At 62.9% G+C, this 57,671-nt stretch carries 50 protein-coding genes (1 of these 50 cut by a window edge); 23 read left to right on the top strand and 27 right to left on the bottom strand.

Annotation, left to right across the window (positions count from 1 at the left end):
• Window positions 1–24 precede the first annotated feature (24 nt).
• Both GSQ88_RS20740 and GSQ88_RS20735 read left to right on the top strand, forming a co-directional pair.
• Entirely contained in the window at window positions 25–897 is an 873-nt protein-coding gene (locus GSQ88_RS20740) for an SDR family oxidoreductase (protein ID WP_159009614.1), read from the top strand.
• A 162-nt stretch (window positions 898–1,059) separates the two neighbouring features.
• Entirely contained in the window at window positions 1,060–2,637 is a 1,578-nt protein-coding gene (locus tag GSQ88_RS20735; protein ID WP_159009613.1) for a fatty acid--CoA ligase, read from the top strand.
• Window positions 2,638–2,815: 178 nt separating this feature from the next.
• On the opposite strand, the gene GSQ88_RS20730 is transcribed toward GSQ88_RS20735, so the two are convergent.
• A complete protein-coding gene (locus GSQ88_RS20730) occupies window positions 2,816–4,090 on the bottom strand; it encodes an acyl-CoA dehydrogenase family protein (RefSeq protein WP_159009612.1) in 1,275 nt (424 codons plus the stop codon).
• A 277-nt stretch (window positions 4,091–4,367) separates the two neighbouring features.
• Here GSQ88_RS20730 and GSQ88_RS20725 point away from each other — a divergent pair, with 277 nt between their 5' ends.
• Window positions 4,368–5,147: an enoyl-CoA hydratase-related protein gene (locus GSQ88_RS20725; RefSeq protein ID WP_159009611.1), complete on the top strand. Its 780-nt coding sequence runs from the start codon at window positions 4,368–4,370 to the stop codon at window positions 5,145–5,147.
• Window positions 5,148–5,313: 166 nt separating this feature from the next.
• On the opposite strand, the gene GSQ88_RS20720 is transcribed toward GSQ88_RS20725, so the two are convergent.
• Genes GSQ88_RS20720 through GSQ88_RS20710 form a run of 3 tightly spaced genes read right to left on the bottom strand, consistent with a single transcriptional unit; the run spans window position 5,314 to window position 7,535 of the window.
• The gene (locus tag GSQ88_RS20720) at window positions 5,314–5,694 is read right to left on the bottom strand and encodes a DUF6285 domain-containing protein (RefSeq protein ID WP_159009610.1); all 381 of its coding nucleotides are present in this window, start codon (window positions 5,692–5,694) and stop codon (window positions 5,314–5,316) included.
• Window positions 5,695–5,754: 60 nt separating this feature from the next.
• Window positions 5,755–6,738: a phosphotransferase family protein gene (locus GSQ88_RS20715; RefSeq protein WP_159009932.1), complete on the bottom strand. Its 984-nt coding sequence runs from the start codon at window positions 6,736–6,738 to the stop codon at window positions 5,755–5,757.
• Between the two features lie 5 nt (window positions 6,739–6,743).
• Entirely contained in the window at window positions 6,744–7,535 is a 792-nt protein-coding gene (locus GSQ88_RS20710) for an enoyl-CoA hydratase/isomerase (protein ID WP_159009609.1), read from the bottom strand.
• A gap of 219 nt (window positions 7,536–7,754) precedes the next feature.
• Between GSQ88_RS20710 and GSQ88_RS20705 the strand changes: the two genes are divergently transcribed.
• The 3 genes from GSQ88_RS20705 to GSQ88_RS20695 all read left to right on the top strand — a co-directional run bounded on the left by GSQ88_RS20705 (window position 7,755) and on the right by GSQ88_RS20695 (window position 10,881).
• Window positions 7,755–8,534: an SDR family NAD(P)-dependent oxidoreductase gene (locus GSQ88_RS20705; protein WP_159009608.1), complete on the top strand. Its 780-nt coding sequence runs from the start codon at window positions 7,755–7,757 to the stop codon at window positions 8,532–8,534.
• A 286-nt stretch (window positions 8,535–8,820) separates the two neighbouring features.
• Window positions 8,821–10,095: an acyl-CoA dehydrogenase family protein gene (locus GSQ88_RS20700; protein WP_159009607.1), complete on the top strand. Its 1,275-nt coding sequence runs from the start codon at window positions 8,821–8,823 to the stop codon at window positions 10,093–10,095.
• A gap of 171 nt (window positions 10,096–10,266) precedes the next feature.
• Window positions 10,267–10,881, top strand: coding sequence for a flavin reductase family protein (locus GSQ88_RS20695; RefSeq protein WP_159009606.1), 615 nt, complete (start codon window positions 10,267–10,269; stop codon window positions 10,879–10,881).
• A 78-nt stretch (window positions 10,882–10,959) separates the two neighbouring features.
• Here GSQ88_RS20695 and yghU read toward each other — a convergent pair whose 3' ends face one another.
• The gene (gene yghU / locus GSQ88_RS20690) at window positions 10,960–11,853 is read right to left on the bottom strand and encodes a glutathione-dependent disulfide-bond oxidoreductase (RefSeq protein ID WP_159009605.1); all 894 of its coding nucleotides are present in this window, start codon (window positions 11,851–11,853) and stop codon (window positions 10,960–10,962) included.
• 263 nt (window positions 11,854–12,116) lie between these two features.
• Window positions 12,117–13,790, bottom strand: coding sequence for a flavin-containing monooxygenase (locus GSQ88_RS20685; protein WP_159009604.1), 1,674 nt, complete (start codon window positions 13,788–13,790; stop codon window positions 12,117–12,119).
• A 318-nt stretch (window positions 13,791–14,108) separates the two neighbouring features.
• On the opposite strand from GSQ88_RS20685, the gene GSQ88_RS20680 reads away from it, so the two are divergent.
• A complete protein-coding gene (locus GSQ88_RS20680; protein ID WP_159009603.1) occupies window positions 14,109–15,242 on the top strand; it encodes a nitronate monooxygenase in 1,134 nt (377 codons plus the stop codon).
• 134 nt (window positions 15,243–15,376) lie between these two features.
• On the top strand, window positions 15,377–16,894 hold the full coding sequence (locus tag GSQ88_RS20675; protein ID WP_159009602.1) for an acetyl-CoA acetyltransferase: 1,518 nt from the start codon (window positions 15,377–15,379) through the stop codon (window positions 16,892–16,894).
• A 256-nt stretch (window positions 16,895–17,150) separates the two neighbouring features.
• On the opposite strand, the gene GSQ88_RS20670 is transcribed toward GSQ88_RS20675, so the two are convergent.
• From GSQ88_RS20670 to ltnD, 8 genes are all read right to left on the bottom strand, one after another.
• Entirely contained in the window at window positions 17,151–18,206 is a 1,056-nt protein-coding gene (locus tag GSQ88_RS20670; protein ID WP_159009601.1) for a hypothetical protein, read from the bottom strand.
• A gap of 100 nt (window positions 18,207–18,306) precedes the next feature.
• The gene (locus GSQ88_RS20665; RefSeq protein WP_159009600.1) at window positions 18,307–19,782 is read right to left on the bottom strand and encodes a hypothetical protein; all 1,476 of its coding nucleotides are present in this window, start codon (window positions 19,780–19,782) and stop codon (window positions 18,307–18,309) included.
• A gap of 85 nt (window positions 19,783–19,867) precedes the next feature.
• Window positions 19,868–21,061 (bottom strand): efflux RND transporter periplasmic adaptor subunit, encoded by a 1,194-nt coding sequence (locus tag GSQ88_RS20660; RefSeq protein WP_159009599.1) that lies wholly within the window; start codon window positions 21,059–21,061, stop codon window positions 19,868–19,870.
• On the bottom strand, window positions 21,051–24,248 hold the full coding sequence (locus GSQ88_RS20655) for an efflux RND transporter permease subunit (protein WP_159009598.1): 3,198 nt from the start codon (window positions 24,246–24,248) through the stop codon (window positions 21,051–21,053). The genes GSQ88_RS20660 and GSQ88_RS20655 overlap by 11 nt, the downstream gene beginning before the upstream one ends.
• 219 nt (window positions 24,249–24,467) lie before the next feature.
• Window positions 24,468–26,159 (bottom strand): methyl-accepting chemotaxis protein, encoded by a 1,692-nt coding sequence (locus tag GSQ88_RS20650; RefSeq protein WP_159009597.1) that lies wholly within the window; start codon window positions 26,157–26,159, stop codon window positions 24,468–24,470.
• 177 nt (window positions 26,160–26,336) lie between these two features.
• Window positions 26,337–27,629, bottom strand: a complete 1,293-nt coding sequence (otnK, locus tag GSQ88_RS20645) for a 3-oxo-tetronate kinase (protein WP_159009596.1) — start codon at window positions 27,627–27,629, stop codon at window positions 26,337–26,339.
• Window positions 27,626–28,408: a 2-oxo-tetronate isomerase gene (otnI, locus tag GSQ88_RS20640; RefSeq protein WP_159009595.1), complete on the bottom strand. Its 783-nt coding sequence runs from the start codon at window positions 28,406–28,408 to the stop codon at window positions 27,626–27,628. The genes otnK and otnI overlap by 4 nt, the downstream gene beginning before the upstream one ends.
• 29 nt (window positions 28,409–28,437) lie before the next feature.
• Window positions 28,438–29,358 carry an L-threonate dehydrogenase gene (gene ltnD / locus GSQ88_RS20635; RefSeq protein WP_159009594.1) on the bottom strand — a complete coding sequence of 307 codons (921 nt, stop codon included), beginning with the start codon at window positions 29,356–29,358 and terminating at the stop codon, window positions 28,438–28,440.
• A 114-nt stretch (window positions 29,359–29,472) separates the two neighbouring features.
• Here ltnD and otnC point away from each other — a divergent pair, with 114 nt between their 5' ends.
• Entirely contained in the window at window positions 29,473–30,153 is a 681-nt protein-coding gene (otnC, locus tag GSQ88_RS20630; RefSeq protein ID WP_159009593.1) for a 3-oxo-tetronate 4-phosphate decarboxylase, read from the top strand.
• A 127-nt stretch (window positions 30,154–30,280) separates the two neighbouring features.
• Here the strand turns inward: otnC and GSQ88_RS20625 are convergent, their stop codons facing one another.
• The 6 genes from GSQ88_RS20625 to GSQ88_RS20600 all read right to left on the bottom strand — a co-directional run bounded on the left by GSQ88_RS20625 (window position 30,281) and on the right by GSQ88_RS20600 (window position 35,777).
• Window positions 30,281–30,985: an ABC transporter ATP-binding protein gene (locus tag GSQ88_RS20625; protein ID WP_159009592.1), complete on the bottom strand. Its 705-nt coding sequence runs from the start codon at window positions 30,983–30,985 to the stop codon at window positions 30,281–30,283.
• Complete coding sequence (locus GSQ88_RS20620; RefSeq protein ID WP_159009591.1) at window positions 30,969–31,700, bottom strand: ABC transporter ATP-binding protein; 732 nt, start codon at window positions 31,698–31,700, stop codon at window positions 30,969–30,971. The genes GSQ88_RS20625 and GSQ88_RS20620 overlap by 17 nt, the downstream gene beginning before the upstream one ends.
• On the bottom strand, window positions 31,697–32,677 hold the full coding sequence (locus tag GSQ88_RS20615; RefSeq protein WP_159009590.1) for a branched-chain amino acid ABC transporter permease: 981 nt from the start codon (window positions 32,675–32,677) through the stop codon (window positions 31,697–31,699). Before GSQ88_RS20615 ends, GSQ88_RS20620 begins: the two co-directional genes overlap by 4 nt.
• Window positions 32,677–33,555, bottom strand: a complete 879-nt coding sequence (locus GSQ88_RS20610; RefSeq protein WP_159009589.1) for a branched-chain amino acid ABC transporter permease — start codon at window positions 33,553–33,555, stop codon at window positions 32,677–32,679. The genes GSQ88_RS20615 and GSQ88_RS20610 overlap by 1 nt, the downstream gene beginning before the upstream one ends.
• Window positions 33,556–33,586: 31 nt before the next feature.
• A complete protein-coding gene (locus GSQ88_RS20605; RefSeq protein ID WP_159009588.1) occupies window positions 33,587–34,834 on the bottom strand; it encodes an ABC transporter substrate-binding protein in 1,248 nt (415 codons plus the stop codon).
• Window positions 34,835–34,961: 127 nt separating this feature from the next.
• On the bottom strand, window positions 34,962–35,777 hold the full coding sequence (locus GSQ88_RS20600) for a putative hydro-lyase (RefSeq protein ID WP_159009587.1): 816 nt from the start codon (window positions 35,775–35,777) through the stop codon (window positions 34,962–34,964).
• Window positions 35,778–35,895: 118 nt separating this feature from the next.
• Between GSQ88_RS20600 and GSQ88_RS20595 the strand changes: the two genes are divergently transcribed.
• From GSQ88_RS20595 to GSQ88_RS20565, 7 genes are all read left to right on the top strand, one after another.
• Window positions 35,896–36,813 (top strand): LysR family transcriptional regulator, encoded by a 918-nt coding sequence (locus tag GSQ88_RS20595; RefSeq protein ID WP_159009586.1) that lies wholly within the window; start codon window positions 35,896–35,898, stop codon window positions 36,811–36,813.
• A gap of 59 nt (window positions 36,814–36,872) precedes the next feature.
• On the top strand, window positions 36,873–38,123 hold the full coding sequence (locus GSQ88_RS20590) for a Zn-dependent hydrolase (protein WP_159009585.1): 1,251 nt from the start codon (window positions 36,873–36,875) through the stop codon (window positions 38,121–38,123).
• 36 nt (window positions 38,124–38,159) lie between these two features.
• On the top strand, window positions 38,160–39,071 hold the full coding sequence (locus tag GSQ88_RS20585) for an NAD(P)-dependent oxidoreductase (protein ID WP_159009584.1): 912 nt from the start codon (window positions 38,160–38,162) through the stop codon (window positions 39,069–39,071).
• A 113-nt stretch (window positions 39,072–39,184) separates the two neighbouring features.
• Window positions 39,185–40,777, top strand: coding sequence for a tyrosinase family protein (locus GSQ88_RS20580; RefSeq protein WP_159009583.1), 1,593 nt, complete (start codon window positions 39,185–39,187; stop codon window positions 40,775–40,777).
• Window positions 40,778–40,781: 4 nt separating this feature from the next.
• The gene (locus GSQ88_RS20575; protein ID WP_159009582.1) at window positions 40,782–41,558 is read left to right on the top strand and encodes a copper chaperone; all 777 of its coding nucleotides are present in this window, start codon (window positions 40,782–40,784) and stop codon (window positions 41,556–41,558) included.
• On the top strand, window positions 41,555–42,178 hold the full coding sequence (locus tag GSQ88_RS20570) for a DJ-1/PfpI family protein (protein WP_159009581.1): 624 nt from the start codon (window positions 41,555–41,557) through the stop codon (window positions 42,176–42,178). Before GSQ88_RS20575 ends, GSQ88_RS20570 begins: the two co-directional genes overlap by 4 nt.
• Window positions 42,179–42,216: 38 nt before the next feature.
• Window positions 42,217–42,639 (top strand): hypothetical protein, encoded by a 423-nt coding sequence (locus tag GSQ88_RS20565; protein WP_159009580.1) that lies wholly within the window; start codon window positions 42,217–42,219, stop codon window positions 42,637–42,639.
• 157 nt (window positions 42,640–42,796) lie between these two features.
• Here the strand turns inward: GSQ88_RS20565 and GSQ88_RS20560 are convergent, their stop codons facing one another.
• Together GSQ88_RS20560 and GSQ88_RS20555 are read right to left on the bottom strand one after the other, a co-directional pair.
• Window positions 42,797–43,612 (bottom strand): hypothetical protein, encoded by an 816-nt coding sequence (locus GSQ88_RS20560; protein WP_159009579.1) that lies wholly within the window; start codon window positions 43,610–43,612, stop codon window positions 42,797–42,799.
• 618 nt (window positions 43,613–44,230) lie between these two features.
• On the bottom strand, window positions 44,231–45,304 hold the full coding sequence (locus GSQ88_RS20555) for a tartrate dehydrogenase (RefSeq protein ID WP_159009578.1): 1,074 nt from the start codon (window positions 45,302–45,304) through the stop codon (window positions 44,231–44,233).
• A 185-nt stretch (window positions 45,305–45,489) separates the two neighbouring features.
• Between GSQ88_RS20555 and GSQ88_RS20550 the strand changes: the two genes are divergently transcribed.
• Entirely contained in the window at window positions 45,490–46,266 is a 777-nt protein-coding gene (locus GSQ88_RS20550; protein WP_159009577.1) for an SDR family oxidoreductase, read from the top strand.
• A gap of 134 nt (window positions 46,267–46,400) precedes the next feature.
• On the opposite strand, the gene GSQ88_RS20545 is transcribed toward GSQ88_RS20550, so the two are convergent.
• A complete protein-coding gene (locus GSQ88_RS20545) occupies window positions 46,401–47,249 on the bottom strand; it encodes an alpha/beta hydrolase (protein WP_159009576.1) in 849 nt (282 codons plus the stop codon).
• A gap of 102 nt (window positions 47,250–47,351) precedes the next feature.
• On the opposite strand from GSQ88_RS20545, the gene GSQ88_RS20540 reads away from it, so the two are divergent.
• Complete coding sequence (locus tag GSQ88_RS20540; protein ID WP_159009575.1) at window positions 47,352–48,776, top strand: amidase; 1,425 nt, start codon at window positions 47,352–47,354, stop codon at window positions 48,774–48,776.
• 172 nt (window positions 48,777–48,948) lie between these two features.
• Here the strand turns inward: GSQ88_RS20540 and GSQ88_RS20535 are convergent, their stop codons facing one another.
• Window positions 48,949–49,578, bottom strand: coding sequence for a TetR/AcrR family transcriptional regulator (locus GSQ88_RS20535; RefSeq protein WP_159009574.1), 630 nt, complete (start codon window positions 49,576–49,578; stop codon window positions 48,949–48,951).
• 167 nt (window positions 49,579–49,745) lie between these two features.
• On the opposite strand from GSQ88_RS20535, the gene GSQ88_RS20530 reads away from it, so the two are divergent.
• From GSQ88_RS20530 to GSQ88_RS20510, 5 genes are all read left to right on the top strand, one after another.
• Window positions 49,746–49,955 carry a ferredoxin gene (locus GSQ88_RS20530; RefSeq protein ID WP_159009573.1) on the top strand — a complete coding sequence of 70 codons (210 nt, stop codon included), beginning with the start codon at window positions 49,746–49,748 and terminating at the stop codon, window positions 49,953–49,955.
• Window positions 49,956–50,055: 100 nt separating this feature from the next.
• Window positions 50,056–51,255 carry a cytochrome P450 gene (locus GSQ88_RS20525; protein WP_502706759.1) on the top strand — a complete coding sequence of 400 codons (1,200 nt, stop codon included), beginning with the start codon at window positions 50,056–50,058 and terminating at the stop codon, window positions 51,253–51,255.
• 53 nt (window positions 51,256–51,308) lie between these two features.
• Entirely contained in the window at window positions 51,309–51,974 is a 666-nt protein-coding gene (locus GSQ88_RS20520) for a sulfite oxidase-like oxidoreductase (protein WP_159009571.1), read from the top strand.
• A gap of 181 nt (window positions 51,975–52,155) precedes the next feature.
• Window positions 52,156–53,391 (top strand): bifunctional alpha/beta hydrolase/OsmC family protein, encoded by a 1,236-nt coding sequence (locus tag GSQ88_RS20515; protein WP_159009570.1) that lies wholly within the window; start codon window positions 52,156–52,158, stop codon window positions 53,389–53,391.
• A gap of 60 nt (window positions 53,392–53,451) precedes the next feature.
• Complete coding sequence (locus GSQ88_RS20510; protein ID WP_159009569.1) at window positions 53,452–54,405, top strand: fatty acid desaturase family protein; 954 nt, start codon at window positions 53,452–53,454, stop codon at window positions 54,403–54,405.
• Between the two features lies 1 nt (window position 54,406).
• Here GSQ88_RS20510 and GSQ88_RS20505 read toward each other — a convergent pair whose 3' ends face one another.
• The 3 genes from GSQ88_RS20505 to paaK form a co-directional block, all read right to left on the bottom strand.
• Complete coding sequence (locus GSQ88_RS20505) at window positions 54,407–55,471, bottom strand: YeeE/YedE family protein (protein WP_159009568.1); 1,065 nt, start codon at window positions 55,469–55,471, stop codon at window positions 54,407–54,409.
• Window positions 55,472–55,582: 111 nt separating this feature from the next.
• Window positions 55,583–56,608: a quinone oxidoreductase family protein gene (locus GSQ88_RS20500; RefSeq protein ID WP_159009567.1), complete on the bottom strand. Its 1,026-nt coding sequence runs from the start codon at window positions 56,606–56,608 to the stop codon at window positions 55,583–55,585.
• Between the two features lie 40 nt (window positions 56,609–56,648).
• Window positions 56,649–57,671 carry the 3' portion of a phenylacetate--CoA ligase PaaK gene (gene paaK, locus GSQ88_RS20495; RefSeq protein ID WP_159009566.1) on the bottom strand. 312 nt of this gene lie beyond the right edge of the window, so the window shows 1,023 of its 1,335 coding nt (coding positions 313–1,335); its start codon lies beyond the right edge, outside the window; the stop codon is at window positions 56,649–56,651.

Below are 57,671 nucleotides of genomic sequence, written 5' to 3'. Positions count from 1 at the left end.
AGACAATCTCCTCGGGTGGAAACCATGTTCAACGATCAGCTTCTCGCCGGGCGGCGCATTCTGGTGACGGGCGGCGGCACCGGCCTCGGCAAATCCATGGCGGCGCGTTTTCTCGAACTGGGCGCCGAGGTTCATATTTGCGGCCGCCGCAAAAGCGTCTGCGACGAAACCGCGACCGAATTGATGGACCTGCACGGCGGCCGCGTGGTCAGCCACGGCGTCGATATCCGCAACGCGCTCGCGGTTGACGAGATGATCGGGCAAATCTGGACCGCGGGTCCCCTCACCGACCTCATCAACAACGCCGCCGGCAATTTTGTCTCCCGCACGCAGGACCTGACACCGCGGGGCTTCGATGCGGTCGCCAATATCGTGATGCACGGCACGTTCTATGTGACGCACGCGGTCGGCCGGCGCTGGATCGCGGGCAAGCAGCGCGGCAACGTGGTGTCGATCACCGTGACCTGGGTGCGCAACGGTTCGCCCTATGTGGTGCCGTCGGCGATGAGCAAATCCGCGATCCACGCCATGACGATGTCGCTGGCGATGGAATGGGGAAAGTACGGCATTCGTCTCAATACCATCGCACCTGGTGAAATTCCAACCGAGGGCATGAGCAAACGGCTCAATCCGGGCGACGAGCCGGGCGCGCGCACCATCGCGCGCAATCCGATGGGCCGCGTCGGCAAGATGGAGGAATTGCAAAACCTCGCGGTATTCCTGATTTCCGGCGGCTGCGACTGGATCAGCGGCGAGACCATCGCGATGGATGGCGCGCAGGCGCTGGCGACCGGCGGAAACTTCTACGAGCTGCGCGACTGGTCCGACGCCGACTGGGAGCGCGCCCGCGACCAGATCAAGGCCCAGAACGAAAAGGACCGCTCTGCGCGGGGGTAAGCGGTCGTCCCTGCGAACGGGACCCATCACCCCCTGGCTTCGGTTGTTGCTAAGAATGTCCGCTATCGTGCTACACTGACACGACACGGCGTATGGGTCCCGGCGCGGAGGCCGGGACGACAGCCGCCGATAAAAAACAACAAACGTCTTCCAGGGGGAATCATGTCCAACGCAGAGGACTGGCAAAACCTTGCCGATATGGTGCGTTCGCGGGCCAAGACCCGCGGTAATGCCACCGTATTCGAATTCGAGGGACGCCGGACCAGTTTTGTCGAACTCGATATCAACACCAATCGCGTCGCCAATGCGCTGCGCGCGCTTGGCGTCAAACCGCATGAACACATCGCCTATCTCGGCAAGAACAGCGACTTCTATTTCGAGCTGCTGCTGGGCGCCATGAAAGCCAACATCGTGATGGCGCCGGTGAACTGGCGCCTCGCCGGGCCCGAGATCGCCTTCATCGTCGAGGACTGCAAGGCGCCGGTGCTGTTCGTAGGCCCCGAATTCATCACCCAGGTTCATAACATACGGGCGCAATTGCCCAGCGTCCGCACCATCATCACCACGGAAGGCGGCGCGCCGGAATGGCAGGATTATGCCAAATGGCGCGACGCCCAGAGCGGCGACGATCCGAGGGTCGAGATCAGCCCGAAGGACATCGCGATCCAGCTTTATACCTCCGGCACCACGGGCAAGCCAAAGGGCGCCATGCTGTCGCACGCCAATTTCCTCAATCTGGTGCGCGCCGGCGGCGCTGAGCGGCCGGCCTGGAACACATGGAACGAGGACGACGTCTCGCTGGTCGCGATGCCGATCTTCCACATCGGCGGCTCCGGCTGGGGCACGCTCGGCGTCTATCACGGCGCCACCGGCGTGATCGCCCGGGAATTCGATCCGACCAAAGTGCTGGATTTCTTCGAGCAATCCGGAATCACAAAACTGTTCATGGTGCCCGCCGCGATGCAGTTCGTGGTGCGGCAGCCGCGCGCGCGGCAGGTCGATTTCTCGCGGTTGAAATACATGCTCTATGGGGCCTCGCCGATTCCCGCAGCGCTGCTGAAGGAATGCATCGACGTCTTCAAATGCGGCTTCGTGCAGATGTACGGCATGACCGAAACCACCGGCACCATCGTCGCTTTGCCGCCGGAAGACCATATCGAGGGACTGGACCGCATGCGTTCAGCCGGCAAGGCGCTGCCCGGCGTTGAGCTTGCGATCCTCGATGCCGCCGGCAACAAATTGCCGACCGGTGAAGTCGGTGAAATCGCCACGCGTTCCGGCTCCAACATGGCCGGCTACTGGAATCTGCCGGAGGCCACGGCCCGAACGCTTGGAGCCGACGGCTGGCTGCGCACCGGCGACGCCGGTTACATGGACCAGGACGGCTACCTCTATATCCACGACCGTATCAAGGACATGATCATCTCCGGCGGCGAAAACATCTACCCCGCCGAAGTCGAGAGCGCGATCTGCGACCACCCCGATGTCGCCGAAGTCGCCGTGGTCGGCGTTCCCGACGATAAATGGGGCGAAGCGGTCAAGGCGATCGTGGTGATGAAATCGGGCAAGACCGCGACCTCAACCGACATCATCAACTTCACCCGCGAACGCATCGCCGGCTTCAAGACGCCGAAGACCGTCGACTTCATCGAAGCCTTGCCGCGCAACGCGTCAGGCAAGATCCTGCGGCGGCATCTGCGCGATCCGTATTGGGAGGGCAAAGATCGACAGGTGAATTGAGGGGATCCGTCGTCCCCGCGAAGGCGGGGACCCATAACCCCTGGCGCTTGCGGCTACGGCACAGCGACTTAACAAGGCCACGATTGCTTTCCCGAACACGAGTGACACGGCGTATGGGTCCCCGCCTTCGCGGGGACGACGCGCACATTTAAGCGGCGCGGTGCATTGAAACTCCCCCTCAATGCTTCCCCGCCCCCATATACCCGAACAAAAATCCCGCGACCTTGCGCTTCTGGATTTCCTCGCTGCCTTCGGTGATGCGGTAGCGGCGGTGATGGCGGTAGATGTGCTCGAACGGCTTGTGGCGCGAGTAGCCCATGCCGCCATGGACCTGCATGGCGCGGTCGGCGGATTCACAACACAGCCGGTTTGCCCAGAAGTTGCACATCGAAACCTTGTCGGACAGCGTGTGCTCGACCTGTGCCTGGGTCAGTTGATCCATTTCCCACGCGGTCTTGCGGATCAACAGCCGTAACATCTCCGCCTGCGTCGCGAGTTCCACCAGCGGCCACTGGATCGCCTGGTTCTCGGCCAGCGCCTTGCCGAACGGCTTTCGCTCGCGCGCATATTTGACGCTTTCATTGATGCAATACACCGCCGCGCCGAGTGAACTCGCGGCCTGCCGAATGCGGTTCTCATGGACAAAACATTGCGCCAGCGACAATCCACGTCCGATCTCGCCGAACAGCGCATCGTCGGGCACGAACACATCGGTAAAGCTGACCCGCGGATGATCGGTCGGCATGTTGAAGGTCCACATATATTCCTCGATCTTGACGCCTTTGCTGTCGGCCGGCACCAGGAAGCAGGTGATGCCGCGCGCATCGCCGTCATTGCCCGACGTGCGCGCGAACAGCGCGCAATGGCTGGCGATATGCATGCCGGTGGTCCACATCTTCTCGCCATTGATGACCCATCCCGCAACGCCGTCACGGGTGGCCTGCACCGCGCGGGTTTCCATGTGGGTGGCGTCCGAGCCGTGTTCGGGCTCGGTGAGACCGAACGTGATGCGGTATTTGCCAGTGATGGAGCCGTCGATCATCGCCTTCTGGTCGTCGCGGCCGTAGCGGTCGAGCATGGTCACCAGCGGCAGATTGCCGACAATCGAATGCTCGTTTTGCAGATCGTTGTGCAGGCCAAGCCCCTTCGACGCAAAATGCTCGCGGATCACGGCCATCCAGAGATTGGAACCGTCCTTGCCGCCATAACGCTTCGGGATCGCGAAACGCAGATGGCCGGCGGCGTCGGCCAGATTTTTGACCTTTCGCAACAGCGCTTCCCATTCATGCCGCGGCAGGCCGCCTTGATCGAAATCGGTGCGTGCCCATTCGCGGCGGTGGTCGAAGAAACGGATGTTGTCGTCGGCCTCTTCCAGAGGCTTGATCTCGCGCGCGATGAAGCGATCGAGTTCATCGAGATAGGCGACAAGGTCGGCCGGCAATGCGAAATCCAAGGCAGTTCCTCCACTTTATCTTTTTTGGCAGCGCCTGTTATCATCGGGGCCGCTCACTCGATTAAGCTGAGAAGACCGGCCCCAAGTCAAGTTAAGTCAAGCCAGCCACCGCGGCTTGTGGCGCGGAGCCTGCCGGCGTAATTGGATGGCATCGCAGGCCGAGGCCACGCTACTATTGCTACGAAATTCCTCGCCGCAGAAAAAGCCGCGCGGCGGAAAATCGCGCGGCAGACACCGCGACAGAACACAACGGGAGCAAACCACAATGGGAGCCAACATGGACCTGAAATTCTCCAAGGTGACGCGCAAGGGCCCGATCACGACGGTGACGCTGTCGCGCCCGGAAGTGTACAACGCGCTGCATATCGACGCGCATTTCGAACTCAACAAGGTGTTCGACGATTTCGCCGCCGATCCGGAACAATGGGTGGCGATCGTCACCGGTGCCGGCGACAAGGCGTTCTGCGCCGGCAACGACCTGAAATGGCAGGCCGCGGGCGGCAAGCGCGGCTGGGACAAAGGCGGCTTCGCCGGACTGACGTCGCGGTTCGACTGCGACAAGCCGATCATCGCCGCCGTCAACGGCGTCGCGATGGGCGGCGGTTTTGAAGTAGCCCTGGCCTGCGATCTCATCATCGCCTCCGACAACGCCACGTTTGCGCTGCCCGAGCCGCGCGTCGGCCTCGCAGCGCTCGCCGGCGGATTGCAGCGGCTACCGCGACAGATCGGGCTGAAGCGCGCCATGGGCATGATCCTGACCGCGCGCCACGTCTCGGCCAAGGAAGGTCTTGAGCTCGGATTCGTCAACGAAGTGGTCCCGCTCAATCAACTGATGGAGACCGCGGAGCGCTGGGCCGAGACCATCGCCAAGAACAGTCCGATGTCGATCCGCGCCTCCAAGCAGGCGATCGAAAAAGGCCTCGCGGTTTCGCTGGAGCAGGCCATGACCGAGCAGCGCGAATATCCGGCCGTGAAGGCGATGGCCGCGTCGCAGGACTACATCGAGGGCCCCAAGGCATTCTCGGAGAAGCGCGCGCCGAAATGGGTGGGGAAGTGACGTAGTCATTCCCCGGTACGCAATTGCGTACCTGAGGATGCGCTCTTGCGCAGGCCCGGAATCCATACTCCCTGTGTCCACGTCTAGTACCGAACAACAACACAGGGGTTATGGATTCCGGGCTCGTGCTTCGCACGCCCCGGAATGACGAAAGTGAAAGGCGGCGCTAACCATTCTTATTCTCGAATTCCCTCTTATACGACGCGTAATTCGGCTGATCGACGGCGAGCTTGTCCATCGTGGTTTGCCAGAGATGGTTGGACAGCTCAGGCGTTTGCAGATCGACCTCGCCCTTTGCAATCCTCTCCGACAGCGCGAGGTTAAGCTCCACCAGCGAGCCGTCGGCGCCGAGTAATTGCCTCAGCCGCGCGGTTTCCGCGGCGTCACTGGCCGGCTGCAGCGCCAGTTGTCGCGTCACCAGATCAAGCGCGTTGATGCCGACGCGCAGCTTGAAGGCGTTGTGGCCCTTGATGACGGGCGCGATCTCGTTGCGCAGGAAGTCCGCGACCGCTTTGATCAATTCGCCAGGTGTCGGTTCGTCCTGCATCTCAACTCCCCTTTATATTGGGCATGATCTGATCCAAAAACCGGATTCCACTTTTTGGGATCATGCCCGCGGCGCCAACAACCGCAACAGATCGATCTCGGTCTCCGACGACCGGCGCCCGATCATGGCGCGCTCCATCGAATGATCGGGGCCGGCGCGAAAGCGCTGCATCATGCCGCAGCACATCACGCCCCAGCGCAGCGTGCCCATCACTTCCCAGAACATCACGCGATCCGGATCGACCTTGCGTCCCGCCGCCTCGTAGCCGGCGAATAATTCCTCGCGCGACCCAAAACCACCGACCGGCTTGTCGATCTCGCCAAAGCGCCACGAATTGACGCAGATCCAGCCGAGATCCTCCATGGGATCGCCGAGATGGGCCAGTTCCCAATCCAGCACCGCGCGCAAACCGTCCGGACCGATGATGAGATTGCCATGGCGGAAATCGCCATGCACCAGCGTCACCTCGTCCGACTGACCCGGATCGCGCTCACGCAGCCAACGTAATGCCAGCTCGAACACCGGGCGCGGCCAATTGAACCCGCGGTATTCCCGCTCGAGATCCGCGATCTCCTTGGTCGCGCTCATCGTGCGCAACTCGGGCAATTTCGCCGCGTCCAGTCCGTGGATGCCGGCCGCGACCTCACCGAGCCGACGCGCCAGCAGCGGACGCGCGCCAGCGAATTGCGCGTCACGCAGGATCTTGCGCGCAATGGTCTCGCCCGCGATCCGCCGCATCACGAAACCAATTCCGAGTTGGTCCTGCGGTTGCAACACACCCATCACCTCCGGCGACGGCAGGCCGGCGGCGTGGGCAAGCTGCATCAGCGTTGCCTCGGCATCGAGCCCGGCCGCGCGCGACGGCGACGCGCCATAACCCGGTGGCGCACGGCGCAGGATGGCGCCGATGTTGCCGTCGGGATGCAGGATGTCGAACGACCAGGTCTCCTGGCTGGCGCCGCCGGACAGTTTTTCGGCGCCGCCGACGCCGGTCGCGCCTGGAACCCAGGAGGCGACACAGCGTCCGAGTTCGGCTTCGATCATCTCATTCATTTACCGTGGAATTTCGCCGGGCGCTTTTCCAGGAACGCGGTGACGCCCTCCTTGAAATCCACCGTCGAGCCCGCGGTACGCTGCGACTCGAATTCGAGGTTGAGCTGCTGCTCGAACGAATTTTCCGGGCTGTCCCAATAGAGTTTCCGGATCAGCGACAGCGCCACCGTCGGACCGTTCGCCAGATCATGCGCGAGCTTCATGGTCTCTTCCATCAAGGCCGCATCGTCATGGACCCGGTTGACCAGCCCCCATTCCAGCGCCTTCTCCGCCGGCAGCCGCTCGCCCATCAGCGACAGCTCCACCGACCGCGCCTTGCCGATCAGCCGCGGCAAGATCCAGGTCGAACCGCAATCCGGCACTAGGCCGATGCGGCGGAACGCTTGCAGGAAATAGGACGAGCGCGCGCACAGGATCATATCGCCCATCAGCGCAAAACTCATCCCGGCGCCGGCGGCGGGCCCGTTGACGGAGGTCACGATCGGGCAATGCAGATTGCGCAGGCGCCGCAGGAACGGATGGAACGCGGTTTCCAGCGCCGCCCCGGCGTTGCTCTTGCCCGGCTTCTGGTTATTGCGGCCCTGAAGGTTGGCGCCGGTGCAGAACGCGCGTCCGGCGCCGGTCAGCACCAGACAGCGCACTTCCCCGCGCTTGTCCTCGATCGCGTCGAGCGCCTCGGCAAGGCCGCCGAGCATGTCGATCGAGACCGCGTTCATGACTTCCTGGTGGTCGAGTTTCAGGACGGCAACGTGGCCGTCGAACTCCAGCGTGACGTGCTTGAACTGCATGGTTTCCTCTTTGGGTTTGGGCCCGCGTGATTGGCTCCGCGGTGGCTGTGATCCGAACTCTCCGGGCCATATTTGATTTTTCGGACGGCCTTGTCCATGGTTGGCTCAGAACATCGGCCTGCTTTTGTTTTTACCGCGTTTTCTTCACGCGAACCGGTAGCCACTTCGCTCGAAAACGCTATGGAACGCAGGCCACATAATAAGGAAATGGAAACGCGCATGAGCATTTTCGATCTTTCGGGCCGCGTCGCCGTGATCACCGGCGGCAATGGCGGTATCGGCCTTGGCATCGCGCAGGCGCTGAATGCCGCCGGCTGCAATGTCTCGATCTGGGGCCGCAACGCCGACAAGAACACAAGCGCCGCGGCCAGCATGGCCGCGGGTCCCGGCAAGATCGACACCCGCATCTGCGACGTCAGCGATCCCGCCTCGGTCAAGGCCGCAATGAAGGCGACACTCGATCATTTCGGCCGGGTCGACGGTTGCTTTGCCAATGCCGGCATCGGTGGCGGCGGACGGCGCGCCTTCATCGACCGCACCGAAGAGGAATGGCGCAAGATGTTCGCGACCAATCTCGACGGCGTGTTCCACGTGTTCCAGGCCGCCGCGCGCCACATGACCGAGCGCGCCGAAGCCGGCGACGGCTTTGGTCGACTGGTAGCGACCTCAAGCCTCGCCTCGCTGTTCGGCACCGCGCGCAACGAGCACTATGCGGGCACCAAGGCTGCGCTCAACGCGCTGTGCCGCGCGCTTGCCGTCGAACTGGCGCGCTACGGCGTCACCGCCAACGCGATCCTGCCCGGCTGGATCAAGAGCGACATGACCGCCGGCATCATGGCCAATGACAAGTTCGTCGCCAACGTGATGCCGCGGATTCCGGTGCGGCGGTTCGGCGAGCCCTCCGATTTCGGCGGCATCGCGGTCTATCTGATGAGCAAGGCGTCGAGCTATCACACCGCGGATTGTTTTGTGATCGATGGCGGGTATACCGCGTTTTGATCGTTCGTGCGGCGCGAAGTGCCGCCCCACCAAACACCGTCATACCCCGCGAAGGCGGGGTATCCAGTACGCCGTATCTTTTCGATTCCATCACGAGCGCTCTGGGATACTGGATCGCCCGCCTTCGCGGGCGATGACGTCAGGTAACTTCCCGTCACGCGGAAAAAGCCGCACCATCGCCGCTTGTGCAGGGCCCTCGCCGCCGTCTACATTGCCTCTAACGAGCGCTGAGCGCGCGCCCCCGACAACAACCTGCGCCGAACAACTGCGCCAAAGGGAGAACCCGATGAAACACGCCTACGTGCCGCGAACCACGACCTATAACCTCAATCCCGGCGAAGAGCTCAACGATCTCAGGATGTCGGACGAGGTCCGGCCGCTCTATGAGCACGTCAAGAAATTCATCCGGGAAACCGTCGACCCGATGTCGGTCGAGTTTTACCGGCTCGGCGAGGGCAAGACCGACCGCTGGAGTTTTACCGACGGCCAGCTCGAGGTGCTGGGCAAGGCCAAGGCAAAGGCCAAGGAAGAGGGCCTGTGGAATTTCTTCCTGCCCGATGACGAGACCGGCCAGGGGCTGAAGAATCTCGACTACGCCTATATCGCGGTCGAGCTCGCGAAAAATCCACTGGCCTCGGAAACCATGAACTGCTCGGCGCCGGACACCGGCAACATGGAAGTGCTGGAGCGGGTCGGCACCAAGGAGCAGAAGGAGAAGTGGCTGAAGCCGCTGTTGGCCGGCGAAATCCGTTCCGCCTATGCGATGACCGAACCCAATGTCGCCTCCTCCGACGCCAAGAACATTTCGACGACCGCCAAGCTCGAAGGCAACGAGTGGGTGATCAACGGCGAGAAATATTACATCTCGGGCGTTGGCGATCCCCGCTGCAAGATCATGATCGTGATGGTGAAGACCAATCCGGACGCCGCCCCCAGCAAGCAGCAATCGCAAATTTTGGTGCCCAAGGACACGCCCGGCGTCGAGATCCTCGGACCGATGCATGTGTTCGGGCACGATCATGCGCCGCGCGGCCACATGCATCTGCGCTTCAACAATGTGCGCGTGCCCAAGGAGAACCTCCTGCTCGGCGAAGGCCGCGGCTTTGAAATCTCACAGGTCCGGCTCGGGCCGGGCCGCATCCATCATTGCATGCGCACCATCGGCAAGGCGGAAAAGGCGCTCGACCTGATGGTGTCGCGCGGCCTGACGCGTGAAGCCTTCGGCAAGAAGATCGCCCATCTCGGCGGCAATCTTCAGATCATCGCGCAGGCCCGCTGTGAAATCGAGGCGATGCGGCTGATGGTGCTGAAAGCCGCCAAGGCGATGGACGTGCTCGGCAACAAGGAAGCGCGGATCTGGGTCAGCATGGTCAAGGCCATGGTGCCCGAGCGCACCTGCAAGGTGATCGACCAGGCGATCCAGATGCACGGCGCCACCGGCATCTCGCAATGGACGCCGCTGGCCGAAATGTACCAGGACGTGCGGCATCTGCGGTTTGCCGACGGCCCCGATGAAGTGCACTGGATGGTGGTCGGCCGGCACGAACTGAGCATGCCGTAGGCGTCTACTCCCGAAAGTGGCCGCAGCCGTCATTGCGGGAGCGCCAGCGACGAAGCAATCCAGTCTTTTCTTGCGGCCCTGGATTGCTTCGCTGACGCTCGCAATGACGGAGACTGGCTCGTAGGGTGGGCAAAGGCGCTCGCGCCGTGCCCACCTACCGGAGCCTTTCCAATGCAATACGCCCCTGCCGACCTCACGCCGCGCGAGCGCTATAAATTGCTGGCATCGTTCGTGCTGCCCCGGCCGATCGCCTGGGTGACCACGATCGGTCCCACCGGCGTGGTCAATGCCGCCCCGTTCAGCTTCTTCAACGTGTTCTGCGAGGATCCGCCGCTCTGCATGTTCGCCGCCAATCTGGCGCCGGACGGCCTGATCAAGGACACGGTGGCCAATATCCAACGCACCAATGAGTTTGTCGTCAACATGACCGACGAGCCGCTGGCGCAGGCGATGCACGAATCGAGCGGCGATTTTCCACCGGAGATCGGCGAGCCCGATTATCTCGGGCTCAAGCTCGCGCCATCGAGCAGAATCGCGGTGCCGCGATTGGCCGACGCGCCCTGGGCGATGGAGTGCAAAACCTGGAAGACCATCGACGTCAACAGCGACCGGCTGCTGATCATGGGCGAAGGCATTAATTTCCATATCCGCGACGAATTATGGGACCCGGCGGCGATGCGCGTGCACATGGAGCGCTACCACCCGATCGGCCGGATGTTCGCCGATCGCTACTGCCGCACTGACGACCGCATCGTATTTCCGGCGGCGGAAGGTGCGAAGCGGTAGGGCGGGTCAGCGAAGCGTAACCCGCCATTTCATTGCCGGTGAGCGGCGGATTACGCTCCGCTAATCCGCCCTACGCCATCACGCCTTCGTGGGCTCGCCGATCTTGTCCTGCGTCCGGGTGTCAAAATCGCCGGCGTCGTGGCGCTCGTGCAATTGGCTGGCGGGATCGCCGGAAATCCGATTGACGATGCGGCCACGTTTGACGGCGGGGCGCTTGGCGATGGCGTCGGTCCAGCGCTGCACGTTCTTGTAGTCCTGCACCGACAGGAATTCACCGCCGCCGTACAGCAAGCCCTTCACCAGGCCGCCGTACCACGGCCAGACCGCGATGTCGGCGATCGTGTAGTCGTGGCCTGCGAGATATTCATTGTCGGCAAGGCGCCGGTCGAGCACGTCGAGCTGGCGCTTGACCTCCATCGCGAAGCGGTCGATGGCGTATTCGATCTTGGTCGGCGCGTAGGCATAGAAATGCCCAAAGCCGCCGCCGAGATAAGGCGCGCTGCCCATCTGCCAGAACAGCCATGACAGGCATTCCGCCCGCGCCTGGCCGCTCGCCGGCAGGAATGCGCCAAACTTCTCGGCAAGGTGCAGCAGGATCGATCCGGATTCGAACACCCTTATCGGCGTCGGCCCGCTGCGGTCCATCAGCGCCGGGATCTTGGAGTTCGGATTGACGTCGACAAAGCCGCTGCCGAACTGATTGCCGTCGATCTTGATCAGCCATGCATCGTACTCGGCGCCCTTATGCCCGGCCGCCAGCAGCTCCTCAAGCATGATGGTGACCTTCTGGCCGTTCGGGGTTGCCAGCGAATAGAGCTGAAACGGATGTTTGCCGACCGGCAGCTCCTTGTCGTGGGTCGCCCCCGCGATCGGGCGGTTGATGCTGGCGAACCGGCCGCCGCTTTCCTTGTTCCAGGTCCAGACTTGGGGCGGCGTATAGGCGGATGGGTCAGTGACGGGCGCGTCGGTCATTCGGATGGGCTCCAGGAGGAACGAGTTAACTTGTAGGGTGGGCAAAGGCGCACTCGCGCCGTGCCCACCGCCGAGCGTTCGAATGGCATATGGTGGGCACGCTACGCTTTGCCCACCCTACGGGAGCGCTGAACTTCGCATTTTCGTCATTGCGAGGCTCTTGCGACGAAGCAATCCAGTTCTTTCTTGTTGCTCTGGATTGCTTCGCGGAGCCTGTCATCGGGCGGGCGTTCGCCCGACCCGTTGGCTCGCAATGACGGCGTTTATGACGCCGCAGCCGCCGCCCGCTTCGGCCGCTCCGCACCGGTCATCCTGAACCCCTGATAGCCCTTGGCTGCGACGTCGTTGCAGATCTGGCGATAGGCACCGACGCCGCCGATATAGGGCATGAAGATCCGCGGCTTGCCCGGGATGTTGGCGCCCATGTACCAGGAATTGGCCTGCGGATAGAGTGTGGCATAGGCGGCCTCGTTGACATGGGCGACCCACCTGTCCTCGGCGTCAGTCTCCGCTTCCATCGCCGCAAACCCGTGCGCGCGCATATAGCCGACGCAATCGGCGATCCAGTCGACATGCTGCTCGATCGAAACGATCATGTTGGACAGCACCGACGGACTGCCGGGGCCGGTGATCACAAACAAATTGGGAAATCCTGCGCTCATCAGGCCGAGATAGGTCCGCGGGCCCTCGGCCCATTTCTGATTCAGCGTCCTGCCGCCCCGGCCATGGATGTCGATCTTGGCAACCGACCCGGTCATCGCGTCAAAGCCGGTCGCCAGCACCAGCGCATCGACCTCGTAATCCTTAGCCCCGGCGCGCACCGCATTCGGCAATATCTCGCCGATGCCGCCATCCCTGATATCGACCAACGTGACATTCGCCCGATTGAACGTCGCGTAATAATCAGTATCGACGCAGATGCGTTTTGAGCCGATCGGATGATCGTTGGGTTGCAGCAGCTTTGCCGTGTGCGGATCGCTGACGATCTCGGCGATCTTGTCGCGGACGAAACTGGCGGCGGTGTCGTTGGCGGCCTGGTCGAGCACCAGGTTGTTGTAGACGCCCATGAAGGTCAGGCCACCTTTGGACCATCGCGTCTCATATTTGGCGTGGCGTTCATTGTCGCCGTCATCGAGCGCACCGCGATCGGGTATCTCCTGATAGATGCCGTTGCGCATGTCCTCGCGGGCGATGCGGCGAATCTCCGGATAGTTCGAGCGGAACGCATCGCGCTCCTCCGGCGTCAGCGGCGCGTTGCGTGCCGGAATCGAAAAATTCGCGGTGCGCTGAAATACCGTGAGATGGCTCGCTTGCGCCGCGATGACGGGTACCGACTGGAGTGCCGATGACCCGGTGCCGATCACCGCCACGCGCTTGCCAGTAAAATCGACGGGATGATGCGGCCAATGACCGGTATGATAGACCTCGCCTTTAAAATCCTTGAGGCCATTGATATCGGGCATTCGCGCATTCGAGAGGCAGCCGGTCGCCAGAATGACGTAGGCCGCGGTCACGGTTTTGGTTTTGCCATTCGCGGATGTGGTGACCGACCAGCGGTCGGTGCTTTCATCGAACACGGCCTGTTCGACGCGCGTGCTGAATTGAATGTCCGGCCGCAGATCAAAACGATCGGCGACGTGGTTGGCGTATTTCAAGATTTCGGGCTGCGGCGCGTAGCGCTCGCTCCAGTCCCATTGCTGCTGCAGTTCGTCCGAGAACGAATAGGAATATTGCATGCTCTCGACATCGCAGCGCGCCCCCGGATAACGGTTCCAGTACCAGGTGCCGCCGACGCCGTCGCCCTGCTCGTAGACCCGCACCGACAGCCCCTGCTGGCGCAGCCGGTGCAGCATGTACATTCCGGCGAAACCGGCACCGACCACGATGGCGTCGTAGGCTTCGGAGGATTGACCGGGAACGGATAATGAGGCGGACATCGATGGAAACTCCCACGGGATTCTTTGTTTGTTGCGAGCAGCATTCTCCGCACGACGCAAAAGCGCAAGTGACAAAACCGGTCGTCCCAAAACCGCATATTCTGCGAGGCGGAACGCAGACCTCATGGTGAGGAGGCGCACTTGCGCCGTCTCGAACCATGATATTTGTGGCACATCCTTCGAGACGCGGCCTGCGGCCACTCCTCAGGATGAGGTCCGTTCGTTGCCACGCTTGGCACAACCACCCATCCTGCGCTAGCGTTGCGGCAAGGCTCGCGTTCGACGCAAAACAGCCGCCCACAGGGAGTGGACACGACCATGAAATCGCCGATCTGCGAGATGCTGGGAATAGAATTCCCGCTGCTGGCCTTCAGCCATTGTCGCGACGTTGTCGCGGCCGTCAGCCGCGCCGGCGGCTTCGGCGTATTGGGGGCCACCGCGCATTCGCCCGAATCGATCGAGCAGGAATTGAAGTGGATCGACGATCACTGCGACGGCAAGCCCTATGGGCTCGACGTATTGATCCCGGAGAACATTTCCACCGCAGGCGAAAAGGACGTCACCTGGAAAAGCCTCGAAACGCGGATTTCGCCGGCGCACCGCGACTTCACGCGAAAACTGCTGAAGAAATACGGGGTCGAGCTCGCGATCACCGAGGTCGCCGCCAATCAACCGCAGCCGTTCGACGCGCAGCGCGCGCTGGAATTGCTCGAAGTCTCGTTCAGGCATCCGATCAAGCTGATCGCCAACGCGCTCGGCGTGCCGCCAAAGGCGATGATCGAGATGGGCAAGGCGCATGGCGTGCCGGTGGCGGCGCTGGTCGGCGCCAAGGAACATGCGCTGCGCCAGGTCGCCGCCGGTGTCGACATTCTGGTGGTACAGGGCACCGAAGCCGGCGGCCATTGCGGCGAAGTCTCCACCATGGTGCTGGTGCCTGAAGTGATCAAGGCGATCAAGCCGATCCGCGACGTGCCGGTGCTGGCGGCCGGCGGCATCATGACCGGGCGGCAGATGGCGGCGTGCATGGCGATGGGCGCCGCCGGCGCCTGGACCGGTTCGGTGTGGCTCGCCACCGTCGAATCCGAGACATCCGAAATCTTCCGCGAGAAGATGATCGCGGCGTCCTCGCGCGACGCCATTCGCTCCAAGGGCCGCACCGGCAAGCCGGCGCGGCAATTGCGCTCGGTCTGGACCGACGCCTGGGATCGCGGGCCCGACAGCCCCGGCGCGCTGCCGATGCCGTTGCAGTCGATCATCAGCCGCGACGCCTTTCATTCGATCGATCGCGCGGCGGCTGCCGGCAACGCCCAGGCCCGCGACCTCGTGAGCTATTTCGTCGGCCAGGGCGTCGGCCTGATCGACAGCGTGAAATCCGCAAGCGCCGTAGTCCAGGAATTCAAGGAAGATTTTATCGAGGCGATCGAGCACATGAACGCGCTGGTGGCGGAGTAGCTTTTCCTCGTCATTGCGAGGAGCGCAGCGACGAAGCAATCCAGTCTTGCTTGTTGCCCTGGATTGCTTCGCTTCGCTCGCAATGACGAAAAGCTTGATAGCCCTCCATGTAGAAAGCAAAGCAAGAAGAGATAATGTCGAACACAGCCCCCTTCTCCGAAGACCGCATTCCCGTCATCGTCGGCATCGGCGAGATCGTCGATCGTCCAAAGGACATCGCCGACGGCCTCGAGCCATTGGCCCTATTGGAACAGGCGCTCAGGCGCGCCGAAGCGGATAGCGGAACCAAATTGCTCGGCGAGATCGGCTCGCTCGACATCGTCAATTTCCTGAGCTGGCGCTATCGCGATCCGGAACGACAGCTCGCCGATCGCCTCGGCATCAAGCCCGCGCACGCGTATTACGGCCCGGTCGGCGGCGAAAGCCCGATCCGCTATCTGCATGAGGCCGCGCAGCGCATTGCGCGCGGCGAATGCAGCGTCGCGGCGGTCTGCGGCGCCGAGGCGCAGTCGACCGCGACCAAGGCGGAACGCGCCGGCGTCGATCTGCCATGGACGCCCTTTGCCAAGGACGCCGAGGAACCCAAGCGCGGCGCCGCCTTCCAGAAGCCGATCGCCGTCAAACTCGGCGTGTTCCGCCCGGTGTCGGTCTATCCGTTTTACGAGGCCGCCTCCGCGGCGCATTGGGGGCAGACCCCGCGTGAGGCGCTGGCCGAATCCGGCCACCTATGGTCGACCTATTCCGATGTCGCCGCGCAAAATCCCTCGTCCTGGCTAAAGCGGCACTACCAGCCCGAGGAGATCACGACGCCGACAACGGACAATCGGCTGATCGCGTGGCCCTACACCAAATTGATGGTGGCCAATCCGAGCGTCAACATGGGCTCGGCGATCCTGATGACTACGCTCGCCAAGGCGCGCGCCGCCGGCATCGCGGAAGACCGCCTGATTCATCTCTGGGGCGGCGCATCGGCTGAAGAACCGCGCGATTATCTGATCCGCGACCAGTTCTTCGAAAGCCACGCCCAGAATGCCGTGCTTAAGGCCGCGATCGATCTCGCCGGCGGCAGCGGCAAGGCGTTCGACGCGATCGAACTCTATAGCTGCTTTCCCTGCGTGCCGAAGATGGCGCGGCGAACGCTGGGGCTCGGTCCCGACGTGCAGCCCACCGTCAATGGCGGGCTGACGTTTTTCGGCGCGCCGCTCAACACCTATATGACTCACGCCGCCTGCGCGATGGTGCGAAAACTGCGCAGCGGGTCGAAGCTCGGCCTGCTCTACGGCCAGGGCGGCTTTGTCACCAAGCATCACGCCCTGGTGCTGTCGCGGCAGGCGCCGAAAGCCACGCTTGCGCAAGAGACCAGCGTCCAGGCCGAGGCCGATCGCAACCGCGGCGCGGTACCCGATTTTGTGACCGAGGCCAACGGCAAAGGCAAGGTCGAGAGCTTTACGGTGCTCTACGGCCGCAACAACGAGGTCGAGCACGGCGTGGTGATGATGCGCACGCCGGACAATGCCCGCGCGCTGGCCCGCATCCCCTCAACCGATCGCGCGACACTGGCGCATCTCTTGGATATGGATCGCACGCCGGTGGGGTCGACCGGCGATATCGTCACGGCTGAAGACGGCGTGCTGGAATGGCGGGTGGGGTGAACAAGTCAGCCGCACTGCCTTCTCCCCTTGTGGGAGAAGGTGGCCATAGGCGGCCTCCGGCCGCCGTCTTTGAAAAGGACGCCGATGCTTCGCATCGGCTGCGCGAAGTCCGTGCCGGATGAGGGGTAGCAACATAACGAGAGGCAGCGACCCCTCACCCGTCTCGCATCTACGATGCGATCCACCCTCTCCCACAAGGGGGGAGGGAAAGAGAGTTCACGAACGCTCGACAGTAAGCCAAGCCGGACATTGATGGTCAATGGGTGGGTATCGGTGCAATTGCAAGGTGGCCCGTCTTCGTGAGTGAGCCGCATCGGTAGACATCAAAGCGAGCCTCGCCGAGCCAGGAATAGTAGATCAGACCTGCGAGGCGCTTCTCCTGCGTGAGCTGGCGGAAATCCTCCATCATTTCCGGGACCAGCAGGCTGCGCGCCTTCTCATCGGAGGGACAGCTCTTGCTGTCGTTCGGGAAACCCCATTCCGTCACCCAGCATGGTTTGCCGGCGGGAGAGCACAGCGGCAGTACTAATTGCTGCAGGCGTCGCAGGCGATGGATGGCGGAGACCTTCTCGCCTGGGCCGTCAGCCCATGGGTAGGTGTGGAGATTGTAGGCATCCACCAGCCTGTCCACGCCATTGGCGCGAAAAAACGCGATCGTGGCGCCGGCACTCACACCGTCATAATTCTTCGGCGTCGGCCAGGCTCCCTCGGGACCGGCATCGACGAGGCTGGTGGGCAATAGCGGCGTGTGGGCGCTGAGCTTCGAACGATCCCGCACATCCTTCAACGCGGCCAGCACCTTCAGATATTGCAAATATCCTTTGGCAACCTGTTGGCCTTCAGGATCGTGATAGAGATCGTCAAGACCGAGCAGGCGTCCCTCGCCGGGCAAGCGAAAATCCGGGTTGTTGCCTGCCATGTTGATTTCGTTCTCAAGCTCGATGCCGGCCAGCGCTACGCCGGCGGCATCGAGCTTGTCGATAAACTGCTGGAAATAAATCCGGGACAGACCGGGGTCCAGAGATGAGATCGGCGGCCCTTGCCACATGCCGGGAAATTCTTTCGGGCGATAAGGCCGCACCGGCGCGCCGGGCGCGTACTTGCCGTGGAAGATCAGCACCACCCGGATGTTCTGCGTATAGGCGCGCTTGATGAAATCGAGGTTCTCGTCCTCTTTGTCCTCCATCCCGAACCGGATGACGCGCACGCCGGCGATTTTCATCTGGGCAAAAGCGGCATTCTGGTCCGCGACGCTGAACAGACTGGGATGAACGAAATTAACGCCGGTCAGGATGGCTTCGGCATGCGCCACGGCTGGAGCCAGGTACACGGACAGCGTTCCGGCAAGCCCCAAGAGCAGGCCGACGATTTCTTTGGGGCATCTCATGGTTTATCTCTGCGGCGCTTTGCGGCTATTGAACCAGATCGTAGCCGAGCAGTATTTCCATCCGCCCTTTGCCTTCGCAATCCGGCCGATTGGAGGCGAAGTGGGACGCCTCGCTGTCGGCGTAGCATTGGTAGAGCGGCTGCGTATTCGCTTGCTGCTGGGCATAGACCCAGCCCGCCGTGCGCAGCCGCTGATAGGCGTGCGCTTCGCAAAATCCCTTTTGCGCCAGTAGATGATCGGGATGTCCCGGACGTTCGCTGACGCAGTCTTCCACTTCGGTGGATGGTTTGCCCATGGGGGCGGCCGTCATCAGAAAGCCGGACCTGGCTTCAAGCTTGTAGGCGCTGTCATTTCCCGGCACCGCGGCCGTCGTCGACCAATGGTCGTGCAAGCCTGCATTGTACCAACGTGCGAGCGACACGCCGACCTGCGCGGAAGCCTGAGTGTCAGAGGTCGACACCGTGACATCGCGAAACACCAGATATTTCTGGCTGCCGGCTTCGTTGGGCTGCATGTAGGCGTAGACCAGCATCCATGAATTCGTGAGTTGATTGGCGCCGGTCGTAGCGTCGAGGATGACTGGATAGAAGATGAGCTCCGATGGAGCCGGGCGCTTCCACTCGCCGGGGTCGACGGCAAGCAGCGGCTCCGGCAGCGGCGTGAGCGTCGTGTGGTCGCGGCTCAGAAACAATCCGAGGCCGCCCTTGACCCAGCCTGTCAGCACGGTTTGGCCGGTAGACGTCCAGCGCGCCGCGCTGACGCCCGATCCATTCATGAGGCGTGTTGCTTGCCCTCCCAGGCCCGGTTGGTCCCAACTGCCCTGGAAGAATTTCATCCACTTGCCGGGACCAGGGCTGGACACCGGCGCGCGCGCGACGATCAGCGCTCCATCTCTGGCGCGAAAGCAGTAAGCATAATAGAAGCCATCCTGCCCGTTGACCGCCGTGCAATCGCCTTCACCGGTGTTCTTGTTCGCCGTGGGAGCGTCGGTACCGGTGATGATTTGCCCAAGGCCATTCCAGGTGAGGCCGTCATCGGTCGAAGTGGCGAGCGACATGGACTTGTGGGTTTGGCCAACCGGGTAGTTGCATGCGGTTTCATCGTGGATGAAACCCAGCACCGCGGCGCCGGCGCGCTCGGCATGGTTCAGCCATTGTCCGCACGAATAGAACGTTCCGGGCTTGCCTGGACGAAGCACCGTGTGCTCCGGCCCGCCCATATCGGATGGATACCTGCCGTCGATGGCGCGCGTATCGTTGTGGGCATCGAAACCACGAAAATGTCCGCCGGCGACCTGGATTTCGGTAAAGCGATTATCGGCCATGTCGGCCTTCGGCCCTCGAACAACATGCGGAAGGCCGACGCGAATGCTGATGCAGGCATCGCAGGGGTGGTCTTTTGTCGATGGCGCTGCGGCGGCTGCGGTCGCGGGATTCCAGCCCAACGCCGCGGCGAACAGAACCAGCCCGATCAAGCGCCGGCGAATGAGAACATGCGACATGAACGGTCTTCCGTGATCGAGCCGCGGTCGGTGCATGAAGAACCGCGCGCCTTTGGCCGCGGCATATCACACGCCTTTGGCCGCCCTACCCCTTCACGTCCTGCTTTTCGGAGACAGTCGCGGGCTTACCCTTCGGAGCAGCGACCCTAACCTGGTCGCCGTCGGAGAGGCCGTCGGGCGGCGCCACGATGATGCGGTCGTCCGGCGAGATGCCCGAACCCAGTTCGATGTCGCGGCCGAGATCGCGGGCGATGGTCACGGTCTTGAACAGCACCTTGTCGTCGGATCCGACGGTCGCGACCCGCAGGCCGCTCTGGTTGAAGATCAAGGCGCTCGCCGGAATATGCAGCGGCACCGCGTCACGCGTCAGCGACATCCGCACGTTGGCGTAGCCGCCCGGCATCAATTCGCCCTTCGTGTTGTCGAGCCCAAGCTGCATCCTTGTCGTACCGGAGTTGACATCGACCGATTGCGAGGAGGCCTCCACGGTCGCGAGGAAAGTCTTGGTCGGATATTCCGGCATCGTGATCACGGCCTTGGCGCCGATCTTGATCGCGGGCACATAGGTCTGCGGCACGTTGACATAGACCCTGAGCTTCCTGATGTCGGAAATCGTGAACATCGCCGGACCGGTGGTGCCGCCGGCGTTGATCAGGGCGCCGACGTCGGTGTCGCGCGAGGTGACGATGCCGTCGAACGGCACGGTGATCTTCTTGTAGCCGGCCAGCGCCTCAAGCCGCTCGACATTGGCCTGGTCGGCCTTGACCGAGCCGTTCTTGTTGGAGAGATCGGCGGTGCGCTCATCGATTTCCTGCATCGACACGAAATTCGACGCGATCAGCGTTCTGCGGCGGCCCAAGGTCGCCTCGGACAATTTCGCGCTGGCTTCCGCGCTGGCGAGATCGGCGCGCGCCTGCAACAGCTGCTGGTCGAGGTCCGGCGCCTCGATTTCGGCAATCACGTCGCCGGTCTTGACCCGGGCGCCGATGTCGGCGCTCCAGCTCTTCAGATAACCGCTGACGCGGGCAAAGATCGGCGCGCGGTTATAGGCTTCGAGCCGGCCCGGCAGATCGAGGGTGGGGTTGAGAACCTTGGCGTCCGGCAGCGCCACCGCCACCGTCGGGATGGCCTGGGTGTCGGTCCATTCCTTGAGCTTGGTGTCGGAATCCTCGCGCGCCCGGATACCGGTAATCACGACCAACACCGCGACGATCCCCGCCAACAGCCCAACGATACCAAGCTTCCGGCGAGAGACCGGCGGGCGGGATTCAGTGGGCATGCGAATTCTCCGGTGAGTTGGGGCGGTTGGCGTCTTGCGTCTTAGCGCCTTGCATTTTGTGTACCATACTAAAAACCACGGGAACAAACATCAGGGTGGCAATGGTGGCGAAGATCAGCCCGCCGATCACCGCGCGGCCGAGCGGCGCGTTCTGCTCGCCACCCTCGCCGAGACCGAGCGCCATCGGCGCCATGCCGATGATCATCGCCAGCGCCGTCATTAGCACCGGTCGGAAACGGACGAAGCCGGCCTCGATCGCCGCGGCGACGGGGTCGCCAAGTTCTTCATAGCGTTCGCGCGCGAAGCTGATCACCAGCACGCTGTTGGCGGTGGCGACGCCCATGCACATGATCGCGCCGGTCAATGCCGGCACCGACAGCGTGGTATGGGTCGAAAACAGCATCCAGACGATGCCGGCAAGCGCTGCCGGCAATGCGGTGATGATCACGAACGGATCCGACCAGGACTGGAAGTTCACCACGATCAAAAGATAGATCAGCACGATCGCGGCCAACAGCCCGAACAGCAGCCCGGAAAATGCGCTGTTCATGGTCTGCACCTGGCCGAGCAGGAACACCGAGCTGCCCTTTGGCACGTCGCCGGCGGTATCGGCCATCGCCTGCCTGACGTCGGCGGCGACCGCGCCGAGATCGCGTCCCTGCGGCGTCGCATAGATCTGTACCAGCGGCTGGATGTCGTATTGCGAAACCACCGCGTTCGATGTCGTACGGCTGATGTTGGCGATGCCGCCGAGGATCGGCGCCACCGCGCCGCCGGCGGTAATCGGCAACATCTGCAGCGCGCTCATGGAATCGAGTTGGTATTGCGGCGTCTGCAACACGATCGAGTACGACACACCGTTTTCGGGATTGAGGTAATAGGTCGGAGCGATCTGCGCGCTGCCCGCCAGATTGACGACCAGGCTGTTGGTGACGTCGCGCTCGGTCAGCCCGACATATTGCGCGCGGGTGCGGTCGACATCGATATTGAGGCTTGGATTATTCGGCGACTGCTGGATGCGCGCATCGGCGATGCCGGGAATCCGTCGTATCCGGCTCAGCAGCGAATTGGCATAGGCGAAATTGGCCTCGAGATTGGCGCCGCGAATCTGCAGATCGATCGGCGCCGGCGCGCCGAAATTGAGGATCTGGCTGACGATATCGGCCGGCAGGAACGCGAACGTCATGCCCGGAAAGGCGCGCGGCAATTGCTCGCGCAGCGCCTGGACGTAATCGATGGTCGGCTGGTGGCCCTCTTTCAGCTTGATCTGGATGTCGCCGTCCTGCGATCCGATCACGCCGGTGTTGTTGTAGGTCATGTTGATGCCGCTGATCGGCATGCCGATATTGTCGGCGAGCGTCTCGATTTCGCGCGGCGGGATGATGCTGCGGATCACCTTCTGGACGTCGGCGAATTGATTGGCGGTTTCCTCGACCCGGGTGCCGACCTGGGTGCGGACGTGCATCAGGATCGATCCGGCATCGACCGATGGAAAGAAATTCCGCCCCAGAAACGGCACCAGCAGGAATGAAACGCCGACGAAGCCGAGGAAGCCGATCACGAACAGCGGCCGCCGTGCCATCGCCATCGTCAGGAGATCGCGATAGCCGCCGCGGACCCGCTCGAACCGCGCCTCGAAGCCGCGCTGGAATCGCACCAGCGGATTGCGCGAGCGCGGCCGCGCTTCGTTCTCATCATGATGGGTATGCGGTTGCAGCAGATATTTCGCCATCGTCGGCACCAGCGTGCGCGACAGGATGAACGACCAGATCATCGCGAACATCACCGCTTCGGCCATCGGCACGAACAGGAAACGCGCCACGCCCTGCAGGAAGAACATCGGCACGAACACGATGCAGATGCACAGCAACGAGACAAAGGCCGGCGTCACGATCTGGTTGGCACCGTCCATGATCGAGACTTCGACGCCCTTGCCCTGCTCGAGATGGTAGTTGATGTTTTCGATCGTCACGGTGGCGTCGTCGACCAGGATACCGACCGCGAGCGCCAGGCCGCCGAGCGTCATGATGTTGAGGGTTTCGCCGATCGCCGACAGCATCACGATGGCGCCGAGCACCGCGAGCGGGATCGAGGTGGCGATGATGATGGTGGAGCGCCAGCTGCCGAGAAACAGCAGGATCATCACGCTGGTCAACAGCGCTGCGATGACGCCCTCATAGGCAACCCCGGTGATGGCGCCGCGGACGAACACCGACTGGTCGCCGATGAATCCGATCTTGAGCGCATCGGGCATCGAATCCTTGACGTCGATGACCTTCTGCTTGATGCCGGCGATGATATCGAGCGTCGAGATCGAGCCCGCCTTCAGCACCATCATCAGCACCGAGCGATTGCCGTCGACGTGAACGATATTGGTCTGCGGCGGGTTGCCGTCGCGCACGGTGGCGACGTCGCCGACATAGACCATCGCGCCGTTCACCGCCTTGATCGGCAAAGTGGCGAGGTCCGCGATCTTGAGCGGCGAATTGTTGAGCTGGATGTTGTACTCGAAGCCGCCGATCTTCTGCGTGCCGACCGGCGTGATCAGGTTCTGCGCGGCGAGCGCGTTGGAGACGTCCTGCCCGGAGAGCCCACGGGCCTGCAGCGCCACCAGATTGAGGTCGATCTGCACCTGGCGCTGCTTGCCGCCGAACGGATAGGGGATCGCGGCGCCCGGCACCGTCACCAGCGGCGTACGGAGCTGGTTGATGCCGATATCGGCGAGGTTCTGCTCGGTGAGGCCTTCACCCGACAGCGCGACCTGGATGATCGGCACCGTGGAGGCGCTGTAGTTCAGGATCAACGGCGGCGTCGCGCCCGGCGGCATCTGCTTGAGCAGCGTTTGCGAGATCGCGGTGACCTGGGCGTTGGCGGTCCGGATGTCGACGTTGGGCTGGAAGAAGATCTTGATGATGCCGAAGCCATTGTAGGAATTGGCGACGATATGTTCGATATCGTTCACCGTCGTCGTCAGTGCGCGCTGAAATGGCGAGGTGATGCGGCCGGCCATCTGGTCCGGCGGCAGGCCGGTGTATTGCCAGACCACCCCGATCACGGGAATTCGGATATCGGGAAAGATGTCAGTGGGCGTCCGCAGCGCCGCCAGCGGTCCGAGAATCAGGAGCAGTAGCGCCAGCACCACAAAGGTATAGGGCCGGCTCAGCGCGATACGGACCAGTGCGATCATAAGTCAGGTGTTCCAGGGGCCCGCTCAACGACGGGGATTGGCGTCCAACCGGCCAATTCGTTCCGGTTGATTTACCCGAAACCGGGCGAAAAAGCCAACGCCCGGAAGCTTTTCCCCCCTTCACTTCGGCGGCACCCGCCCCCCGGATAGGGCTACCGACGGGACCGCCCCCTTAAGTTGTTTGGGGGCGGATTTTGGCGGGGCGCACGCGCGGCCGGATCAGGCCGCCCGGACCGAACTGAGGAACTTGCCGACCTCGAGCTTGAGGCGGTTGCTGTCGGTCGACAGCGACTGGGCCGCCGCCAGCACCTGCGAGGAGGCCGAGCCGGTTTCGCTGGCGCCGCGCTGCACGTCGGTGATGTTGGCGGAAACCTGCTGGGTGCCCTGGGCGGCCTGCTGCACGTTGCGGGAAATTTCCTGGGTCGCCGCACCCTGCTCTTCCACGGCCGCCGCGATGGTCGAGGAGATCTCCGACAGTTTTTCGATGGTGCCGCTGATTTCCTTGATCGCGCCCACCGAATCCTGGGTCGCGGCCTGGATGCCGGTGATCTGCTGGCCGATCTCGCCGGTGGCCTTGGCCGTTTGTTCCGCCAGCGCCTTCACTTCCGAGGCCACGACCGCAAAACCCCGGCCGGCTTCACCGGCGCGCGCCGCCTCGATGGTGGCATTGAGCGCCAGCAAATTGGTCTGGCCCGCGATGGTGTTGATCAGCTCGACCACGTCGCCGATCCGCGCCGCCGCCTTCGACAACTCGCTGACGCGGTCGTTGGTCTTGCGGGCCTGATCGACGGCTTCACCGGCCATCCGCGCCGATTCCTGCACCTGGCGGCTGATCTCATTGACCGACGAGGCCATCTCCTCGGTGGCGGACGCCACCGACTGCACATTGGTGGAAGCTTCTTCGGAAGCTGCCGCAACCGCGGTGGTGAGGGTCTGCGCACGCTCAGCGGTCGCCGACAGCGTCCCGGCGGAAGCCTCGAGTTCGGTCGAGGCTGACGACACGGTATCGACGATCTCGCCGATCATCGCTTCGAACTCTTGGGTAATGTTATCGACCCGGCGGCCGCGTTCGATCTTGGCTTCCGCGTCAACGGCGGCGGCCTCATCGGCGGCATTCTTGGCGATCAGCGCTTCCTTGAACACTTGCAAGGTGTCGGCCATCGCGCCGATTTCCGTCTTCTCGCCCTGATGCGGCACCATCGCGGTCAGCTCGCCCTTGCCCAGCGCCTGCATCGGCTTCACGATCGAGTCGATGCCGGTTGAGATGTCGCGAACCACGTAGAAGCTGACGGCGGCGCCGATGACGACGGCGGCGCCGAGGATGGCCACGATCATCATGAAGGCCGATGAGAAGGTGTCAGCGGCGTCCTGGGTGGCCTTGATGGCCCCCCTGTCATTGAGGTCGATATCCTTCTTGAGGATTTCGTCGGCCGCGAGCCCGATCTTGTTGACCGTCTTCGTATTCAATTCGTGGGCCTCATGCGGCGTCTTGCCGGCTTCCTTGCGGGAAAGCGCCATCACCTCTTCGGTGCCCTTCTTGTAATCGTCCCAGGTCTTCGACCAGTCGTTGTAAAGCGCGCGTTCTTCCGGGGAAGTGATTACCGACTCGTAAGTCTGACGGAGCTTCTGGTTCGCATCGACCACACCGGCCAAGGTCTTTTCCGAGGCCTGCTTCTCCTCCAGCGTTTCGGCCAGCATGTGCTCCCGAACCACGTTGCGATAGGTGATGACGCCCGAGCGCAACTCGCCCAGAATCTTGACACTCGGCATCCAATTGGTCGCGATGTCGACCGTGTTGGCGTTCATCGCGCGCATTTCCTGGACCGCGAGGAAGCCCATGCCTGCGATCGCGACGAGCAGAAACGACACCAGCGCGATAATTTTGGAACGGATCGAGAGCTTGGCGAACATGGCTGAAAATCTTTTGGTTGGCGCGTTGGCGCTGCGGGAACGATGACGCGGCGATGAGACGAGGCAGTAAATACCCCGTGACAATAAACCGCTGGTTCCTGCGTTTACGTTAACCAAGGCTCCGTAGGATTACGGGCAGCCAGCCGCGACGGCCGAACGATCAGCCAGCCGAAATCGTCAGCGCATCAGCTTGAGGGCATCGGAGAAAAACTCCGGACCACCGAAATTGCCTGATTTCAAGGCAAGCAACATATCGCCGGCTTTGGCGCCGACGGCACGCAGAACCGGCACGCCCGCAGCGATTTCTGCGCCAACCAGGAAGCCGGGGATGCCCAGCCGATCCACCGCAGCGCCTGAAGTTTCACCACCGGCGACGACCAGCCGCCGCACGCCCGCCGACACCAATCCTTCCGCGATATCGGCCATCGCCTGCTCGATCGCATGCCCGGTTGCATCCCGGCCATGACGTGATTGCAGAGCTGCGACCTCCTCGGGCGTCGAACTCGAGGCGATCAGGACCGGGCCATCCCTCAGCCGATCCGTCGCCCAGGCCAGCGCGCGGCGGGCTTCGCCCTTGCCCGCAATGACCTGCTCTGGATCGAGATGAAGCACCGGCATCACCTGCCCGGCATTGGCGACCTGAAGCAGCGTCGCCTGCGAGCAACTGCCGGCCAGGCAGGCCGCGGGCCCGCCGACCGGCGTGTCGGCGATCGCTCCCGATGTCGCCTGCGATTTGGTCCTGCCGGAGGCCACCAGCGCGCGGGCAAGCCCAAGCCCGATGCCGGAGGCGCCGACCGAGAGCCGGTGCTCCAGCGCCACCGCGCCGATGGTCTCCAGGTCGGAGGCGAACACCGCGTCGACGATGACGGCGCCGACATTCTGCCCGGCGAGCTCGACGAGTTTGTTGCGAACGGCCTCCGGTCCGCGCGCCAATGCCGCGAGATCGAGCAGCCCGATCCTTGTTTTGCTTTGGCGCGCCAGTACCCGCACCAGATTGGAATCATGCATCGGATTGAGCGGATGATCCTTCAACGGACTCTCATTCAGCGGCACCGATCCGACGAACAGATTGCCCTGATAGACGGTGCGGCCGGTCTCCGGAAACGCCGGGGTCACCAGCACGATCGTATCGCCGGAATCGGCGCGCAGCGCATCCATCACCGGGCCGATATTGCCGGCGTCGGTGGAATCGAAGGTCGAGCAGATCTTGAACAGCACATGATCGGCGCCGCGCCCGCGCAGCCATTTTTCCGCCGCGCGCGACCGCGTCACGGCGTCGGAAGCCAAGATCGAGCGGCTTTTCAACGACACCACCACGGCATCGACGTCGGGCAGCGGAAAATCATCCGCGGGCACGCCGATGGTCTGCACCGTGCGCAGGCCGGCGCGGGTCAGCGTGTTGGCAAGGTCGGAGGCGCCGGTGTAATCGTCGGCGATGCAGCCCAGAGACAACTTTCCGGCTGAAGTCACAGCTTTACTCCGGCGTAGGAATTGAACCAGCCGAGGCCATCGGTGGTCTTGCCGCGCGGGTTGTATTCGCAGCCGACAAAGCCGCGATAGCCGAGCCTATCGAGCTCCGCGAACAGGAACGGATAATTCAATTCCTCGCCATCAGGCTCGTTGCGCGAGGGAATGCTGGCGATCTGGACGTGGCCGGTGATCGACATCATCTCGCGCAGCCGCATGGTGACGTCGCCATGAATGATCTGGCAGTGATAGATGTCGAACTGAAGTTTCAGGTTCGGAATCTTCAACTCGTTGATCAGGTCGCACGCAAAGCCAAAATCATTGAGAAAGTAACCCGGCACGTTGCGCGGGTTGATCGGCTCGATCACGACGTCGAGGTCGTGCGGCGCGAAGAACTCAGCGGCTGTCGCCACCGATTTGCGGAACGCCGCAACCGCCTTGGCATCGCCGCGGTCGGCGATACCGGCCATCAAATGCACCCGCTTGACGCCGGTCGCTTTCGCATAAGGCAGCGCGGTGTGCAGGCTCTGTTTCAGATCGTCGAACCGTTCCGGGAGCGAGGCAAAACCTTTTTCGCCGGCGGCCCAATCGCCCGGCGGCAGGTTGAACAAGGCCTGCGTCAGGCCGTTGCGTTGCAGCCGTTCGCCGATCGCCTCGGCCGGATGTTCATAGGGAAACAGGAATTCGACGGAGGTAAAACCTGCCCTGGCGGCCGCGTCAAAACGGTCGAGGAATGGCACTTCGGTGAACATCATCGAGAGATTGGCGGCGAAACGGGGCATCCTCTGTCCTCTTTTTGATCGTTGGCGCGTTATTTCGGATCGCCCGGCAGATGGGTGCCGGTGACCTTGGCATACATCCGCGCCACCGACGCATCGTCGTCGCGGCCCATGCCGGAGGCGGCCGTCATCAGGAACATCTGCAATGCTGCGGCCGAAACCGGCACCGGAAATCTCGCCGTGCGTGCCATGTCCTGGATGATGCCGAGGTCTTTTACAAAGATCTCGACCGCGCTGCGCGGCGTATAGTCGCCGTCGAGCACATGCGGGATGCGGTTTTCAAACATCCAGGAATTGCCGGCCGAGGCAGTGATCACCTCATAGACTTTCCGGATGTCGAGCCCTTGCTTGGCGGCGAAGGCGATCGCTTCCGAGGCGGCGGCGATATGGACGCCGGCCAATAGCTGGTTGATCATCTTGAACGCGGCGCCCTGGCCCGCGGCATCGCCGAGTTCGTAAAGCTTGGCCGCCATCGCGTCGAGCGCGGGCCTTGCCTTGGCAAAAGCCGCGGCGCTGCCGGAAGCGAGAATGGTGAGTTCACCCTGCGCCGCGCGCTGCGCCCCACCCGAGATCGGCGCGTCGAGGTAATGCCGCCCGGTCGTTTCCAGTTGCTTTGCAAGCCGCCTCGCCACATCAGGGTCCATGGTCGCCGATGAAATGAACACCGCGTCCCTGGCCAGTGTTTCGCCGACGCCGTCCTTGCCGAACAGAATGGCTTCGGTCTGGGCCGCGTTGACCACCACGCTGACGACGATGTCGGCCGCCTTGGCGGCATCCGCCGGCGTGTGAGCGCCCTTGCCGCCGTCGGCGACAAAGTTCTTGACCGCGTCCGCCGAGACGTCGCAGCCGGTGACTTCAAAGCCGGCGCGCCGCAGTGAGGTCGCCATGCCGAAGCCCATCGAGCCCAGCCCGATCACGGCAATACGCGGTTTTGTCAGTGCGGGTTCAGGCATCAGCGGTCCCTCGGCGTTTCTCGACAGCCGCGATGCGGTCGCGGCTTTGCCTCTGGGTATCACGGCTTGGCCGCGCTGCCAAAGCATGAGACAAGTCGAAAACGGGATAACGTCATGACCGAAGCAAAAATCCGCGAGGAAATCTGCCGGCTCGGCCGCTCGCTGTTCGAGCGCGGGCTGACGCCTGGCTCGTCGGGTAACATCAGCGTGAAACTCGACGACGGCGGCTATATCGTGAGCCCGACCAACGCCTCGCTGGGATCGCTCGACCCTGACAGGCTGTCGCGGCTCGGCGCCGACGGCAAGCTCGTCTCCGGCGACGCCCCCACCAAGGAAGTGCCGCTGCATGCGGCGCTGTACCAGACCCGTGGCGCCGCGCGCGCGGTGGTGCATCTGCATTCGACCCATTCGGTGGCGCTGTCGATGCTGCCCGAGATCGATCCGCGCGCAGCACTTCCGCCGATGACGCCGTATTACCTGATGAAATGCGGGCTCACCGCGCTGGTACCGTATTATCGCCCGGGCGACCCCGCGGTCGCCGATGCCATCAAGGGGCTGGCCGGCAAATATTCCTCCGTGCTGCTCGCCAATCACGGCCCGGTGGTGTCAGGCGATACGCTGGAAGCCGCGGTGTTCGCGATCGAGGAACTGGAAGAAACCGCAAAGCTCTATCTGCTGCTGCGCGGATTGAACCCGCGCTATCTGTCGCCGCAGCAGGTGGCGGATTTGACGAAGACGTTCGGGCTGGAGTTGCCGGAGCATGGGCATTCACCGCACACACCGCCGTCATCCTGAGGTGCGCGCTCTTTCTTGCGCGCCTCGAAGGATGGTGTTCAGCGCAGTGCGTGCGGCCATCCTTCGAGGCTCGCCAAGAGGCTCGCACCTCAGGATGACGGCGGTGTTTGCGGAAATGCTCTAACCATCACAACCCCAAATACGCCTTGCGGACGTCGGGATTGCCCTTGATCTCGGCGGCGGTGCCCTGCATCAGGACTCTGCCGGTTTGCAGGATGTAGGCGCGATCGGCGATTTCGAGACATTCGGCCATGCGCTGCTCGACGATCAGCACAGTCATGCCGGTGTCGCGGATGCGCTTGACCGCCGCAAAAATCTCGTCGACCAGCTTGGGCATGATGCCCTGCGACGGCTCGTCCAGCATCAGAAGCCGCGGCCGCGTCATCAGTGCGCGGCCGATCGCCAGCATCTGCTGCTCGCCGCCGGAAAGTGTCTCGGCGCGCTGCTCGAGGCGCTCGGATAATCTCGGAAACAATTGGAACACCAGCTCAAGCGGCGCATCGCGATCGGCCTCGCCGCGGTACATGTAGCTGCCGAGCCGCAGATTGTCGTGCACCGACAGCCGCGGAAACAGCCGGCGGTTTTCCGGCACATAGGCGATGCCGCGCGCGGTGATCACATGCTGCGGCAGGCCGTCGAGCCGCGCGCCATCAAAAGTGACGGTGCCGGAGCGCGGACGCTCGGCGCCGGCGATGGATTTTATCAATGTCGACTTGCCGGCGCCGTTGGCCCCCGCGACCAGCACGATCTCGCCCTTCGCGACCTCGATCGAGACCGCCGAGATTGCGACCAGCCCCTGATAGGCGGTGGTGACTTCATGCATCGACAGCATGACGATCCCCAAGGTAGGCGGTGATGACGCGCGGATCGCGCACGATGTCGGTCGGCTTGCCCTCGACCAGCACCTTGCCGAGATCGAGCACGATGGCGCGATCGACCAGCGGCATCACGATCTCCATGACGTGCTCGACCATCAGCACAGTAACCCCCGTAGCGCGCACCTGGCGCACCAGCTCGACGCCGGTCTGCGCCTCGACCGGTGTCAAGCCCGTGAGCACTTCGTCGAGCAGCAGCAGTTTGGGTTCGGTGGCCAGCGCGCGCGCCACCTCGAGCCGTCGTTTCTCCGACGGCACCAGGTCGCTGGCGAGCACATTGGCGCGCGCGCCGAGGCCTGCGAACTCCAGCACCTCATGCGCCTTGCGGCGCGCCACGCGCATCACGGTGTTGCGGATCAGCGCGCCGACGATGACGTTGTCGATCACGGTCATGGTCTCGAAACTTTTCACCACCTGGAAGGTGCGCGCGATGCCGCGCTGGCAGCGTTCCGCCGCCGGCAGCGCCGTGACGTCTTCGCCGTCGAAGATGATGGAGCCTTGCGTTGGCGGCAGCACGCCCGCGATCAGATTGAACAGCGTCGATTTGCCGGCGCCGTTCGGCCCGATCAGGCCGACGATCTCGCCGCGTCCGACCGAAATCGAGACGTCGCTGTTGGCGATCAGGCCGCCGAAGCGCTGCCAGACGCCTTTGGTTTCCAAGAGCGCCGTCATCGGGCCGGCTCCTTGCGTCGCGGCGAGAACAAGCCGACCAGGCCCTCGGGCCGCGCCAGTGAGATCAGCACGATCAGCGTGCCGTAGACGATCAGATCGACGCCGCGGCCGGAGCCGCCGATGAACGAGCGCGTCAGTTCGGTCAGCGGAATCAGGATCACCGCGCCGAGCACCGGCCCCCACAGCGTACCGATGCCCCCCAACACCGCCGGCAACGCCATCAGCAGCGAGAACTGAAATCCCATGACGCTTTCGGGATCGATATAGGACACGAACTGCGCATAGAAGGCACCGCCGACCGCGGTGAGGAAGGCCGAGACCGCCGCGGCCCCCATCTTGGAATTGAACACGACCACGCCGAGGCTCTCGGCGGCGTCCGGATTGTCCTTTACCGCGCGCCACCAATAGCCCCATTTGGAATCTTCCAGCCACCAGGTGACGAGCCAGGCGACGCAGGCCAGCCCCAGCGCGAAGTAGAAATAGGGCAGCTTGCTGCGGGTGAACTGGAATTTCAACCAGCTGTCGCCGCGCACCGGGATATCGATGCCGAGGGCAGCGCCTGCCCAATCCCAGTTCTGGAACAACAATAGCGCGATCTCGGCAATGACGATGGTGGCGATGACGAAATAATGCCCGCGCAAGCGGAAGCACGGATAGCCCAGCACCATCGCGATCACAGCCGATATCAGCCCGCCGCCAAGCATGCCGAACCATGGCAACACGCCGAACTTGGTGAACAACAGCGCGGTGGTGTAGGCGCCGAGCCCGAAATACAGCGCGTGGCCGAGCGAGATCTGGCCGCAATAGCCGGACAGGATATTCCAGCTCTGCGACAGCGCCGCATACATCAAGGTCAAGACCATGATGTTCTGGACGTAGACGTCTTTGACGAACAGCGGCACCAGGGCTGCGATCACCGCAAAGCAGGCCGCGACGATCAGATCGCGGCGGCGGCGCTGGTTGAAGGCGGTATCCATCACAGCGACCCGAACAGGCCGCGCGGGCGGATGAAGACCACCAGCAGATAGACCGCGTAGATGCCGACCGATTTCAGCGACGGCGGCAGGATCAAGGTGGTGCCGGCCTCGACCAGGCCGACCACGATACCGCCGGCAAAGGCGCCGAACACGCTGCCGAAACCGCCAAGCGCCACCGTGACATAGGCGATCAGCGCGAACGATGCGCCGACGTCCGGATAGACATAGAAGAACATCGCCATGATCGCGCCGGCAAGCCCGACCAGCGCCGCGCCAAGGCCCCAGCCGAGCGCGAATACCCTGTTCTTGTCGATGCCGACCAGCGCCACCGCGCCGGCGTCCTCGCGGGTCGCTTCAAGCGCGCGGCCGAAATCGGTGCGGTTGATGAAAAAATACAGCGCCGTGAACGCCGCGATCGACACCAGCGCGCCGGCCAGTTGCGGTACCGGCAAATAGATGCCCGCGATCGAGAAGGTTTTGCCGCCGAGCCATGAATGGGTGATGCTGCGATAGTCCGGCGTGAAGAAGAACTGCGCCAGGCCGCGCATCACGATGGCGAGCCCGAAGGTCGAGAATATCTGCACCATGCCGGCATTGGCCTTGGCGCGGACCGCGAAGCGGACCACACATAAATAGACCAGGGCCCCGAACACGAACAGCGCCGCCGCGACCAATGGCGCCGCCAGCAACGGATCGATCGCGAAGAACGCGAACAAGAAGAACGTCGCATACATCGCGATCATGAGGAATTCGCCATGGGCGAAATTCACCACGTCCATCAGGCCGAAGATCAGCGCAAGCCCAACGGCGATCAAGCCGTAGAGCAGGCCCATCAACAGACCGCTGGCGAGGCTCTGGATAATGGTCTCGGCTGTCACCGCCGTATGTCCCCCTTGTACATCCGGCCGGTCAGCTGTTCATCGGCCAGATCGCCTCGGATACGGCGGCCTGCTCCGGGAAGATCGTAACGAAGGTCTTGGCGGAGTATTGCAGCAGCACCGGATCGGCGAAATTGTTCTGACCCATCTCGTCGAATTTGACGCGGCGCCAGGGCATGATGGTCTGCTCGCCCGGCATGTCGGTCGCAACCAGCGCCTCGCGAATCTTGTCGCCGTCGGTCGACTTGGCGCGATTGATCGCATCGGCCATCACGATCAGGCCCATGAACTGGCGCGACGAATAGTCGTTGAAGTCCTTACCGGACTTTGCGCGGTACATCTCGTTGATAAGGCCCACCATCGGCCGCTTCTGCGCAAGGTCGAGCGAGAAGCTGCCGCGCGAGATCACGCCTTCGAGCTTGTCGCCGACCGCGTCATAGGTCGCCTTCTCGGCGAAGCCGGCATCCTGCGCCACGATGTTCTTCGGCTTGTAGCCTAGCTCCGCCATGGTCTTGACCAGGAGGATCGCGTCGGTCGTATAGCTCGACGGCATCAGCACATCGGCATTAGCGGCCTTGATCTGCTGCACCTCGGCGGTCAGCGACGGCGAGTTGGCGCGATATTTGATGTCGGCAACCACCTTGTAGCCGCGATCGGCGGCGAGCTTGAGCTGCGCGTTCGACGAATCGGTGCCGAAGATGGTGTCCTCGTGGAACAGCGCGAGCGTCTCGATCTTGGTGCCCTTCTTCTTCATGGCATCGAAGAAGTCGAACATCGCGGCCGAAAACATCTCGTCATGGGGGGCGGCGCGGAAATAGAATTTCAGGCCGCGGCGGTGCAGGCTCGGCGAGGAATTGTCGGCCGAGATGAACGGGATTTGATAGCGCTCGCAGATCTGGCTGACCGTGACCGCGACCGCGCTCTGATAGGTGCCGACGATGGCGCAGACCTTGTCCTGGGTGATCAGGCGTTCGGCTTCGGCGCGCCCCTTCTGCGGGTCGGCCTGGTGATCGGCGAACACCAGCTTGACCTTGGCGCCGCCCAAACCCGGCAATCCCTCGGTTCGTGCCAGCGGCAGGTCGAAATCATACTTGTTGTTGATGATCTCGGCCGCGGTCTCGAACGCCTTCTGCGCGTCCACGCCGATTTGCGCGCTGGCGCCGGAAAACGGATAGATGACGCCGATCGCCACCTCGGAGGTTTCCGCGCGGGCCGCGATCGGCGCCAGCGCGGCAACCGCGCTAGCCCCCAGCAATACATTTCGGCGCGTGATGCTCATCTCATATCCTCTTTCGATCGGCCGCTATCGTTTGAAACGGTTGAAGGTTACGGTAAAGCCTCAAAGTACGGCAAGAACTGCCTTTTAAAGAGCGGCAGTCAGACAGCTCCCGTTCAATCATCTGCCATTAAAGCACAGCCAGTTGCTTGTTCTTCAGGTCCGTCACCAGCATCAACCCGGGGGCGTGCGTGATGGCAAAGGGTAGCTTGGCTGCCGCGATCACGGCCTGCGGTGTCACGCCGCAGGCCCAGAACACCGGAATCTCATCGGGTGCGATCGGCACCGCGTCGCCGTAATCGGGCTTGCCGATATCGGCAATGCCGATCGAATGCGGGTGACCGAGATGGACCGGCGCACCGTGCACCGACGGAAAGCGCGTGGTGATCTGCACCGCGCGGATCGCCTGCGCCGGCTTCAGCGGGCGCATCGAGACCACCATGGGACCGGCAAACGGCCCGGACGGGCTGCAAGCGATATTGGTGCGGTACATCGGCACGCGCACCCCGCACTCGATGTGACGCAGCGGCAGGTCGTCCGCCATCAGCGCCTCTTCAAAAGAGAACGAGCAGCCGAGCACGAAGGTGACCAGATCGTCGCGCCAATGCGCCATGATATCGGTCGGCTCCTCCACCACCTCGCCGTCGCGCCACACCCGATAGCCCGGCACGTCGGTGCGGATATCGAGATCGAGGCCAAGCGAGGGAATTTTGGGATTGCCGACCTCGGACATGCCGATGATCGGACATGGTTTCGGGTTGAGCTGGCAAAACCGGTGAAACGCGCCAGCAAGCTTTTCCGGCAGGATCGCCAGATTGCCCTGCACGAAACCGTTGGCTACCCCGGCCGTGCTCGCGGCCGTCCCGGAGCGGTAGGCATGCCGGGCCGCCACGCTTGGCAACAGGTTGGCGTCAGACGGCCGTTCCATTCTCGCGGGGCTGGTCATCGGTGATCTGCTCCATTTTGCTCGACAGCCAATGACGCATATGACTACTATAATGTCTAATCGTGATTTTTAATCAATATCGATAAGCCTGATTTATCGATCCATGGACTTTCGAAGCATGACCGATTTCAAGGCAATCGAGACCTTCATGTGGGTGGTCACCCTCGGCAGCTTCCGCGGCGCGGCCCAAAAACTCAACACCACCCAGCCCGCGATCTCGCAACGGATCGCCCAGCTCGAACGCGAGGTCGGGGTCCGGCTGCTGCAGCGCGACCGCCGCATGGTGCTGCCGACCCCAAGCGGGCGGCAGATGATGCTGTATGCCGAGAAGCTGATCGGGCTGCGCTCGGAAATGATGGCGGTGGTTGGCGACCGCTCGGCGATGCGCGGCGCGCTGCGGCTCGGCGTGGCCGAAACCATCGTCCACACCTGGCTGTCGCAATTGATCAAGAGCGTCAATCACGCCTATCCGAACCTGTCGATCGAAATCGAAGTCGACATCACCGCGAATTTGCAGACCCGGCTGCTGGCGCAGGAAATCGAGCTCGCCTTCATGCTCGGGCCGTTGACCGCGCCAAACGTCAGCAACCGGGTGCTGTGCGACTACCAGCTCGGATTTCTGGCGAGCCCCTCGCTTGGCCTCGGCAACCGGCGACTGACGGTGCACGACCTCGCGAAATTTCCGATCATCACCTTTTCGCGCAAGACCCAGCCTTACGAACTGGTCAGTTCGCTGTTCAACCGGCCGGATCTGGCGCCGATGCGGCTGCATGCCAGCGCGTCACTGGCGACCGTCATTCATATGGCGATCGAGGGCCTCGGCATCGCAGTGATCCCGACCGCGATCGTCGAGAACGAAATGGCCGACCAGCGGCTGCAATTGCTGTCGACCAATTTACAGATACCGCCGCTGACATTTTCAGCAAGCTGGTTGACGTCTCCCGATACGGCCGCCATCGAGCGGGTGGCCGAGCTCGCCGCCAAGCTGGCGCAGGGCAGCGTCATTGTTGACGCGCCGCAACAGGCGCGTCATTGAAATAGCCGCGTGGAAACGATCCCGCCTGCGCAGCGCCTGATTTTTCGGAAAACAGCTCCATGACCAACATCGCATCCAACCTGCAAATCGACTCCGCCCGTCTTTGGGACACGATTCACGAAACCGCGAAATTCGGCGGCACGCCCAAAGGCGGCGTGCGGCGGCTGACGCTCGGCCCTGAAGACAAGCAGGTGCGTGACTGGTTCCGCAGGGCGTGCGAGGCCGCCGGCCTTGAAGTTCATGTCGATGCGCTTGGCTCGCAGTTCGGCCTGCGCAAGGGACGCGACATGTCGAAGCTGCCCATAGGCCTCGGCTCGCATCTCGACACCCAGCCGACCGGCGGCAAGTTCGATGGCGTGCTCGGCACGCTGGCCGCGCTCGAAGTGGTCCGCACCCTCAACGATGCCGGGATCGAGACCGAAGTTCCGATCTGCATCGCCAACTGGACCAATGAGGAAGGCTCGCGCTTTGCGCCGGCGATGATGGCGTCGGCGGCCTATGTCGGCGATTTCACCACCGACGATATCCTGTCGCGCAAGGATGCCGACGGCGTCACCGTGGCGCAGGCGCTGGATGGCATCGGCTACCGCGGCGAAAGCCCGGTCGGCACCCAGAAATTCGGCAGCTTCGTCGAATTGCACATCGAGCAGGGCCCGATTCTCGAAGCCGAGGGCAAAACCATCGGCGTGGTCGATTCCGGCCAGGGCGTGCTGTGGTACGACGGCAAGATCACCGGATTCGAAAGCCATGCCGGCTCGACGCCGATGCCGCTGCGCCGCGACGCGCTGGCAACCCTGTCGGAGATCGTGCTGGCGATGGAAAGCATCGCGAAGAAGCACGGCCCAAAGGCCGTCGGCACCATCGGCGAAGCCGTGATCGCCAATCCCTCGCGCAACGTCATTCCCGGCGAGATCGCCTTCACCATGGATTGCCGCAGCGCCGATGCCGCGATCATGGACGCTCTGGACCAGGATCTGCGCGCCGCCATTGCCGCGATCGCGGCGCGGCGCAAGGTCGAGGTCCAGCTCGATCTGGTCTGGCGCAAGCCGCCGACCCATTTCAATCCGAAACTGGTCGACGCGGTGGAGAATGCCGCGAAGGCGCTCGGCTATTCGCACCGCCGCATCACCTCCGGCGCCGGTCACGACGCCTGCAACCTCAACACCATCATGCCGACGGCGATGGTGTTCGTGCCCTGCAAGGACGGCATCAGCCACAACGAGCTCGAAGATGCGACGCAGGCCGATTGCACCGCGGGCGCCAACGTCCTGATGCATACGGTGCTGGCGCTGGCAGGCGTCGCTTCCTGACCGGGTCCTTCCTGCCACAAGCAAATGGAGATGTCGGTGCGCGGAGTTTTTGTCGATGCCAACGGATCGCTGGCGGATATTTTCGAACAGCAGAACGTGGCCGGCGATCCACCGGTCCGCGTCAACCGCGACGCCGACATCAGTTCGGATCAGATGCCGGCGCTGCTCGACGGCGCCGAGATCGTCATCATCGATCATACGCCGCTGCCGACCGATGTGGCGCGGCGCTGCGCCGGACTTAAGCATGTCGTGTTTCTCGGCACCGGCGCGCGCAGCTACATGCATCCGGAAGAACTTAGCCAGCTCGGCATCGACGTTCACCTGATCAAGGGCTATGGCGATACGGCGGTGGCCGAATGCGCGATCGCACTGATGTGGGCGGCCGCGCGAGGCATCGCCGCGATGGACCGCGAAATGCGCGCCGGCAATTGGCTGCGCGAGGACGGCATGCAGCTCACCGGAAAGACGCTGGGCCTGATCGGCTTCGGCGGCATCGCCGCGGAAGCCGCGCGCATCGCAGCGGGCAGCGGCATGCGCGTGATCGCCTGGAACCGGACGCCGAAGCGCGCCGCGGGCGTCGAATTCGTCAGTCTCGATGCGCTGCTGGCGCAAAGCGACGTGATCTCGCTGCATCTGTTGTTGAACGACGAAACCCGCGGCTTTGTTTCGCGCGGCCATATCGCGAAGATGAAGCCCGGCGTGCTCTTCATCAACACCGCGCGCGCCGCGATCGTCGATGAAGCAGCGTTAATCGAGGCGCTCACATCAGGCCATATCCGCCACGCCGGATTGGACGTCTTCAATGTGGAACCGCTGCCGAAGGACGATCCGCTGACCAGATTGCCCAACGTGACGCTGTCAGCGCATTCGGCGTTCCGTACGCCCGAGGCAAGCGAAAATTTAATCCGCGCCGCGTGGACACATTGCCGCAGGATCGCAAAGAGCTAACAAGCGCGCTTTACGGGATCGCGCAACTATACTATCTTTGATTGCACTTTATATTTCCAGTTATTTTAAGTTCGAAAGCTGATTTCACATCGCGCGCTTGTTGGGAGGACCTCATGGTTCGAATGCGCAAGGATGTTTGGAAGTTACCGGCGAACGACAAGACGCTGTTCTGGTACGGTCAGGCGATTGCCGTCCTGAAGACCAGACCGATCACGGACAAAACCAGCTGGTGGTCGCTGGCCGCGATGCACGGCATCGACAGCCAATTGTGGATCGATCTCGGCTATCTCGATCCGGCGGTGCAGCTGCCGTTCGATCCGACCAAGCAGGGCTTCTGGAATCAATGCCAGCACGGCAGTTGGTATTTCCTGCCCTGGCACCGCGCTTATCTCGGCGCCTTCGAAGCCATCCTGCTTGACGTCATCGTCAAAAAGGGCGGTCCGGCCGATTGGGCGCTGCCATATTGGAACTACGATCCGACCGTCCCGAGCGCGCTCAAATTTCCGACCGCCTTTGCAGCCGAATTGCTCGATGACGGCAGCAAGAATCCGCTCTGGGTCAAGGAGCGGTACGGCAGGACCGGCAACGGCAATATTACGATCAGGCCGACTGATGTTCCGGTCAAGCAGTTGTGGCGCGCGGCCGAGTTTTTCGACGAACCGAATGACGTTCCGACCTCGTTCGGCGGCACGCGAACGGCTTTCCATCACGACGCCGGCGCGGGCGCCGGAAAACTCGAACAAACGCCGCATGGTCCCGTTCACAACTTAGTAGGCGGCACGATCGAGGGCGGCGATTCAAACGTCTCGACGGACAACGGCCTGATGTCGATGTTCGAGACCGCCGGCATCGACCCGATCTTCTGGCTGCATCATTCCAATATCGACCGGCTGTGGGAGTCCTGGCTGACCGTCCACCAACTTCAGGCGCCGCCGGATGCACACAAGAATCCGACCGACCTCGCCTGGCTGGACCAGCCGGCGGGCCAGTTCGTGATGCCGCAGCCTGATGGTACGACATTCACGACGACCGCGCGGCACGTCTTGAACACCAAGGATCCGTCGCTCAATTATGAATATCAGGACATTTCGGTCCCGGGGCAGCCAGCCAGTCCGCTGGTTGCGCGCCTGAACAGGCTGGGCGTGGCACCCGCGGACGCCAACACCCTCGCAGGAGCATTTTCCATGGCTTCGCCGAAAACAACGGAAATGGTTGGACAGAGTGCCGCCGCCGTTCGAATCTCCGGCGCGGCCACCGAAGCCAGCGTTCAACTGGACGACGTCGCCCGCAACCGGCTGCAGGGGACGCTTTCCGCGAGATCGATGAGCAATCTAGCGCTAGGCGCCAAGCCGACACCACCGGATCGCGTCTTCCTTGCGCTCGAGAACATCACCAGCGCCACCGATGTCGGCGTGTTTCATGTCTATGTGAATTTGCCGAAAGGCGCGGATCCCGAACAGCACCCCGAGAATCTCGCCGGCGTGGTTTCGCTGTTCGGCGCGCGCGAAGCGAGCCGCCCCGCCGGACCCCATGCCGGCAGCGGTCTCACCCAGACACTCGAAATCACCGACATCGTCGATGCGATGCATCTCGCGGGCGATCTGAACACGCAGCAGATCGACGTCAAATTCGTTCCGCAGACGCCGATATCCGACAACAACAAGGTCGATGTCGGCCGGATGAGAATCTACCGTCAAGGCGGTTAGCGCCATGACGTGGCGCATCGCGCTGCCGGCCGTGACGCGTTGGCCATCCCGCGCGCTTTTGGCCGCAAGCCTGGCGGGCTGGGTGCTTCTGCCGTTACTCGGCCATGGCGCGCAATCGTCCGCCGCGCTTTGCCTGTCCTATCCCACGCTGGCCGACGCCCCGCGCGGCGCCCTTGCCGCCCTTTCGGTCGCGGACGACACGATGCTCGCAGCGCTGTCCTGGATCGTAATGGTCGTGGCCATGATGTCGCCGTTGCTGGCGCAACCGATCGTGCAATTGCGGCTGCGCAGCCTGACGCGCCGACGGCGGCGCGCGGTCGCGTTGTTCGCCGCCGGCTATCTGGCGATCTGGATCGTCGCCGGCTTCGCCCTCGTGACGGCCTCGGCGGCGATCACACGGCTCGCCGAACACCTCGGATGGCCCGCGCTGGCGATCACCCTGACGATCGCGGCGATCTGGCAGGCGGCGCCGTTGCGCCAATCCGCGCTCAACCGCTGTCATCGGCCGCCCGACCTGTCGGCCTTCGGCCTTGCCGCAGATCTCGACTGCTTCGGCTTCGGCCTGACCCACGGCGTCTGGTGCGTCGTGACTTGCACGCCATGGATGCTGCTGCCGTTGACGACGCCGGCGTTTCACCTGCCGTTGATGCTCATGATTTCCATCGCGCTGTTGCTGGAGCGGATCGCGCCGGCCCGGCCAGCCGCCTGGACATGGCGGATCCTGCCGGGTCAGAAGGTCGCGGGCGTGTTGTTACGATCGATGCAATGGAGCGTGCGATGATCATCGGCATTCCCGTCTACGACAAGGTCGACCTGCTTGATGTTGCCGGCCCTCGCGAAATCCTGACCTGGATGGAGCCCGCCGCCGAAGTGCGGCTAATCGCCGAGACGCCCGGCCCGATCACCACGCGAGACGGGCTGACCTTCATCGCACCCTATGGCTTCAACGACACCCCGGTGCTGGACGTCTTGTGGGTGCCCGGCGGCGATCCCGAGGCACTGAAGACCATCATGAGCGGACCCAACGGCGCCTATCTGGATTTCCTGCGCACACGCAGCGCGACCGCGACGTTCGTCTGTTCGGTCTGCGAAGGCGCGCTGCTGCTGGCACAGGCGGGGCTGCTCGACGGCTATGAAGCAACCACGCACTGGATGTTCATTCCATGCCTGAAGCGCTTCCCTCATATCCGCGTCGCGCCCGGCACGCCACGTTTCGTACACGATCGTAATCGGCTGACCGGCGGCGGAATTTCAGCGGGGCTCGATGAAGCGTTGAAGCTCGTCGAATTGCTGAACGGCCGCGCAGCCGCGGAAGATGTGCAGCAAACCATCCAGTATTACCCTGATCCTCCGGTGAATAGCCAACTCCCGCAGTCGCCGGGATGTCCATTTAGCTGGTGATGAGCCGAAGAGTTCTGTGGCAACCAAGGGAGGCGGCGATGGCAGGCGCGGATATCGGCGGCAAGTGGACCTACCGAAGTTTCAATAACGATCCGGCACTGGTGGGCAATGACGGCGACAAGGCGCTCCGGCTGATCTTTGCCGAAGCCATCTTCAACTTTGAGATCGTGTCTCCCACCGAGTTGAAGGGCACGATCGATTGGGAAGGCGGAGGCCTCGACCTCAAGGGATTGATCCAGCCGGCCGACGCGACCGAATCGTTCCGGGTGAAGATCATCGGCACCGGACGGCCCGGCACGGGTACCGCGGGCTGGGAATATGATTACGACGCCGGACCCGCTTATACGTGGCCAAACGGCGTCAAACAGGTCCCGGCGCTGGTCGGCTCGGTCATTCGCGCCAAACCGCACGGGGCTTCACCCGCGGGCTATGTCGCCTCGTTCGTCGCGGTGAAGCATTGACCCACGGGCTCGCATGGAAGCCGGATATATCCGGCTTCCAGTCTTGAAATCGTCAAATCTTGAAACAACCAACCCGGTAAATCCGAGTTGGCTGATCGCAAGCATCGATACGCATCACGGTCGTCCCGTGCATGAACCTAACGCAGCCGATCTCCTGCTAAACGATGATCCTGACCGGCGCGGTATTGGAACCCGTAGCGTTTTCGATCGTGACATCGGTATAGGGGTTCTGTGGCGGCGCCTCTTCGTAACGAAATGTCTTCTTCATCATCGCGTTGCTGTGGACCGGTCCAGGCGGAAGCACGATGTCGAACTTCAAAAGCTTGACCAGCGGATTGATTCCCTGCGGGACGGCGGAGACAAGGCTAACCGTCCAATCGATCTCGACGATGACGTCCACCGTGACGATTAGTTTGGGACCATGATCCGGGCCCGGCTGCCGGTCTATCCAAGCGTTCAAGGCTCCTGGCGCAATCGCGAGCGACGGAGGCGTCACCACCGCATGAGCGGCCACATAGGCCTGGCAATTGGCGTAAGTGTCCGGGCCGAATACCTTGATGAATATCGCGAGAATCGCCGAGTCCGCCTTGGCGATCAGATATTGGTCGCCGTTGATCTGCCTGAAGACCGCAAAAATCGCTGCGTTCGGATCGTCGATCAGCCCGCCATTGCCGGTCGCAGGAAGGTCCAGGATGTCGATCGCGTGCAGCCCGTTCTTATCCATCACACTGATGAATTTCACGTCAGGCGGGTAATTCGGAATCGCTCGATCGATATCGAATGGCATCACCAACGGGTTGGTGATGCCATCCGTCTCGAACATCAGGGCGAAACGGGGCGGATAAATCAAAAACGGAAGCTGGTCGATCGTGACTTTGGTTTGCGGGCTGGGCTTTTGGCCGATGGCCGACAGATGGGCAATACCATCTTGACGGTATGCGCTGAAAATCCCTTCGCCTAATACCTTGGGCATTTCACACTCCCTAAAATGACTGGTTCAAAATCGCCACTCACTCTATCTAAACGGGCATGTTTTTAATACGACAATCAAGGGATTTTCATCACCCCTGCCCGCGGCAATTTGCGCAAATGGGTATTTTGAACCGAACGGCCTCTCGCGCGACAAAGACGCCACGGCGTACATTATCCGCGGATCCGCATGCCGTCGTGTGTCATCAAATTTCCGGCGCCGATCAGAATTGGTCTCGGCGCAGCGATTGGCGGAGCCGTAAATCTCTGGAGCAAGCCGTCGCGCACTGCGGGATAGGCAAGACGATGCGAGGCGTTCTTTCTTCCCTTCTCCCCTTGTGGGAGAAGGTGCCTTCGCCAACGGGTCGGCGCGGAGCGCCGCCCGATGACAGGCTCCGCGAAGGCGGATGAGGGGTAGCGACACAACGAGAGTCAGAGACCCCTCACCCGTCTCGTCGCCGCTGCGCGGCCATAGCCGATGCCAAGCATCGGCGTTCTTTTAAAGTGCGGCGGCATAGGCCGCCTATGCCACCCTCTCCCACCCCAACTCGGGTTTACCCGAGTTGGGCATGTCAAATTGTCGAAGTCGGATAGATCCGACTTCGATGGGAGAGGGAAGAGATCAATCCACCATCTCCGCGACCGCCTTGCCGCACGCCGTGGTGTCGGCATTGCCGCCGAGGTCCTTCGTGCGCAGGGTGCGTTCGCCGAGGGTGCGTTCGATCGCGGCGACGATCGAGGCGGCGGCGGTTTTCTCGCCGAGATGTTCCAGCATCATCGCGCCGGACCAGATCATGCCGATCGGGTTGGCGATGCCCTGCCCCGCAATGTCGGGCGCCGAGCCATGCACCGGCTCGAACACCGAGGGAAAATTGCCCTCCGGATTGATATTGCCCGACGGCGCGATGCCGATGGTGCCGGTGCAGGCCGGTCCGAGATCCGACAGGATGTCGCCGAACAGGTTGGAGCCGACCACGACGTCGAACCAGTCCGGATGCAGCACAAAATTCGCGGTCAGGATATCGATGTGATATTTGTCCCACTTCACCTTGGGATAGTTCTTGGCCATCGCCTCCACGCGCTCGTCCCAATACGGCATCGTGATCGAAATGCCGTTGGACTTGGTCGCCGAGGTCAGATGCTGCTTCGGCCGCGACTGCGCCAGCTCGAACGCGAATTTGAGAATACGATCGACGCCGATCCGCGTCATCACGGTTTGCTGGGTGACGAATTCGCGGTCGGTATCCGGGAACATGCGGCCGCCCACGGACGAATATTCGCCTTCGGTGTTTTCGCGCACCACCCAGAAATCGATGTCGCCGGGCTTGCGGTTGGCCAGCGGCGATGGAACGCCCGGCATCAGCCGCACCGGGCGCAGATTGACGTACTGGTCGAACTCCCGCCGGAATTTGATCAGCGATCCCCACAAGGAAATGTGATCGGGGATTTTGGCCGGCCAGCCGACCGCACCGAAATAGATCGCGTCGTGCTTGCCGATCTGCGCCTTCCAATCCTGCGGCATCATCTCGCCGTGCTTGGCGTAATAGTCGTAGGACGCGAAGTCGAAATGGTCGAAATGCACGGCCACGCCATGCTTTTTCGCCGCCGCTTCCAGCACCCGCAAGCCCTCCGGCACCACTTCCTTGCCGATCCCGTCGCCGGGAATGACCGCGATCCGATATGTTTTTTTGCTCATCGAAAGATCCCTTTAGCCGTACCGGCGGCCTGGTTTATTGGACGGGATTGCAATGGACCAAACTCCGGCGCGGTGCAACGCTGCAATGCAATGTCGAGCTATGCAGGTTGACCTATCCAGGCCGACCTGCCCAAATCGACCAACCACCTGCGATACCGGACAGAACCCAACGAGAGAGCAAATCCATGGATCTTCATTTGCGTGGCAAGCGCGTCCTGATTACCGGCGCATCCAAGGGCATTGGCGCGGCGGCGGCCGAAGCCTTCGCCGAAGAAGGCGCCCACCTGATGCTGGCGGCCCGCAACGGCGACCAACTCAAGGCGCTGACCGAGCGGCTGCGCGGGGCGCACCAAATTGACGCCTCGGCGCATGTCGTCGATCTGCGCAAGCCGGAAGACTTGGCACGGCTGGCCAAGGATGCCGCCGAGATCGACATCCTGGTCAACAATGCCGGCGACATTCCCGGCGGCTCGATCGACAAGATCGACGAAGCGACCTGGCGTCATGCCTGGGAATTGAAAGTGTTCGGCTACATTAACCTGACCCGCGCGATCTACGCGCAGATGAAGGCGCGCGGCCATGGCGTCATCGTCAATGACATCGGTGCGGCCGGCGAAAAATTCGACGCCAATTATATCTGCGGCAGCACCGGCAATGCCGCGCTGATGGCGTTCACCCGCGCGCTCGGCGGCAAGAGCCTCGCCGACAATATCCGCGTGGTCGGCATCAATCCCGGCCCGGTCGGCACCGACCGCCACGTCACGCTGCTGAAGACCCGCGCCCAAAATCAGTTCGGCGACGAGAACCGCTACAAGGAATTCCAGAAAGGCCTGCCGCTCGGCCGCCCCGCGCATGCCCGCGAGATCGGCGACCTGATGGCCTTCCTCGCCTCCGACCGCGCCGGCTACACCTCAGGCGTGATCTACACGGTCGATGGCGGCATCAGCGCGGGGTGGGGTTAGGTAGTTTCTTTGCAAGCGACAGCTCTCGGTCGTCATGCCCGGGCTTGTCCCGGGCATCCACGTCTTAACGGCAGAACATCGAGAAAGACGTGGATGGCCGGGACAAGCCCGGCCATGACGGAGAATGTCTCGTCCTAAGCCGTCTGCGCAAACAACTCCCGGATCATGGTCGTGATCCGCCCGTTCGGCGACTGCATTTCATTCATGATGGTAAAATGGTTGGCGCCGGGGATTTCTTCGTAGGCGACGGGCAAGCCATATTTGGCGCGGTGGCCGGCGAAATCGGCGGTCTGCTTGCGCAGCAGCGGCAATTCGGCGGCCCCGACCACCAGCGCCAGCGGCTTCATCGGGCCGCCCGGTTGCGCCATCGGCGAATGGCGCCGCGACATCGGCCCGTCGAGCTTGAGCTTGACGTTGAGGTAGCTGTGGCGGATCGGCTCGAGATCGAAGATGCCGGATATCGCGATGCCGGCTTTCACCTTCGGATGCGATAGCGCCATCGCGGTCAGATGGCCGCCGGCCGACCAGCCCGACACTACGATGCCGCCGGTGTCGGCGCCAAGCACGGGCAATTGCCCGGCGAGGTAACCGATGCCCTGATGGATTTCGGCGACGATCGCCTCAAGCGTTGCTTCCGGGGCGAGCGTATAGCCGATCAGCGCGACATTGATGCCGTGGGCCATCGCGCCCTCGGCAAACATCGTGAAGGCTTCCTTGGCGCGCATCTGCCAGTAGCCGCCGTGGATGAACAACAGCGTCGGCGCCTTGTCGCGCGCCTTGAGGAAATCGATCCGGTTACGTTCGCGCGGGCCATAGCGCAGGTCGATGTGATCGGGATGCCGCTTGCGCAATTCGGCCGAGCGTTGCTCCCAGCCGTTGACCAAATCGCCGCTTCCCGCCACCGCAACGCTGTTGTTGAGGCCAAGATCGAGCTCTTGCTGGCTCATGGAGCGCCAGTCGGGCGCGTCGGATGGCGTCGTCATGCTTTTTGTCTCCAGAATGTGCCGGCGTTTCCACTTTGCCGCAAAATGTTTTACAGCACTACCCCATCCGCTATCACGAAGACGAAGCAATGGAGAATACGCGTGGCTGATGCTCAGGGACTGGTCCGGGAAACGGCTTGCGCCGTTGTCGACAAACTGAATTCCGGTGAGGTCACACCGCTCGATCTGCTCGACGTGCTGGAAAAGCGCATCGCCGAGGTCGACGGCAAGGTCAACGCGCTGCCGACGCTATGCTTCGATCGGGCCCGCGCCCACGCCAAGGCGCTGATGCAGAAGCCCGCCGCGGAACGCGGCCTGCTTGCGGGGCTGCCTGTTCCGATCAAGGACCTCACCAATGTCCAGGGCGTGCGGACGACGCAGGGCTCGCCGATCTACCGGGACAATATTCCGGCCCAATCCGATCTGATGGTCGAGCATCTCGAAGCCAGTGGCGGCATCGTCTACGCCAAATCCAACACGCCCGAGTTCGGCGCCGGCGCCAACACTTTTAATGAAGTGTTCGGCGCGACCCGCAACCCCTGGGACATTTCGCGATCCGCTGCCGGCTCATCCGGCGGCGCGGCGGTGGCGCTCGCGACCGGCACCGCCTGGCTCGCGCATGGCTCCGACATGGGAGGCTCGCTGCGCAACCCCGCCAGCTTCTGTGGCATCGTCGGAATGCGGCCCAGCGTCGGCCGGGTCGCGCATACGCCGAAATTCAAGATCGATCGCAATCTTGGCGTCCAGGGTCCGATGGCGCGCAATGTCGAAGACCTGGCGTTGCTGCTCGATGCGATGAGCGGCGAGCATCCCGCCGATCCACTGTCGCTGCCTCTGCCGCCGCAATCCTTCCGCTCCGCCGTGCGATCCGGAAACAAGCCGAAGCGCGTCGCCTATTCGACCGATCTCGGCATCACGCCGGTCGATCCAGAAGTGGCCGCGATCACCCGCAAGGCGGCGATGCGTTTCGCCGAGGCCGGCATCATCGTCGAGGAAGCCCATCCGGATTTACGCGAGGCGCATGAATGCTTCCACGTGCTGCGCGCGTTCGATTTCGCGATCAGCAAGGCAGACCTGCTGCGCACCCACCGCGATCAGCTCAAGCCCGAGGTGATCTGGAACATCGAGCAAGGCCTCAAGCTCTCGGTGGAAGACCTCGCACGCGCCGAAGCGCAGCGGGTCGCGATGGTCGCGCGCACGCAGGCCTTCTTCGAGACGTATGACCTGCTGCTGGCGCCCGCGACCATCGTGGCGCCGTTTCCGGTCGAGAACCGCTATGTCGCCGAATGCGCCGGAAAGAAGTTCGACAATTATGTCGAATGGCTCGGCATCGTCTATGCCATCACGCTGGCCTGCGTGCCTGCGCTGTCGCTGCCGTGCGGCTTCACCGCGTCAGGCCTGCCGGTCGGACTTCAGATGGTGGGGCCGCCGCGCGGCGACGCGCAGCTTCTCGCCGGCGCGAAGGTGCTGGAGGATATTTTAGGCGTCCGCGGCACCACGCCGATCGATCCAAGGGGGACGAAATAGCTTCGGCCGTCATCCTGAGAGCCTGTGAAACTATCTCTGCCGTCATCCTGAGGAGGCGCGCCTCTCGTGCGCCGTCTCGAAGGATGGCTGCACGCACTGCGTGCTGAACACCATCCTTCGAGACGCGGCCAAACGGCCGCTCCTCAGGATGACGTAGGCCGTGTAGCGACTACTAGTCCCCCGCCTTCTCGATCGCGACCGCGAGCGCCAGCTTGGTTTGCTCGACGATTTCCTCGACCAATTGCTCCCGGCTGGTCTGGGCCACTTCGCCGGTGAGCAGTCCCTGCTCCGCCAGCATCACCACGCCGTGCAGCGCGGCCCAGATTTTCAACGCGCTGCGCTCGCGCAGGAATCCGACGGCCGGTGCTTCCAGCGCTTCCAGCAATAGCCCGAAGGTTTCGATGACGACGCCGTGAAGCTCGCTGCTCTTCGGCGCGCTGGCGATGATCCGCGTCGCGAACATCAGATGATAAATCCCGTTTCGGTGCAGACCGAAATCCACCGCGGCATGGACGAAGCGCGACAATTTCGAGCGTTTCGACGGCTTTGCGATCGCCGCTCGAAGCGTCGCCATGAATTGACGGAAGGCCTCGGCGGTCACGGCCGCCAGCAGCGCCTCGCGGTCGGCAAAATGCTTGTAGGGCGCCGGTTGCGAGACCCCGAGCTTTTTTGCCAACGCACTGATGCTGACGGCCTCGGGGCCGCCAAGCTCGGCTTCGCGAAGCGCGGCCTGGACCAGCGCATCCCGGAGATCGCCATGATGGTAGGTATTAAGCGGCTTGCGGACGATGCGAGGCGTCATTTGGCGCGGCGATCCATAATTTTAACTTGACGAAGCGGCGGGCGGTGAATGTAATATGCTATAACTTACGCTATCACTTCAAGGCACAGCATAGTCGCCGAGTAACAACAGTGTCATGAGGAAACATGTGCCGCAACAGCGGCCCGTGATCAGGAGAGGCGTCTGCGATGTCAGGAAAACTGAGGGTCCGCGTCGACCAGGACAAATGTCAGGGACATGCCCGCTGCAAATCGCTGGCGCCCGAACTGTTCGATCTCGACGATTTCGGCAATGCGCATGAAGTCGGCGACGGCACTGTGCCCGCGGGGCTTGAGGACAAGGCGTGGCTCGCCCACTCCAATTGTCCGGAGATCGCCATCGACGTCACCGAGGAATGACGCGTTTCGCCGTCCAACTGCCGCGGCCGCGACAAGCGACGACCAGATGTGAGCGAAGCAACCGAGAGGGAATTTCCCGATGTCCGATTCCGTCAACGCGATGACTGAGCATCCCCCGGTCAGCGATTGGGTTCACGATTTCGATCACACCGATCCGCGCTGGACCGAGAATCCATTCCCGATCTGGGATGAACTGCGGGCCGAATGTCCGGTGGTTCACACCAAGCGCTTTCTCGGCTGCTATTTGCCGACCACCTATCAGGCGGTGAAGGAGATCGCCTACGACACCGAGCATTTCTCCTCGCGCCGCGTCGTCGTGCGCGACATGCGGCCGGAGATTACCGCTTCGGCGCCGCCGATCACCTCCGATCCGCCGGAACACAAGCCGGCCAAGCAATTTCTGCTGCCGCCGTTCACGCCCGACGCCATGAAAAAACTGGAGCCGCGGGTACGCGCGATCTGCAACGAACTGATCGACGAATTCATCGCGGACGGCAAATGCGACGCCGCGGCGCGCTATACCAGGCACATTCCGGTTCGCGCCATCGCCCACATGCTCGGGATTCCGGAACAGGACGGCGACCTCTTCATCAAATGGATCCACGAGATCCTCGAACTCGGCATCAAGGATGACGACGCCCTGATGCGCGCGGTGCGGGAGATGACCGGCTATTTCGCCGCCCAGCTCGAGCAGCGCAAGCAACAGCCGACCGACGATTTGATCTCGACGCTGATGAACGCCCGCGACAAAGACGGCCAGCCGCTATCCGACAATCATGTGCTGGGCTCGCTGCGGCTGCTGCTGATTGCCGGCATCGATACCACCTGGAGCGCGCTTGGCTCTTCGCTGTGGCATCTGGCGAAGACGCCGGCCGATCGCCAGCGCCTGATCGCGGAGCCGGAATTGATGCCGACCGCGATCGAGGAGTTGCTGCGCGCCTATGCGCCGGTGACAATGGCCCGCGAGGTGATGAAGGAGACGGTGATCAGCGGCTGCCCGGTCAAACCGGGCAACATGGTGCTGCTGTCGTTTCCGGCCGCCAACCGCGACCCGGCGGTGTTTCCGGATGCCGACAAGGTCCTGATCGACCGCAAGGAAAACCGCCATGCCGCGTTTGGCCTCGGAATTCACCGCTGTGTCGGCTCCAACCTGGCGCGGATGGAAATGACGGTCGCGATCGAGGAATGGCTCAAGCGCATTCCGGATTTCCGGCTGGATCCGGCCGGTCGGGTCAGTTGGTCGGAAGGCACCGTGCGCGGGCCGCGGCAGTTGCCGATGTTGTTTGGAAACGCCGGCTGAATTTTTCGGCTATACTGGCCCTGATGCGCCGACCCGCGCATCGGGGACTGAACATGGCCGACGACGAAGAGCAACCTCCGGAAAGCAAGCTGACCCGCAGCAAGGAACGCTGGGCGCGCGAGGGCCGATTCCTCACCGGCAAAACTTCCCGCCCGGAGGATCAGCGCCTGCCGCCGGGACAGCACCTCACCAAGGACTGGCCGACCCTCGATCTTGGCCTGACGCCGCAGATAACAAGGGAACGCTGGCGTCTCGACGTTTATGGAGCTGTAGAAAATCCGATCTTCTGGGACTGGAGGCAATTCACCGCGCAGCCGCAGACCCGCTTCATCTCCGACATCCATTGCGTCACCACCTGGTCCCGTTACGACAATGCCTGGGAAGGATTGGCGACCCGCGATCTCCTGATGGCCTGCCGCCCGCGCGACGAAGCCCGCCATGTCGTACTACATGCCCACGACGGCTACACCACCAACCTCGCGCTGGAAGACTTCGCCGCCGAAGACGCGCTGCTCGCGCATCGCTGGTCGGAAACGCCACTGGAAGCGGAACATGGCGGCCCCGTGCGGCTGGTGGTGCCGCATCTTTATTTCTGGAAGAGCGCGAAGTGGCTGCAGCGGATCGAATTCGTCGCGGAGGATGTGCCGGGCTATTGGGAAGTGCGCGGCTATCACAACCGCGGCGATCCGTGGGCCGAGCAGCGCTATTCTAACGATTAGGTTGACGCTAGAGTTTAGCTACACCTCTCCCTGCGGGAGAGGTCGAATTTCGAGCGAAGCGAGGAATTCGGGTGAGGGGTTACAATCTATCGTTAGGCTGTAACCCCTCACCCGGATCGCGAAGGGGCGATCCGACCTCTCCCAACGGGAGAGGTGAAAGCCAACCCAGAGGAGACCGAACGTGCCGCATGAGCGTTTTCAATTCACCGGTTCGGAAGGCCAGCAACTGGCCGCGGCTCTGGACACGCCGGAAGGCGGGATTCGCGGCTATGCGCTGTTCGCCCATTGCTTCACCTGCGGCAAGGACGTGCTGGCCGCCAGCCGCATCGCGCTCGCGCTGGCATCCAAGGGCATCGCCGTGCTGCGGTTCGATTTCACCGGGCTTGGTTCCAGCGAAGGCGATTTCGCCAATTCGACATTTTCATCCAACGTCGCCGATCTGGTCCGCGCCGCCGATCATTTGCGCGAGACCCGAGGGGTCCCTGCCATCCTGATCGGCCACAGCCTCGGCGGCGCCGCGGTTCTCGCGGCCGCCGACCAAATTCCCGACGCCAAAGCCGTCGTCACCATCGCCGCGCCCTCCGATCCCTCCCATGTCACAAACTTCTTCAGGGACAAGATCGAGGACATCCGCCAACAGGGCAAGGTCGAGGTTTCGCTGGCCGGCCGCCCCTTCAGCATCAAGCGCGAATTCCTCGACGACATCGCCGAGCACAGCCTGACGTCGCATATCGCAAAGCTGCACAAGGCGCTGCTGATCATGCATTCGCCGACCGACGACACCGTCAGCATCGACAATGCGACCAAAATCTTCGTCACGGCCAGGCATCCCAAGAGCTTCGTGTCGCTGTCGGACGCCGATCATCTGCTGACCGACAGAGGCGACGCGGCCTATGTCGCCGACATGATCGCAGCCTGGGCCAGCCGCTATCTCGCATCCGCAGCGCCGCAACAGGCCGCCGATTCCGGCCAAGATCAAGGCCAGGGCCCGCGCCTCGTCGTGGTCCGCGAAACCCGCGACAGCCGATTCCAGAATACCGTCACCGTCGGGCCGCATCATCTTTTGGCCGACGAGCCCGCCGCCGTCGGCGGCGCGGACAGCGGACCGGGGCCGTATGATTATGTGCTCGCAGGTCTTGGGGCCTGCACCTCGATGACGATGCGGATGTATGCCGAGCGCAAATCGCTGCCGCTCGATCGGGTCACGGTGACGCTGTCGCACAGCAAGATCCACGCCGAGGACTGCGCCGAGTGCGAAACCCGGGTCGGCATGCTCGACCAGTTCGACCGGGTGATATCGATGGAAGGCACGCTCGATGCCGAACAGCGCAAGAAACTGATGGAAATCGCCGACAAGTGCCCGGTGCACCGCACCCTGACCTCGGAAATTCATATCGTGACCAAGGCGGCGGATTGACCCGCGAACAGGCGGGCGTATCATCGGCATGAGCGCGTCAAACCTGAGAGCAACCAGCCCATGCCGGTCGTTGCACGCGTCGATCCCAAAACGGTCTTTTCGGCTGACGAATGGAGCCATCTGACCTCGCGCAGTTCGTGGCGCGGCATGTGGCTGGTGGCGCATGCCTGGGGTACCATCGCCGCGGCCATCGCGCTGGTCGTGCTGTGGCCCAACCCGCTGAGCTGGCTGATCGCGGTGATGGTGGTCGGCACGCGGCAACTGGGGCTGGCGATCCTGATGCACGAGGCCGCCCATGGCGGGCTTCACCACAACAAGGCGGTCAATGAATGGGTCGGACAGTGGCTATGCGCGGTGCCGGTGGGCGCCGATCTCGCGAGCTACCGTTCCTATCATCTGCAGCACCACAAATTCACCCAGCAGCCGGAAGACCCTGACCTGTCGCTGTCGGCGCCGTTCCCGATCACCAAAGAGAGCTACACCCGCAAGGCGATCCGCGATCTCACCGGACAGACTTTTGTGAAGCAGCGGCTGCCGCTATTGCGGTCGCTGTTCCAGCGCGCGGCGAATGACGAAACGGTCTCGCACGAGAGCTTCGTCGCGACCGGCCGCGAAAAGACGGCGCGTTTCCTTGGCCTCAATGCCCTGCTGTTTGTGCTGTTCTGGCTCGCCGGCGCCGGCATCTGGTATTTTGCCGTCTGGGTTTTGGCGATGGCGACGTGGCTACCGCTGGTGACGCGGATCCGCAACATCGCCGAACACGCCTGCACCTCGACCGGCGAAGACCCGTTCAGCCACGCCCGCACCACGCTCGCGAACCCGGTCGAGCGATTGTTGATCGCGCCCTATTGGGTAAACTATCACGCCGAGCATCATCTGTTCATGTATCTGCCGTGCTACCGGCTACAAGAAGCGCATCGGCTGCTGGCCGAAAAAGGCTTTGTCACGCGGATGGAAGTGAAACCCGGCTATCTCGACATGATGCGGCTGGCGACGTCGAACGGCCAAGCTTGATTCAAGCAGAGGTCGACGCCAGCGGGCGCACCCGAAGCGCGCCGCGCAGGCCGATGCCGGTTCCCAGCATAATTCCGGCCACCGCGACCAACGAACCGAACGACAGCGTCGACAGTCCGGTCAGGCCCTGCCCGACCGAGCAGCCCAAGGCCATCGCGCCGCCCGCGCCCATCAGCACCGCGCCGCTGATCGAGCGCAGCATGTGGCTTGGCGAATGATAACCCTCCCAGTGAAAGCGATGGGTCGCCAGCGCCGTCACCAGGCTGCCGACGAACACGCCGGCCACCGTGACGATGCCGAAATTCAAAGTCAGTCCGGTCGACAGCATCATGTATTGCAGCGTATCGGCGATCGGCGCGACGAAGGTCAGCGAGGTCACAGGCGTCGGGTTGAAATCGTCGGCGCCGAGATGACCGGTGGCGTACCAGCCGGCGGCGACCAAAAGTCCCACGATCAGCCCCGCCGCGATCTGGCCCCAGGCGCGCTGGAACGGCGCATGGGCAAAGGCAAAGATGATCAGCGCCGCGCTGACGACAGGTGCTGCCAGCGAACGCGCGAACGCTTCACTGACGCCGAATTTGGCGACCAAAGCCGGCAGCGAGGTGATACTCACCGTCATCTGCGTCCATTGCAGCACCGCGATCCGGCCCGGCGCGATCAGTCCCTTCAGCGTCATTTGCGCGGCAACACCGAGCACGATCACCACCACCAGCGAGCGCAAATTACCGCGGCCGAGCAGCACCAGCGCCCGCGAGCCGCAGCCATTCGAGAGCACCATGCCGTAGCCGAACAGAACGCCGCCGACGAACATCAGCGGCACCGAGAATGTCGGTTGCAGATAGATCGATTTACCGAGATCGACGACGTCGCGCACCGCCAATAGCTGCGTCGCTGCGATCGCGACCCCCATCGCCAGGGCATAGCTGCGCACCAGCCGGCTGTCGCCCTGCGCCCACCAGCCGCGCAAGCTGCTCATCATGCAGAACCCGCTGAGCAGTCCGACCGCGCCATAGACAAGGCCGATCAAGAGGCCGCAGAGGATGACGAGATTGGCGGCGGTTGGCATGGTTGTCTTCCTCTAAGTTAGCCCCCGTCATTGCGAGCGTAGCGAAGCAATCCATTCTTCCCTTGTAGCTCTGGATTGCTTCGCTTCGCTCGCAATGACGACCTCCGTGAATTATTCGGCAGCGTCCGGCCGCAGGATCACCCGATCGCGCGACGAACCGGCCACCGCGGCGAAGGCAGCCTTGGCGTCGCGCAGCGGATAGATCGCGTTGGCCTTGATCGGGAACGGCTTGAGATGGCCGCTGGCAAAGCCGGAACCGAGCTCGCGCAGCACCGCACCGGTCGCGACCGAAGACAGCCCCAGCGTATCGATGCCGACATAGGTATGCTGGCCCCGGTAGAATTCCAGGATGTTGAACGGTACCACCCGCTCGATGGTCGCGATCAGGATCTGGCGGCCGCGCAAGGCCAGCGATTTATGCGCCGCCTCGAAATACGGATCGCCGACGGTGTTGAAAACGACATCGGCGCCCTTGCCGCCGGTCAATTCGCGAACCCGGGTCGCGACATCGGTCGCGGAAGCATCAATCACCTCGACGGCCGAGTTGGCGTGCCCTTCATAGGCCTCGCGCTTTCGCACCACGCCGATCACGCGCGCGCCGTGCCAGCTCGCGATTTGCACCGCGGCCTGGCCGACCTTGCCGTTGACGCCCATCACCACGATGGTCTCGCCGGATTTCGGGATACCGGCGCGGCGCAGGCCTTCCATCGCGGTGACAAAGGGAACGCCGATGCCGGCGGCCTCTTCCCAGGACAGGCCTTTCGGCTTCTCCACCACCGCGTCGGCCTCGACCGCGAGGTGCGTGGCATGGGTGCCGTCCCGCCGGATCCCGAGATCGCCCGACGAGCCGAACACCTCCCGCCCGATCCAGCCCTCGGGGCCGTCGATCACGACACCCGCATAATCGCGGCCGGAGGTGCGTGGAAACACCGCATAGGGCATCAGCCCGGTGGCAGCCTTGACGTCGGACGGGTTCACCGCGGACGCCCTAAGCTCGATCAGCAGTTCATTGGCCGCCCGCGACAGCAGATGCGGCTCGACGACAGGCTCAATCGACGCCGCGTCGGCGGCCTTGGCAAGCAGGCGCACGCAGCGCGCCTCGACCGGGCCGGCACCCGGCTTTTGGGCAAGCGGCATCAGCGACATTCCCTGCTTCTCATTCTCATGAGAGCAGGAGTTACCCTTTCGGCCGCCTGTCGTAAACCCGCTTGGCCTTGCCCGCGGACCGCTCCAGCGTGTCGGGTGCCACGATCTGCACGCCGGTGGTGATGCCGATGGTGTTCTTGATGAAGCTGGAAATCTTTTCGGCGTGGACGATCAGCCCGCTGCCGTCCCAGCTCTCGGGGCGCGCTTCGGCCTTGACGATCATCTCATCCATCCGGCCCTCGCGCATCAATTCGATGATGAAATGGCCGCCGCACCAGTCGGTCGCGAGCAGCACTTCCTCGATCTGGGTCGGGAACACATTGACGCCGCGCAGGATAATCATGTCGTCGGAACGGCCCGTGACCTTTTCCATGCGCCGCATGCCCGGCCGCGCGGTTCCGGGCAACAGCCGTGTCAGGTCGCGGGTGCGATAGCGGATGATGGGAAATGCTTCCTTGGTCAGCGAGGTGAAGACCAGCTCACCCTTTTCACCATCCGGCAACACCGCGCCGGTCTCGGGGTCGATCACTTCAGGGTAGAAATGATCCTCCCAGATATGCAGCCCGTCCTTGGTCTCCACGCATTCCTGCGCCACGCCGGGACCGATCACTTCCGACAGCCCGTAGATGTCGGTGGCGTCGAGGCCGAAGGTGGTTTCGATCTCGGCACGCATCGCGTTGGTCCAGGGCTCGGCGCCGAAGATGCCGAATTTCAGCGATGACTTCCGGGGGTCGAGACCTTGTTTCTTGAATTCATCTGATATCGCCAGCATGTAGCTCGGCGTCACCGTGATGATGTCGGGCTTGAAGTCGTTGATCAGTTGCACCTGCCGCTCGGTCATGCCGCCGGAAACCGGCACCACGGTGCAGCCGAGCCGCTCCGCGCCGTAATGCGCGCCAAGGCCGCCGGTGAACAGGCCATAGCCATAGGCGTTATGCATGATCATGCCGCGGCGGCCGCCCGCGGCGCGGATCGAGCGGGCCATCACATCCGCCCACATGTCGATGTCGGCCTGGGTGTAGCCGACCACGATCGGCTTGCCGGTGGTGCCGGA

It is taken from the genome of Bradyrhizobium sp. S69 (assembly GCF_009766005.1).
Lineage (GTDB): Bacteria > Pseudomonadota > Alphaproteobacteria > Rhizobiales > Xanthobacteraceae > Bradyrhizobium.
The sequence above is the reverse complement of the archived record's forward strand: the minus strand, read 5'-3'. Positions and strand labels throughout refer to the sequence as shown.

Excerpts from the sequence above, each read along its gene's own strand:
- GSQ88_RS20500 (WP_159009567.1), bottom strand. The coding sequence starts at position 56,608 with ATGCCGCTTGCCCAAAAGCCGGGTGCCGGCCCGGTCGAGGCGCGCTGC.
- GSQ88_RS20710 (WP_159009609.1), bottom strand. The coding sequence starts at position 7,535 with ATGCAGTTCAAGCACGTCACGCTGGAGTTCGACGGCCACGTTGCCGTC.
- GSQ88_RS20505 (WP_159009568.1), bottom strand. The coding sequence starts at position 55,471 with ATGCCAACCGCCGCCAATCTCGTCATCCTCTGCGGCCTCTTGATCGGC.
- GSQ88_RS20605 (WP_159009588.1), bottom strand. The coding sequence starts at position 34,834 with ATGAGCATCACGCGCCGAAATGTATTGCTGGGGGCTAGCGCGGTTGCC.
- GSQ88_RS20525 (WP_502706759.1), top strand. The coding sequence starts at position 50,056 with ATGACTGAGCATCCCCCGGTCAGCGATTGGGTTCACGATTTCGATCAC.
- GSQ88_RS20720 (WP_159009610.1), bottom strand. The coding sequence starts at position 5,694 with ATGCAGGACGAACCGACACCTGGCGAATTGATCAAAGCGGTCGCGGAC.
- GSQ88_RS20565 (WP_159009580.1), top strand. The coding sequence starts at position 42,217 with ATGGCAGGCGCGGATATCGGCGGCAAGTGGACCTACCGAAGTTTCAAT.
- GSQ88_RS20715 (WP_159009932.1), bottom strand. The coding sequence starts at position 6,738 with ATGATCGAAGCCGAACTCGGACGCTGTGTCGCCTCCTGGGTTCCAGGC.
- GSQ88_RS20530 (WP_159009573.1), top strand. The coding sequence starts at position 49,746 with ATGTCAGGAAAACTGAGGGTCCGCGTCGACCAGGACAAATGTCAGGGA.
- GSQ88_RS20560 (WP_159009579.1), bottom strand. The coding sequence starts at position 43,612 with ATGCCCAAGGTATTAGGCGAAGGGATTTTCAGCGCATACCGTCAAGAT.
- otnI (WP_159009595.1), bottom strand. The coding sequence starts at position 28,408 with ATGCCCCGTTTCGCCGCCAATCTCTCGATGATGTTCACCGAAGTGCCA.
- GSQ88_RS20665 (WP_159009600.1), bottom strand. The coding sequence starts at position 19,782 with ATGTCGCATGTTCTCATTCGCCGGCGCTTGATCGGGCTGGTTCTGTTC.
- GSQ88_RS20615 (WP_159009590.1), bottom strand. The coding sequence starts at position 32,677 with ATGGATACCGCCTTCAACCAGCGCCGCCGCCGCGATCTGATCGTCGCG.
- GSQ88_RS20675 (WP_159009602.1), top strand. The coding sequence starts at position 15,377 with ATGTCGAACACAGCCCCCTTCTCCGAAGACCGCATTCCCGTCATCGTC.
- yghU (WP_159009605.1), bottom strand. The coding sequence starts at position 11,853 with ATGACCGACGCGCCCGTCACTGACCCATCCGCCTATACGCCGCCCCAA.
- GSQ88_RS20650 (WP_159009597.1), bottom strand. The coding sequence starts at position 26,159 with ATGTTCGCCAAGCTCTCGATCCGTTCCAAAATTATCGCGCTGGTGTCG.
- GSQ88_RS20695 (WP_159009606.1), top strand. The coding sequence starts at position 10,267 with ATGCAATACGCCCCTGCCGACCTCACGCCGCGCGAGCGCTATAAATTG.
- GSQ88_RS20575 (WP_159009582.1), top strand. The coding sequence starts at position 40,782 with ATGACGTGGCGCATCGCGCTGCCGGCCGTGACGCGTTGGCCATCCCGC.
- GSQ88_RS20545 (WP_159009576.1), bottom strand. The coding sequence starts at position 47,249 with ATGACGACGCCATCCGACGCGCCCGACTGGCGCTCCATGAGCCAGCAA.
- GSQ88_RS20735 (WP_159009613.1), top strand. The coding sequence starts at position 1,060 with ATGTCCAACGCAGAGGACTGGCAAAACCTTGCCGATATGGTGCGTTCG.
- GSQ88_RS20595 (WP_159009586.1), top strand. The coding sequence starts at position 35,896 with ATGACCGATTTCAAGGCAATCGAGACCTTCATGTGGGTGGTCACCCTC.
- GSQ88_RS20700 (WP_159009607.1), top strand. The coding sequence starts at position 8,821 with ATGAAACACGCCTACGTGCCGCGAACCACGACCTATAACCTCAATCCC.
- ltnD (WP_159009594.1), bottom strand. The coding sequence starts at position 29,358 with ATGCCTGAACCCGCACTGACAAAACCGCGTATTGCCGTGATCGGGCTG.
- GSQ88_RS20655 (WP_159009598.1), bottom strand. The coding sequence starts at position 24,248 with ATGATCGCACTGGTCCGTATCGCGCTGAGCCGGCCCTATACCTTTGTG.
- GSQ88_RS20580 (WP_159009583.1), top strand. The coding sequence starts at position 39,185 with ATGGTTCGAATGCGCAAGGATGTTTGGAAGTTACCGGCGAACGACAAG.
- GSQ88_RS20620 (WP_159009591.1), bottom strand. The coding sequence starts at position 31,700 with ATGACGGCGCTCTTGGAAACCAAAGGCGTCTGGCAGCGCTTCGGCGGC.
- GSQ88_RS20600 (WP_159009587.1), bottom strand. The coding sequence starts at position 35,777 with ATGACCAGCCCCGCGAGAATGGAACGGCCGTCTGACGCCAACCTGTTG.
- GSQ88_RS20725 (WP_159009611.1), top strand. The coding sequence starts at position 4,368 with ATGGACCTGAAATTCTCCAAGGTGACGCGCAAGGGCCCGATCACGACG.
- GSQ88_RS20625 (WP_159009592.1), bottom strand. The coding sequence starts at position 30,985 with ATGCTGTCGATGCATGAAGTCACCACCGCCTATCAGGGGCTGGTCGCA.
- GSQ88_RS20570 (WP_159009581.1), top strand. The coding sequence starts at position 41,555 with ATGATCATCGGCATTCCCGTCTACGACAAGGTCGACCTGCTTGATGTT.
- GSQ88_RS20590 (WP_159009585.1), top strand. The coding sequence starts at position 36,873 with ATGACCAACATCGCATCCAACCTGCAAATCGACTCCGCCCGTCTTTGG.
- GSQ88_RS20660 (WP_159009599.1), bottom strand. The coding sequence starts at position 21,061 with ATGCCCACTGAATCCCGCCCGCCGGTCTCTCGCCGGAAGCTTGGTATC.
- GSQ88_RS20740 (WP_159009614.1), top strand. The coding sequence starts at position 25 with ATGTTCAACGATCAGCTTCTCGCCGGGCGGCGCATTCTGGTGACGGGC.
- GSQ88_RS20705 (WP_159009608.1), top strand. The coding sequence starts at position 7,755 with ATGAGCATTTTCGATCTTTCGGGCCGCGTCGCCGTGATCACCGGCGGC.
- GSQ88_RS20550 (WP_159009577.1), top strand. The coding sequence starts at position 45,490 with ATGGATCTTCATTTGCGTGGCAAGCGCGTCCTGATTACCGGCGCATCC.
- GSQ88_RS20520 (WP_159009571.1), top strand. The coding sequence starts at position 51,309 with ATGGCCGACGACGAAGAGCAACCTCCGGAAAGCAAGCTGACCCGCAGC.
- GSQ88_RS20555 (WP_159009578.1), bottom strand. The coding sequence starts at position 45,304 with ATGAGCAAAAAAACATATCGGATCGCGGTCATTCCCGGCGACGGGATC.
- otnC (WP_159009593.1), top strand. The coding sequence starts at position 29,473 with ATGACCGAAGCAAAAATCCGCGAGGAAATCTGCCGGCTCGGCCGCTCG.
- GSQ88_RS20685 (WP_159009604.1), bottom strand. The coding sequence starts at position 13,790 with ATGTCCGCCTCATTATCCGTTCCCGGTCAATCCTCCGAAGCCTACGAC.
- GSQ88_RS20510 (WP_159009569.1), top strand. The coding sequence starts at position 53,452 with ATGCCGGTCGTTGCACGCGTCGATCCCAAAACGGTCTTTTCGGCTGAC.
- GSQ88_RS20680 (WP_159009603.1), top strand. The coding sequence starts at position 14,109 with ATGAAATCGCCGATCTGCGAGATGCTGGGAATAGAATTCCCGCTGCTG.
- GSQ88_RS20535 (WP_159009574.1), bottom strand. The coding sequence starts at position 49,578 with ATGACGCCTCGCATCGTCCGCAAGCCGCTTAATACCTACCATCATGGC.